A 57671-nucleotide genomic window follows, 5' to 3' on the forward strand; every position below is an offset into this window, starting at 1 on the left:
GTATAGCGATTTGATTTTTTCATAGTTCCAGTTTCTCAAGTTATTGAGTCTCTGGCAAACACGGGGCGATTCACAAACGAGTATTTAAAATTTTATCCAACGAGTTCTTTGAATTCACTATGGGTATCACTGGTATTATCAAATCAAAAAACTTAGCCCTATTTTTATGAACAAACATGTCGTCTTTGAGTGCATATAGAAATTTGATTTCTCCAGTTGTTTTATCATTATCATTTATGAGTTTATTTATTTCTCTTAATTTAACAAAAATTTCTGGGCTTCCGAATCTGTCTAAGTCTTCTATTACTACTAAGTTGTATTTAGAAACTTGGAAGAAATATATGATTTCATCTAAATAACGGTTCAGAATTGAATTCTCCGTAACTTCACCAGTTTCTAATTCTAAATTTTTTAATGAAAGCTTTTTAAATGAAAAACCACTTTTGAGCTTTAAAAAGTCATAAAAAAGCAGAGTAGGTATGGCTGCCACATAAATTAAGCAGAACACTTCTAAAGAAAACAACTCTGAATAAAAAAGTAAATTACTAATATCAATTGAGAATAAAAAAATAGAACTTACGAACCAAATAAAATATGTAAGAGATATGAACGCGGCTGTGCCTGATTGCATAGTTTTGATACGTTTAAAACGCGAATGAACTAATTTACTTGAATTTGCACCATAGAGCATTTGTTGAATAATGCTTCTTTCAATTGACCTATCTTGATCTTCTTTTTGTGCCTTAGAGAGCTCTCTAGCCTCATCTTTGAACGAGGCTAGAGAAATATTTAATAGTCTGTAGATGCCTAAACTTTGCTTTTCATATGATTTTATTATGCTACTTTTACCTGAACCATATGGCCCTGTTAGAGCTATATTTTTAACATTTGGGTTTTTCATCCCCTGATCAATTGCCTCAAAATATGTATCGCAATCTTCAGCAGAGTCAGTAGGAGTTAAATCAACTAATTTTAAATTTGATGAAGATTCTAGTTTTTGTCTAGCTCTATTAGCTAACTTTAAAAAAAACTTTTCGATTTTCTCTAATGCTTTATTTTTAACTGAACTATCCATAGTAGAGCCTTAATTTTTATTGATTAAAATAAATCTACGGTAGGTGATATTAGTGCAAACATAGAGTCCATACAATTATATGAGTTGAAGATTATCCATTATATAAATAACTCGCCATGCTACACATGTGCTACACAGAAATTAAACAAGAAGGAAAAATAAATGTAAGTTATTGATTTAATTGGTAGCCCCTGCAGGAATCGAACCTGCAACTGCCCCTTAGGAGGGGGCCGTTATATCCATTTAACTAAGAGGCCACGCTGGGTGCTAAGTACTAAGTGTTTGGAAATTATAACGGCATCTGGTTTTTTATATCAAGCATCAAATTAAGTTAATTGCTTGATAAATATATATCTTCTTTATTTAATACGTAAAGCGGTATAAATGTTCGGCTGCTGGCTGCTAAGCGTTTGCTTTGAATATCAATAACGCGTGCGTTTATTTCTACGCCGCCCTCTCTATAAATAAGGGTGCCTGACAATACATGGCTGGCTATACTGGTACCAGCAAGTTTGCGAGTGTTTCGTGTAAAGGCAAAATCGCCTTGCTTATTTACGGTAATTAAATTGGCTGTTTTAAAATCAACGGCGCTATAACCAAACTTTTGTAGTTGATGTATAAAGGTTTCTGATAACTGATTACCTAACTGGCTTGCTGTAGTTAAACTTGCGTCTAAATCAACGAACGACGTAACCGCAATCGCTGCATCTTGCGGGGCTACTTGCATGGTGTCGGTTAAATCAAGTGCCATTTGCTCAACGTAATTAACTAAGCTTTTGTGGTGCTTGTTTGGGTTAAATTGCGTTGTATCAGCATATTGCTCTTGCTCGTCATTGCGCTGCATTTGCGCCATGATTTGGTTAAAATCAAGATTACTTACCACTGTTTGTTCAGGCTCAGCCTTAGCGGGTTCAGCCATGCTAGATTCACCAAGTAAATTACAGCCTGAAAGTAATAATGAAAATGCAATTATGCTAATTAAAGCTGAGCGCTTAGCTAAGTTAGCCATGATAAACCTCACTTACTCGCTTGTTTTAGCATGATGCCATCAGCACTGTTACTGCTATTTAACGCGTCGATCACTGATTGCGGAATAAAGCCCTGTGCAGAGCCTACAACCGCTTTACTCGCTAAACCAACAATACGTGCGTTTACTAGTATGCCACCTTGGTGGTTTACTAGCGTGCCGGCTAATACGTAACTAAAATTTTGTTCTTGGTTAAGCTCTAAGTAGTCGCGACTAAAAACAAAATCGCCGCCAGGTGTTACACGCATATAATCGGTGGTTTTAAAATCGATTACCGGTACACCAAAATTATGCAGCTCATGCATAAAGCTCTCTGCTATTTGATTGCCCACTAAGTCAGCATTGTTGTAGTCACGATCTAAAAATACAAAGCTTGATACCGCTAATGGCGTTTTAGTATTTACGTACTGTAAATTTTCAGCCATGTCTTGCATGATGCCACGCACATAGTGATTAATATTTTTACGTGTTGGCGTGTTAACTTGTTTGTTTTTATTCATCACTGCTGTTTTATTTTGATACAGCGAGTCGCTTTGTGTAGGTACGGCTACAGGGCGTTGCTCAAAAAACATAGGCGCATCGTCGGTAATTTGTGTGTCACTATGGTTTGTCATTTGTGAACAACCAAAGCCTAGTGGCAAACATAAAGTTAATAGTAGGCGTTTCATGTGTGCTCCTAATTAATATTCACTGCGGTAAATATAGTCACCGCGCTGCTGTATTTTTTCATTGCTCCACATCACATTGATGGGAATTTCAGTACTGCCGGCAGATACAACTTGGTTGGTTTGCATATTTACCATTCGTGCATTAACAATATAAGCATGCTCTTGGCGAGTTAAAGTACCGGTGATGACAAAGTCAATAATCTGACGCTGCTTTAAGTTGCCAGTATTGCGGCTAAGTACTGAGTCTGCACTCGCTGATAAGTTAAGTTGGTTTTCAAGCCGGTATTCAACCGTGTTATAACCTAATTGGGTGAATTGGGTTATTAAGCTTTCCTGAATTTGCTGGCTAAGCCCTGCCCCTTGCCCTTGAGCAACGTGAGAATCTAGGGCATCTGCTAAATAAAAGCTACTGACCGCAATTGAAGCAGTGCTTTTAAAAGGCTCTTTAATATGGCTAAGCTGGGCACTTAAGCTACTTACGTACTGGTTCACCGTATAAGGTGCCATAACCGCTTTAGGCGCATCAGTGCTTATACTCGGCTTTGGCTGAGGTGTTAAACTACAGCCCGCTAAATTTAATAATAGTAAGGGTAACAAAAGGCGCATAGTTGCCATCCTCTAAAAACATAATAACAACAAAGCAATTATTATGCCGAATACCCTTATCACATATTTATTTTAAAGGCTGCTGGGTGTAATGACTCACAATACAGTTAATTTGGCGCTGTTTAAGTTTATCGCAATCAGCAGCCGCATTCGCTTGTTCCTGATAAGCCCCAAGCTTTAAACGGTAGTAAGTAACCCCACTTACATTAATAGTTTCTACATTCGCCACAAATTCACCCTGAAATAATGAAGATGCGCTGGCTTTTATTTGATTTAAACTTTGGCTAAGTCGGTCTTTGTCGGTAACGGCTGCAACTTGCAAGGCAAATAAGGCTTTAACGGCTTGTTTTTCAATTGGATTTAAACTAACGATTACTTTAACCTTTTTAACGGCTGGGTTTCAAGTCATGCAATAAGTCTGTAATGGTAGTTAAGCACGATTAGCTTTACTTGGGTTTGGATTCTGCTTTGCAACCACTTTTAATTCGCGTATCAATCTCTTTAAATCACTAACAAACGGTTAACACCAACTTTAGCTGCTTTCAACTTTAGTAAATGTGCTTTTAAATGCATTAATTCCTCGCTATGGATACTCGTTCGCTGTTGTTTCGATGTTACCTGCAAATACTTATCTTTGTGTTCTATGCTGATACAGGCAAATAAAAGGTACACAAACTAACAACAATGAAAAATACTGGTAGAAATTGGTATATTTCGTGCTGAGGCAATCACTCTTAAATGGAGGTACAATCCAAATAGCCTTCTATCAGCTAATATTTGTCTTGTCCTGAAATGTATTTACACATTTAGGACTTATTTTATTAAAACCAATAAAACTAAAGGCGTTAAGCGTACTCAACGAGATTATACATTAGGCTTTAAATTATCCATTGTTGAGCAAGTAGAAAAAGGCGACTTCACATATAAACAAGCGCAAAGTCATTACGGCATTCAAGGTCGTAGTACCGTTCTGGTATGGCTGCGAAAACATGGTAAATTAGATTGGTCTAAACCAACTTATATAGCCAACATGCCTAAATCGAAAGAAACCCCTGCACAAAAAATTAAACGTTTAGAGCGCGAGATAGAAGACTTACGCCTAAAGGATTTAATCAAAGATGAAATGATTAATATTATGGATGAAGAATATGGAGCGGGCTTGCGAAAAAAGTACATATCCGAGCTATCACGCGCGTAAAAGAAAAACAGCAAGTAAAGCTTACTTCTTTATGCCGTGCATATGACATTACGCGACAAAGTTACTATCAAGCTATGCGCAGGATAGATGCTCGGAATAAAGCGTTGGAGCCAGTCAAGGAATTGGTGATGTATTGGAGGCAATTCATGCCTCGTATTGGTGGGAAGAAACTTTATCTGATGATAAAGCCAGAACTGCAAGAGCGTGGTATTAAACTAGGCCGTGATTGTTTTTTGACTATTTGAGAGAGCATGACTTTCTTGTAAAACCAAAGAAAAATTACACGAAAACAACAAACAGTAACCATTGGATGCGCAAGCATCCCAATTTACTAAAAGAACACAAACCTACTGCGGCCGAGGAAGTCTTCGTTAGTGACATTACATACGTAAAGTCAGCGCAAGGCGTGCATTACCTGTCGTTAGTCACTGATGCTTATAGTCGAAAAGTAATGGGTTATGAGCTCAGTGATGAAATGAAAGCAACCGATGTAGTCAAAGCGTTAGAGATGACGATTAAGCAACGCGTATATAAACGTGATGCTATTCATCATTCAGATAGAGGTTTACAATATTGCTCTGAAGTATATCAAGATGTGCTATTAAAAGAGGGAATTAGGCCATCTATGACCGATGGATATGACTGTTATCAAAACGCATTAGCTGAGCGTATTAACGGGATATTAAAACAAGAGTTTCTACTGTATAAATGTCGCAATATGGCAGAGTTAAAACAGCTCGTTGAAGAATCGATATTTATATACAATGAAATGCGACCGCACTTAAGTTTGGATATGAAAACACCAAATCAAGTGCATAAAAAAGACCTGGCGCTTTCGCACCAAGTCTTTCATTAAAACCGTCAACCTATTTCAGGACGGGATAGTTAATACAAGAGAAGGCTAATTTAAAAAATTTAAATTACAATTTTATAGCCTGATTGGTCCGTCAGTGTAGTTACTCACAAAACAGTCAACTTTATAAAATTTAAATACCTCGCAATCATCCTCTGCACTTTTAAAGTTAAAATACTCACCTAATTTTAGTCGATAATAGGTTTTGTTATTAACCTTTGCTTTTTCAATATTTGTCGTGATTTTGTCCTTAAACAAAGGCGCTGCTTTTTTGTTAATTTGCTTCCATTCTTTAGCAACACTCTCTTGTGAATCGAGTGACGCAACCTGCAATGCAAATACTTTTTTGTTGGTATCAACCATTGCCACTTTTGTTAGCTTCGATGTTTGAGGGAATACTTTTTTCTTCACGATTGAGTTCGTTGCTTTCACAGGCAAACTAACAGCGCGCTTACTGTAGCTTTTTGAAGAGGCTGTAATCATTTTTGTAGGCACGCTAGCATAGCGACTACTGTCTCGCTGATTGTATGGAGCGTCCCCTTTAGAGGATTTTGCGTAGCGATTACTATACCTTTGCCTTGGTCGTTCAACTTTATCTGAGGTGCTTGCGTAATTATTACCATATCTAAGATTTGGCGGCGCCTTTGTGTTTATTACTGAGCGAGCATAACGATTGCTAACAGCCTGATTAGATTGCGCTATTGCTTTACTGTTAATAATATCTAGGTGATCAACTAAATATGTGAGCTCACGTTCTAACTTTAATAGCCGCTCTATGCCAGAGCGCGCTTGCTGCCATTGCAAGGCGGCATCTTTTAATTGAGCAAGCTCGAGCGCTGTGATGGTTACATATTCAGGTGAATCTTTAACTTGTTCATTTAATGATGTTTTATCAGGCGATATCGTACAACCAGTACTTAATAACAACAGTAATACGACTAACAGATATCGGTGATACTTTTTGCTGTATTCACACATTGATTCTTTCTCTTTCAATAGTTTAGACCGCTCAATTAAGTCAATTTTCAATTGAATCAACAAAGCACGTTAACAACAAAACAACTTGGGTTAACATAAAGATTACAACACAATGTTAAATATGTCTGTATAACTGCAAAAATAGTGATAATTTAAAATACTAAAAAAGCTATTTTACAATCAAAAAAAGCGCCATATAGGCGCTTCTAATAATGATAAGTTTATTTAAATTAACGTTTTAATAAACGTTTTAAGCTCACCGGCGAATTCATCACGACGAAGAGCAAATTCAATGGTTGCTTTTAAATAACCAATTTTACTGCCACAATCATGGCTTCGGCCTTTCATTGCGTAGGCATCTACTTTTTCATCTTGCATAAGCATGGCTATTGCATCTGTTAGCTGAATTTCATCACCAGCACCTTGAGGGGTTTTAGCCAGTAATGGCCAAATGTTTTTACTCAACACGTAACGACCAACCACAGCAAGGTTTGAAGGTGCCTCGTCAACGGGTGGTTTTTCTACCATGCTTTGAATGGGTGAGCTTTCACCTTGGTTTAACTCAACATCACCTAAATCCACAACACCAAATTTATCTACGTCATCTTTAGGGACTGGCTCAACCATAATTTGACTGTGTTTAGTTTGCTCAAAGCGAGTAATCATTTCAGCTAAGTTGTCTTTTGTTAGGTCACTTTCTACATCATCAATAATAACGTCGGGTAAAATAACCACAAAAGGTTCATTGCCAATAATAGGAGCGGCACAGTTAATAGCATGACCTAGGCCTTTTGCTTCACCTTGACGTACATGAATAATGGTCACATCTTTAGGGCAAATAGACTGTATTTCGGCAAGTAATTGCCGCTTTACACGTTTTTCTAACGTTGCCTCTAGTTCAAAGCTGGTATCAAAATGGTTTTCAATCGAGTTTTTACTCGAATGCGTTACTAGCACTATCTCTTTGATACCAGCGGCAACCGCTTCGCTAACAACGTATTGAATGAGTGGACGGTCTACAACGGGCAGCATTTCTTTTGGAATTGCTTTAGTTGCCGGTAACATACGTGTTCCAAGGCCGGCTACGGGGATCACTGCTTTCATTATGCTCTCCTTATTTTTTAAACTGAAAATGGGTATTGAATAGCCTCGTGGCATTGATAACCAACCACCTCAAAATCATCACGTGTTACCCATGTTTCTATATCTTCGAGCGACTTAATCTCTGGGTTAATTTTTAATTGAGGAGAAGCAAATGGCTCGCGCTTTAATTGCACATCTCGCATTAAATCTAGCTGATTTTCGTAAATGTGGGCATTGGTGATTTTATGATATGCCTTACCTGCTTTGTGGCCAGTAATTTGTGCAACCAGTGCCAATAAAACAAAACATTGAATTTGATTAAAGTTTAGCCCTAACGGTACATCACAACTTCGTTGGTACGAGGTTAAATACAGGGTATCGCCTAGTAATGAAAAGGTATGCGTATGCATGCATGGGCGCAAGCAGCCAAGCTCAAACTCACCTGGGTTGTAAAAGGTAATAATTTCGCCGCGATCATCAATGCCATTTTTTAAATTATTGATGACCTTTGCAAGTTGATCCAGTGTTGAACCATCAGGGCGTTGCCAGCCTCGTCCTTGCACGCCATAAACGCGCCCCATATCATCCTCACCTTTACGATTAGGATTATTGAGCCAGGCACTATTTTCATTGGCGTTAGCATCCCAGGTTTTACAGCCTATGCTACGAAACTGCTCAGCACTGTCATAACCTCTTAAATAACCTAATAATTCAGCAATAGCCGCTTTGTAATAGCTTTTTCGCGTGGTGATCATTGGGAACTGATTATTAGCCACATCGTATTCTAAATCAGCGTTTATAACCGTTAAACAACGTGTACCGGTACGCTTGTTTTCAACCCATTTTCCTTGGTCGACAATGCGCTGACATAATTCTAAATATTGTTTCATCTAACTTCTTCTTTTAAGCTTTTGCCGCTGTTTTTGATTGTGGTTGTTTATAGGCCCAAATAAGTAAGCCTAACCCGCCAATTATCATTGGTAACGATAGAATTTGCCCCATAGAAATGAAATCAGCAAATAGCCCCAATTGCGCATCTGGTTGGCGAAAATATTCAATACAAAATCTAAATACGCCGTAACCCAGTAAAAACAAACCCGACACACTTCCCGCAGGACGTGGACGCTTAATAAACCACAATAATATGACAAACAATACAAGCCCTTCAAAAAAAGCTTCGTAAAGTTGTGAAGGGTGGCGTGCAAGCGGGCCTCCAGTTGGAAACACCATTGCCCACGGAACATCAGTGGTACGCCCCCATAATTCGCCATTAATAAAGTTACCTATACGCCCAGCCAGTAAACCAACAGGCACTAAAGGTGCTACAAAATCACCGACTTGTAATAACGATTTTTTACGCTTGTAAGCAAAAATAGCAATTGCAGTGATCACCCCCAGTGTCCCACCATGAAACGACATGCCACCTTGATCTATTCTAAACAAATATAAGGGGTTTTCGATAAAATAGCTAAATTGATAAAACAGAACATAACCAATACGCCCACCTAATATAACGCCCAGCATGCCGTAAAAGAGTAAATCGCTGACCTCGTCTTTAGTCCAACCTGAACCGGACTTACTAGCTTGGCGATTCGCAAACCACATCGCAAACGCAAAACCAATTAAGTACATTAATCCATACCAACGAACGCTAAGTGGCCCAATAGAAAAAATTATTGGATCAATTTGAGGAAACTCCAGTGCCATAAAAATAAACCTTTAGCTAAAAACCATTTTAATAGCGATGATAACAAGTAACATCGCGAAAACTTTCTTAATTGTATTCACAGGTAAGTAATGCGTTGCTTTGGCGCCTATTGGCGCTATAAACCATGAGGTAACAACAATCCCTAACAATGCAGGTAAATAAACAAATCCCATAAAACCATGCGCTAAGTCAGTTACTTGCCAACCAGCGCTGACATAACCAATAGAGCCAAAAAAGGCAATTACAATACCACATGCAGCAGCGCAACCAATTGCCTTTTTAATATCAACCGAAAAATAGTGCAACATAGGCACAAGTAATGCGCCACCGCCAATCCCAATCAACCCAGATAGTGCCCCCATTATCGCACTAATACTTCCTAGCACGGGGCCTGCAGGCATCGGGTGACCTACGCTCACTTTATTACGGGCAGAAAGCACCATTCTCATAGCAATAAAAACCACACTCACTGCGAACACGGTTCGTAACATTTTCTCAGGTATAAAGCTGGCAGCAAAGCCGCTAATCAAGGCGCCAATGGCCACACCCGACATTACCCAAGGGGCAATTTTCCAAGGCACATTATCATTTTTATGATGAGCTAACGCTGAAGAAGTCGAGGTAAATAAAATAGAGGCTAAAGATGTCGCAATAGCGATAACTAATACATGATCGGCAGCGGCCACATTAAAACCCAGTAACAAGCTCGTTAGCACCGGCACAATGATTAAACCACCGCCTATGCCTAGAAGTCCTGCTAAAAAACCAACAATGCAACCTAATAACGCACAACTTGCAACTAGAAGTCCTAGTTCATACATAGTTATCTCTAATACATTTAAGAATATGTATATTTTAATTGATTATATAAACAATAACAGCTCTATCATTTAGGTGTATAAAATAAATTACCTAGCTGATGCTCTATCATAAAATTACGGGTTAAACGCAACACTTGTTTAGCATTGGGCTGTGCTAAACACTCGCTCAGTAATTGTTCCATGTCACTAACATTTAAGCGCCTAAGCACCCATTTCACTTTATTTAACGACGATAAGTTCATACTTAAACGTCTATAGCCCATGGCAATGAGTAATATTGCTCCCTCGGGATCGCCGCCAAGCTCACCACATAAACTAAAGGGCAATTCATAGTGCTCACATTCGCTGGCAATATTATTTAATACACGTAACACAGCTGGATGATAAGGATTGAATAAATCGGCCACACGGGCATTTGCTCTATCTACCGCTAATAAATACTGAGTTAAATCGTTACTACCCACTGAGCAAAAATCGACTTTTCTAGACCACTCTGGCAGCATAAATACACTTGAAGGTACCTCAAGCATAATGCCAATATCTGGCTTTTCTATTAATTGCTCAGGAAATGTTTCGCTTAACTCATAATAGGCTTGGTTATACAATGCCAGCGACTCTTCAACTTCATCAGTGCCACTGATCATAGGCAGCATTATTTTTAAATTACCTAAGCCAATATTCGCTTTGAGCATGGCTTTGAGCTGATCTAAAAAAAGCTCAGGATGATCTAGGCTAATTCTAATACCACGCCATCCTAAAAACGGGTTTTCTTCGGTAATATTAAAATAATCTAAAACTTTGTCGCCACCAATATCTAACGTTCGCATAACTACGGGGTTAGGATAATAGCTACTGAGTACTTCGCGATACCATTTTTCTTGTTCTTGTTGCGATGGAAACTGCCCTTTTTGCATAAACCACGCTTCGGTTCTGTAAAGACCAACACCATCACAAATATGGGCACTATTTTGTTGCGTATTAAGTTCAAGCCCTGCGTTGAGCAATAAACTAATATGCTCCCCGTCCAAGGTAATTGCAGGCAGTGATTGCTCTTCTAAAAAACGATTGTTGAGTAAGTTATCTTGATGTTGTAACTCGGTATACTCATCAATAAGCATTTGCGAAGGCGAAATATATAAACGCCCAGCAAAAGCATCTAAAATCATTTCTTTGTTATCAAACTGCAGTAACGGTAAATCTTCAATACCCCAAATTGCAGGCACCCCCATTGCTCGCGTTAAAATAGAGGCATGGCTATTAGCTGAACCATTAATGCTTACCACACCTGCTAAACGCTCATTTGGCACTTCGGCTAACATCGCAGGAGTTAATGTGTGAGCGATGAGGATTGTGTTTTCAGGGTAGTCTTTTATTGCATGCTCAGTGTTCACTAAGTGATGAAGCACCCGTAAGCCAATGTCTTTAACATCAACCGCACGCTCTTTAATATAAGGGTCTTGCATTTCATTAAACTGTGCAACTAAACGTTCAATCACAATTTTTAATGCACTTTTTGCACACCAACCTTCTTGTAATTGTGCCTCTACATTATGACCTAAGCTTTTAGCATCCAATAATTGCTGATACACATCAAACACCGCCAACGCCTCTTGCGGTATGGTATCGCTTAATGTCATCGATAAAGTGCTAAATTCTTTGCGCGTTGCAGCAACCGCTTGCGTGAATAAACGGCGTTGTTCATTCACATCACTATTTTTAGTAAGCTCTATGGACTTAAAATTAAGTTTAGGAATAACAACAAAGGCTTTACCAATACTAATGCCTGGCGCACTAGACACCCCTTTTAAAACCGATGTTTGATGAGACGACTCATCTTGGCGCAATACTTCTTTTATTTCGGCATGCGCAAGCTGTGAAGCTAACTGCGCTGAGAGCGTAATTAAAAACGACTCTTCATCTTGAGAAAATACTCGAGCCATTTTCTGTTGCACAACAATAACGCCTAATACCTTTTTTTGATGAACAACAGGCACAGACAAAAAAGCGTTGTAGCCTTCTTCGTTCACTTCTGGGGAGAGTTTAAAGCGAGGATGCGATTTAGCAAACGCAATGTTAATCGCCTCTTCGCGCTGAGCAACTAGCCCAACAAGTCCTTCAGTAAAGCCAATTCTAAATTTACCCACCGCATCGGGGTTTAACCCTTCGCTGGCCATTAGTACAAAGTTATCTTGACTGTAATCGGCAAAATAAATGGAGCAGCACTGGGTATTCATGGCATCTTTTACCATTTTCACAAAGCACACTAACGCATCGTCTAAATTCGCTTGTTGCGAAACAGACTCAGCTATCGATCTGAGTGTTGCCAGCATACACTGCTCCTTTTTATGTAAAACTACCTTTTGCTTCGCCAATTGTCTTTTTGTTGCTCTCGCTTATTGAAGGGCATAGCAAAAGGAGCAAACTCTTTCATAACACGTCGATAAACATCCCGTTTAAACGATACTACTTGCCTTACCGGATACCAATAACTCACCCACCGCCAATCATCAAATTCAGGATGGTGCGTTTTTAGTAAGTTTACATCTTCATCTTTACAGCGTAATTTCAGTAAAAACCATTTTTGTTTTTGCCCAATACACACCGGACTTGAGTCGCGGCGGATTAATCGTTTGGGTAATTTATAGCGTAACCAATGTTTTGAGCTTGCAACTATTTCTACATCTTCTGGTCGCAAACCTACTTCTTCGTGTAATTCACGGTACATAGTTTGTTCTGGTGTTTCACCATCATCAACACCGCCTTGGGGAAATTGCCAAGAATGTTGACCATAGCGTCTGGCCCAAAACACTTGCCCCTGATTATTGCAAATTACAATTCCGACATTGGCACGAAAACCTTCGGCATCAATCACCTTAGTGCCTCATTTGTAAGTCGATTTTTTATGATTGTTCCACATTAGCTGCAATACGGCAAATACTATTACGTACAAGCCCCGTTAACGTCCTCGGTTAAGGCAAATTAATAGCGAAATCCATTGCATGTGAATAACAAACAACACTGCCATGTATAAATACATAAAAACCACACTGTTTGTGCTGGTTACTCACAGCTTGTGCATAACTTTTGTAAAACACGCTCATTTAGCAAACAAATCCACAATACAAGATCTAAAAGGTGATGTTCTCCACAGAATCTGTGGATAAACATGTTTATACATCTGTATTTATCCTTACAACATTTATAGACCTTAATTAAAACTGAACACTAAAAACAAAAAAAACAATGCAGTTCAGTTACTTAGTTAAGCTTGGCGTTTTAAAACAGTGCATAAAATTGCACCACACACAGCACGAACAAAATTCAACCAACCGCTAAAGATATCCACTAACACACTAATTTGCTATCATGGCGTTGGTATTTATTCAACTAAAATAAACAGTATGCAACCTTTAAAACCTCATTCAATCAATCAATTAATGCAACGTGTCGATGCTATTGCAGGACTCACACTAGGACAACTCGCACAGCAGTACCACTTTAAAACGCCAGATGATTTATTGCGTGAAAAAGGCTGGACAGGTCAACTGATTGAGTATGTATTAGGCGCAAGTGCTGGGTCAAAACCGCTACCCGACTTTGAGGATTTAGGCATAGAGCTCAAAACATTGCCCATTTCATATAAAGGCAAACCATTAGAAACCACGTTTGTGTCGGTTACCCCACTAATGAATGTAACTGGCATGACCTGGCACACAAGTAGCGTACGTAAAAAGTTGAATCATGTTTTATGGCTACCTATTTTAAGTGAGCGCGATATTGCTCCGTTTGATAGAACCATAGGCAGTGGCTTTTTGTGGCAACCTTCCCCCGCGCAAGATGCGCAATTACAGCGTGACTGGGAAGAGCAAATGGAGCTTATAGCGCTTGGTCGGGTAGATGAAATATCAGGGCATTTAGGTGACGCTATGCAAATACGACCAAAAGCCGCTAATAGCCATATTGTTACCGATGCCATAGGCCCAAACGGGAAAATAATTAAAACCCTGCCGCGTGGCTTTTACTTAAAAGCCAGTTTTACCGGTGAAATTTTAAAGCAGCAATTCACTCTGTGAGCGTTTTATTCTCTGGAATCTCTTTAAGCACTTTGTTAATCACATAAAACAAATGGAATAAACCAAAAAAGATATTAACAAATGTCAAAACCAAGCTTAAACCTATACTACTTTTAGTATTTGAATTTTTATTTAGAAAAAAAATCAAACCTGAAAAAATAAGTAAAAATGGTAAAACGACAATGTAATAAAAAGATGAATGGAAATAGATCATTAGAAATACCCTAAAAAAGGGGAGTTACCCCCCTAAAATTAAATTATTGAATGTCGCATTTTTGCTTTTTTATTGATGTATAAATACACCAAATAAAATGTGCAAACCCAGCGGGGAAAAATAACATCGTTAAAATAAAATTAAGTATAACGTTATGTTTAACATTTGTTTTTGATGTCGCTTTTTTTAATAGATTAACCATTATAATTGCTACAGGCAAAAGAAATAACAAGTAGCTAAGATCATTGACGGGAATATCCATTTACACCTCTATTTTGGGTTGGTTGGTACTTTACATACTGTTTTATCACCAACTTTTTCACATACTAGGCCATCATTAATTGTGACACTACCGCCACTGCTTACACGAAATGATGATACCCTAACGGCATAAAAGCCTAATCTATGTGCCGCATTAACTAAAGAAATTGCTTTCTCTAAATCCCCATCTTTTATTATAAAAACATCTTTAAATGGTTCTTTTTTGGTAAGGTCTAGTACATTACCATCAGCGTCTACTACTTTGATTAACTCAAGGTCTAACCTTGCGTTCACCACATCATCGAATGTTAAAAAACCTGTTACTCTCATAATAGCTATCGAACCATCTGCAGTATGTATATCAAACGTTATATTTGTATGTACAAATTTTCCGATACCAGAGCTAATCCCCAATACATAATTACCTAAATGAGCTGTTAACATCTGATTATTTCTAAACCATGTTTTTAAAGCTGTGATCCTATAGTTTGAACCTACTAAGTCATATGCAGATCCTGCAATTCCTGTTGGTAAGCCGCCATGACCTGACTTTAAATAGCTTTATAAGTTTTGGCGTTCTAATAAAGCATCATTGAAGATTTTTACTTTAGCAGATTCAACTGACTCTTTAATTAGAATAGTTTGATTTAGCTCTGGCTCAAATTGCGAGGTATACTTGGTGAGTACTTTTTTCTGCTCATCGCCTATGTAAACAGTTTGAGCGCCTAATTTGGCCAACTCTTTTGCTTTAGCTTGTATGCTATAAACACTACAGCCATCACAATTTGAATACATTGATGAGGAAAGGGCAGGTGCACTTAAAAGTAAAGTAAAGTAAAGTAATTTTTTCATCATAACTCCTTGTAAATGAGAAGTGAAAGTTAACAAAAAAAAAACCTAGAGGCAACATAAAAACAAGTTTAGTCCAAATTAAAGGTACAGCTACCTTCTAATATCAAAATTCACTTTTTCTCATTTGAAATTGCTTACACGCATAAAAAATCCCCGCATAAGCGAGGATTTTTATAATTTTAAACAAATTAAAGAATTACTGACCTTTAACTTCTTTTAAACCATTGTAAGGTGCTTTAGCGCCTAATTGCTCTTCAATACGAAGCAGTTGGTTGTACTTAGCAACACGATCTGAACGGCTTAATGAACCCGTTTTAATTTGACCTGCAGCAGTACCTACCGCTAAATCAGCAATGGTTGCATCTTCAGTTTCACCAGAGCGATGAGAAATAACAACTGTAAAACCTGCATCTTTCGCCATTTTGATTGCCGCTAACGTTTCTGTTAGTGAACCAATTTGGTTAAATTTAATTAAGATTGAGTTAGCAATACCGTTATCAATACCACGTTTTAAAATCTTAGTATTGGTTACGAATAAATCATCACCCACTAATTGAACTTTATCGCCCATTAGTTTAGTTTGATGTGCAAAGCCATCCCAATCAGACTCATCTAGGCCATCTTCAATTGATACAATTGGGTATTGCTCAGTTAAGTCTTTTAAGAAGTAGTTAAACTCTTCAGAGGTAAACTTTTTACCTTCACCTTTAAGGTCGTAGATATTTGCTTCTTTGTCATAAAACTCAGAGGCAGCACAATCCAGTGCAAGGGTAATATCTTTTCCAAGCTCATAACCGGCATTTGCAACAGCCACTTTAATGGCTGCAAGCGCAGCTTCATTTGATGCAAGGTTTGGTGCGAAACCACCTTCGTCACCTACAGCTGTTGAATGACCATCTGCTTTAAGTACTTTTGCAAGGCTGTGAAATACTTCAGCACCCATACGTAATGCTTCACGGAAGTTAGTCGCGCCAACTGGCTGAACCATAAATTCTTGAATATCTACTGAGTTATCAGCATGCTCACCGCCGTTGATGATGTTCATCATTGGTAGTGGCATAGAGTAAACACCTGGCGTGCCATTTAAGTCAGCAATGTGCTCGTATAGCTCTACTTTTTTAGATTGTGCAGCCGCTTTTGCGTTAGCAAGTGAAACCGCCAAAATAGCATTAGCACCTAGTTTTTCTTTATTTTCAGTACCATCTAAATCAAGCATTACTTGGTCTACATCACTTTGAGCAAGTGCATTTTGACCTTTTAAAGCCGCTGCAATTTCATTATTAATGAAACCTACCGCTTTTAATACGCCTTTACCTAAATAACGAGTTTTATCACCATCACGTAATTCTAATGCTTCGCGAGTTCCTGTAGATGCACCTGATGGTGCAGCAGCACGGCCCCATGAACCATCAGCTAAATATACCTCAGCTTCTACAGTTGGGTTACCACGCGAGTCCATAATTTCACGACCGATTACTTTTACGATTTCTGACATCTTGATTCCTCTATATTCCCAAAATGGTGAGTACGGCTAACCTAGGCCAGCCTTAGAAACAAAAAAGGCCGCGCAATATGCACAGCCTTTTTTAAATTACGAAGACGCTTTTTGGTAGGTATGAGCCGCAGCTACAAACCCTTCAAATAGCGGATGACCATCGCGTGGCGTTGAAGTGAATTCCGGGTGGAATTGCGCTGCAATAAACCAAGGGTGATCTTTATTTTCAATAATCTCTACTAGCTTTTTATCTTCAGATAAACCAGTAAAGCTTAAACCTGCTTGTTCAAGCTGTGCAACGAAGTTGTTATTAACTTCGTAACGGTGACGGTGACGTTCAACAATTTCGTCGCTGCCATACACTTCGTGTACTTTAGAGCCAGGCGTTAAATGGCATTTTTGTGCGCCTAAACGCATTGTGCCACCTAAATCAGACTTTTCATCACGTACTTCTACGTTACCCTCAGCGTCTAGCCACTCAGTGATTAAACCAACCACTGGAGCCTCTGAGTTTGCATTAAATTCCGTTGAGTTTGCATCAACTAAACCGGCAACATTTCGTGCGTATTCAATAAGCGCAACCTGCATACCTAAACAAATACCTAAGTAAGGCACTTTGTTTTCACGAGCATATTTAGCCGCTAAAATCTTACCTTCAACACCACGACCACCAAAACCACCTGGCACTAAAATAGCATCTAAGCGAGAAAGAATATCCGTTCCTTTAGTTTCTAAGTCTTGTGAATCAACGTATTGAATATTAATAGTTAAACGATTTTTTAGTCCCGCATGTTTTAATGCTTCGTTTACTGATTTGTATGCATCCGGTAATTCAATGTATTTACCAACCATACCAATTGTCACTTCACCCGTTGGGTTAGACTCTTGATACAATACTTGTTCCCACTCAGCTAAATCAGCCTCAGGCGCGTCTAAATGGAAACGACGACATACAAAGTTGTCTAACTCTTGCGACTTTAATAACGCAGGGATTTTATAAATACTGTCTACATCAGGCAGTGAAATAACGGCTTTTTCTTCAACGTTTGTGAACAATGCAATTTTTGCACGCTCGTTATTTGGCAGCTTACGGTCTGAGCGACAAATAAGAATATCTGGTTGAATACCGACTGAGCGTAACTCTTTAACTGAGTGCTGAGTTGGTTTTGTTTTCACTTCACCGGCAGGGCCTAAGAATGGCACTAGCGTTAAGTGAATAAATAGCGCACGTTCACGACCAATCTCTGTGCCCATTTGACGAATAGCTTCGATAAATGGTTGTGACTCAATATCGCCTACCGTACCACCAATTTCAACGATTGCTATATCATGGCCTTCTGCGCCATCATAAACACGTTGCTTAATATCATTAGTGATATGAGGAATAACTTGAATTGTTGCGCCAAGATATTCGCCACGTCTTTCACGACGTAGTACATCTTCATATACTCGCCCTTGCGTAAAGTTATTACGGCTGGTCATTTTGGTGCGAATAAAACGTTCGTAGTGACCTAAATCAAGGTCCGTTTCTGCGCCGTCTTCGGTAACGTATACTTCACCGTGTTGAATTGGGCTCATTGTGCCTGGGTCAACGTTGATGTAAGGATCCAGCTTTAAAATGGTAACATCTAAGCCACGGGCCTCTAAAATAGCGGCCAACGATGCTGCTGCAATACCTTTACCCAACGAAGAAACAACTCCGCCAGTAACGAAGATAAATTTTGTACTCATGCGAACCCTAGAATATCAGGAATTAAAAGGAATATAATACCCAAACAAGTGATTTTGGAATATAAACAAGACGGGGCGAAATTGTACCAAAACATAGCTAAGCAATCCAGCTAAAATTGGTAAATCTGTGCACAAAAAACAAACATTTTTTATGTCCCTATTTATTTAGTTTTTTTATCGCATCCCATGCTGCATCCATTTCCTCTAAAGACGCGGAATCAATACATTTACCCTGTGCAATTAAGTAGTTTTGTACCTTTTCAAACCGTGCAGAAAACTTATCGTTGGCACTGCGAAGCAGTTGTTCGGGGTCGCGTTTAACATGGCGCGCTACATTAACGGTAGCAAACAGCAAATCACCTAGCTCTTCTGCTGTATGATCTGAGTATGGGTCATGAGCTAAGGCTTCTTTCACTTCTTCAACCTCTTCACTCACTTTATCAATAGCACCGTGATAAGTTGGCCAATCAAACCCTAACGCAGCGACCCGTTGCTGAATTTTTTTAGCTTTTGTTAAGCTAGGTAAACTGTTTGGTATATCTTGCCAAAGTACTGAGCTTTGACCTTGGGGTTTAGCCGCACGCTCTTGTGCTTTTATTGCTTGCCACTGCGCAGCTAATTCGGCATCGGTTTTAGGTGTGTCTTGCGCTGAAAATACATGCGGATGACGACGCACCAGCTTTTCATTTAACTGTGCCACTACATCGTTAAAATTAAATAATTGCTGCTCTTGTGCTAGTTGCGCATAAAACACAATTTGAAATAGTAAGTCGCCTAACTCATTTTTTAAATCGCTTAAATTATTCGTTTCAATACAATCAGCCACTTCATAGGCTTCTTCAAGAGTATGCGGCACGATTGACGCAAACGTTTGCTTGAGATCCCAAGGGCATCCGCCCTCAGGGTTTCTCAGTGTTTGCATTATTTCCAGCAGTTGGCTTAAAGCCTCATTATTAGCCTGATTACTGCCCTCGTTTTGCACTGTGCACCCCTTCTATCTGGTGTAACTTAGAAAGCACTTTATTTGTGCCTTGTAAGTCATGCACTTCTATTTGCATCACAAAAATAGCCGTTTGAGTGCTATCAACCGTGTTGACATTCATATTGAGCACATTGACTTTTTCATTCGCCAAAGCAGAACTAATATCACGAATTAAACCAGACCGATCGCTGGCTTCAATACGAATAGTTAACGCGTAGGAGCTGCTAATATCATCTGACCAACTTACTGAAATAACGCGCTCTGGGTGCTTGTTTTTTAAATTACTAAACGAGTCACAATCCTCACGATGCACGGCAATGCCACGGCCTTGGGTAATATACCCAATAATTTCATCCCCAGGTACAGGGCGGCAACAGCGAGCAACATGGCTCATTAAACTGCCTACTCCATCAACCACAATACCGTTTTTATCGCCAGTCACTTTACTGGGCGATTTAAAGCGAATAACCGGCTCGTGCTCCGTTCTATCGGTAATAAAGTTGAGCATTTGGTTAAGGCGAATATCGCCTGCACCAATGGCGACCATTAAGTCATCAAGCTCTCTAAAGTTAAAGCGCTTTATCGCTGGGTCTAAATCTTTGTAAGTTAACTCTAACTTTTGTAATTCGTTATCAAGGATTTCTTTACCCGCGCTTAAATTTTTATCGCGGTCGAGCTGTTTAAACCAATGGTGGATTTTGGCTCTAGCGCGAGACGATTTAATATAACCTAACGACGGATTTAGCCAATCACGACTTGGATTTGGCTGCTTTTGGGTCAGTATTTCAACCTGATCGCCGGTACTTAATTGATGAGTAAACGGCACTATTTTGCCAAATATTTTTGCACCAATACACCGATGCCCTACATTGGAGTGAATGTAGTAAGCAAAATCAAGAGGCGTTGCTCCTAGTGGTAAGTCAAAAATGTCTCCACGTGGAGTAAACACATAGACGCGGTCTTCAACCACTTGATTTTTAAGCTCTTGTGCTAAATCGCTGCCATCAACCACTTCTTCTTGCCATTGCAGTAACTTACGCAACCAGCTAATTTTTTGCTCATAGCCTGAACCACGCCCTGGTAACGCACCTTCTTTGTACATCCAATGTGCGGCAACGCCCAGCTCTGCATCTTGATGCATGTCGTGCGTTCGTATTTGAATTTCAACAGTTTTACCTTCGGGGCCAAATACTACGGTATGAATAGACTGGTAGCCGTTTTGTTTTGGGGTTGCAACGTAATCGTCAAATTCTTTATTTAAATGGCGCCAATTAGTGTGCACTATGCCTAGGGCACCGTAGCAATCTTGCAGGCGCTCGACCACAATTCGCATCGCGCGTATGTCAAACAGCTGATCAAACTCGTAGTTCTTTTTCGCCATTTTTTTATAAATGCTGTAGATATGCTTTGGCCTGCCGTATACCTCAGCTTTAATACCCGCTTCATGTAGGCGCTGTTTTACTTGCTCAACCATATCAGCCATATACGCTTCACGGGCAAGGCGCTTATCATCAAGTTGTTTAGCTATATTTTTATAAATATCTGGGTGTAAATAGCGAAAGGCTAAATCCTCTAGCTCCCACTTTAATTGGCCAATACCAAGGCGATTAGCAAGCGGTGCAAATATATCCGCAGTCTCTTTGGCTGCAATCACTCGCTCTTCTTCAGCGGCATCTTTTACGTTGCGTAAATGGCACACCTGTTCGGCTAATTTAATCACCACGGCACGCACATCTTCCACCATAGCAAGCAACATACGGCGAATATTATCGACCTGCACGGTACCATTGCCTTGATGAGCTAACGTACTTATGGTGGCCATTTGCGACACACCCGTTAATAACACCGCAACATGATTTCCTAAATGCTCTTCGACAGCGTCAATGCTCACTACATCATTTAAATAATAAGGGGTTAAATAGGCGGTGGCTAACGAGTCAGCATCTAAATTTAGCTCAACCAAAATCTCCACCATCTCTATGGCGGTATTTTGGCGTTCGCTATTATCGCAAGTTTGGCAAAGTTGCTGTGCTTTATTGAGTAAGCTAATTTTTTCCTGAGACAAATCAAGAGATTCTACGCGTGAAAAAAAGTCACCCGTTTTGTCATGTTGATGAGATTGACGTGTCGCTACCATAATGCGCTTTACCTCCGTTGAAATAACGCCATAGTTTCGATATGCCCCGTATGAGGGAACATATTCATTAGCCCTATTTTATTAAGTTCAAAGCCGGCTTGCGAAATAATAGCGCTGTCACGGGCTAAGGTAACAGGGTCGCAAGAGACATATAAAATCGCTTTAAACTGCGTTAATGGAAGCTGCTCTAAAACTGCCATAGCACCAGTGCGAGAGGGGTCGAGTACTAAAATATCTAACTCTTTATTAAACCACGGCGCTTTTTTAATACTCGTGGTTAAATCAAAGCAATGAAATTGGGTATTTGTAATAGAGTTAGTGTGCGCATTTTGCGTCGCTAATGCAACCGCCGAAGTAACGCCTTCAATTCCTGTTACTGTTTTAGCCTGCTTTGCTAACACTAAAGAGAAGTTACCAATACCACAAAATAAATCCAGTATATTTTCATCACCTTGTAATGCTAACCAGCTCGCCGCTTGAATTAACATTGCCTGATTTACGCTCGCATTGACCTGAATAAAGTTATTTAGTCCAAATTCAAATTTTATATCTAACTGATCAAGCTTATAAAATGGCATCGCTAAATGGGCATGATCAATGGTATCGCTATCACTTTGCCACACTAATTGCCAATGATGCGCCGAGACACTTTGCTCAACAAACGCTTTATCTGTGGGCGAAATGGCTTTTGTATGACGAATAACAATAAAGTGTTGCTCATCTGCAGCGCATAACTGCAAATGACTTATACTGTGCAGCGCCTTATTATGATTAATTATGTTATCAAATACGTTAAATACCTCTGCAAATACGTCACTTATTACTGGGCAATGATTAATGCTAACAATACTTTTAGAGCCACGTGCTCTATAGCCTACCCGCATTTTTTTTGCTGCTTTGTCGAACATTACGGCAATGCGGGCACTACGTCGGTAATGCGTTGCTTGGCTTAGCAGCGGAGCTTGCCAGTTTAAATCGGTTAATTTTGCAAACTTGGCAAATAATTGATTTACCGCCGCTTGCTTTTCAACGACTTGTTGTGTGGCATCTAAATGCTGTAACTGACAACCACCGCATTGGCTGTAGTGTTCACAAATGGGTGTGGTGCGATATTCACTGGCTTTGAGTATTTTAAGCGTGTCAGCTTGGCTGTAACGCGCTTTATCATCAACTAACTTGGCTTTTACTCGCTCACCAGGTAATGCCCCACTGACAAAACACACTTTATTATTATGTTTAGCAATACCACGTCCGTGGTGATCCATAGCCGTTATATCAAGTTCAAGTGATTGCTGTTGAAGTGGTTTTTTCTTTGCTTTAAATATTTGTGCCATTAGGCATTACCTTAAAGGGTTGATGAATCACGTCTCTACCTAGATACTTTGAGAATAACTATGAGTATGTATATACTCACATTCAATAAAAATGATAATAATGCTCAGATTATGACCAAACTAGGCTTGCGCGATTCTGTTTTAACACTCACCCTGATCCCCACAGTGATCATCGGGCTATTACTAGGTGGTTATTTTACAATAAATCGTTACATTGAGCTTGATGAAATTTTATATCAACAAGGCACAACGATTGCTGAACCTCTGGCTATTGCACTTGAACAACCTTTACTGGAAAAAAATAAAAAACTGCTTAATCGCATCATTCGCTATACACACAACAAACACTCCCCTTCGATTAAATCGATTGCCATCTTTAATGATAACAACCAACTTATTATAACCAGTAATTATCATCGCTCATTCGACACTTTAATTGAGCAAACGCAATTAAATGGCTTTAAAGCCACCTATGTTCAGCAAAGTGAAGACTTAGTAACCTTTTTCACCCCTATCATTAACCATACAACCCCCAATAGCGACTGGAATACTTCTGAGTTCCAAACCTCGTTGGGCACCGTTGTGATTCAGCTTAACCGCGATAAAGCTGTTATTGGCCAACAACGTGCATTATTGGTCAGCGGTATTATTATTATTATCGCCTTAGTATTAGCCGCTATTTTAGCGCTAAGACTTAGTCGGATGTTTATGACCCCGCTTAATAAGTTAGTACTTGCTACCGACAGGTTGATTGAAGGTAAAAGACAAACCGGATTAACTGAACCCATGAATGGCGAGTTTGAGTTATTACGTGAGGGGCTCAATACCATCTCGCATTCTATGGTGATGCAAAAAGATGAAATGCAAAAAAATATTGATCAGGCAACCAGCGATTACCGCGAAACGCTTGAACAATACGAAACACAAAATATCCAGCTCACCATGGCTAAAAAAGAAGCGCAGGATGCTAACCGTGTTAAATCTGACTTCTTAGCTAAAATGAGTCATGAGTTACGCACCCCACTTAACGGGGTTATTGGATTTACCCGTCAGCTTTATAAAACGCCTCTGAATAAAAACCAAAAAGATTACCTTGATACCATAGAGCTTTCGGCTAACAGCTTAATGACTATTATTAGTGACATATTAGATTTCTCCAAGTTAGAAGCAGGAGCCATGGAGCTTGAGTCTATTCAGTTTCAACTGCGCGATAGCGTAAACGAAGTTATGACCTTACTGGCACCTAGCGCACACGACAAACAACTTGAGCTTTCTATTTATATTAATCCTCAGGTGCCCGACCACTTAACCGGCGACCCCACACGGTTTAAACAAGTGCTGATTAACTTGTTAAGTAACGCAATTAAATTTACTGAAAAAGGCGCGATAAAAGTTGATATTAGCCATCGTTTGCTTGATGAAGAGCGCACCTCTGTCTTAGTGTCAGTCGCAGATACTGGGGTAGGTATTCCAGCAGATAAACAAGACGCGCTATTCACCGCCTTTGGTCAAGCCGACTCCAGTATTACCCGCAAATTTGGCGGTACCGGCTTAGGGCTTATTATTACTAAACATATCGTTGAAGCAATGAGCGGCCGTATTACCTTAAATTCAGCCCCTGGTAGCGGTACTTGTTTTACCTTTAATGGCGTATTTAGATTACCAAATCATGTATTTATCAACGATTTGCCTACCCAGTCATTAATTGGTAAACGTGTTCTTTATTTAGAGCCGCATAAGCATACCCATCATGCTGTTGCCTCATTATTACAAGAGTGGAAAGTCAGTGTCACTCCTTGCTATAACGAAACCGAATTTTTAGAGTGCATAAAAAATTCAGAGATCAATTTTGATATTTGTCTTATTGGTCACATGGCATCAGTTGACGATATGCAGCGTTTAAAAAGCTATGTAAAAGCGGTTAGAGAATCAACCGATTATTTATATTTAATGCTCAATACCGTATCGCACAACATGCGCGAAGCCTTCATCGGCAGCGGCGCTGACGCCTGTTTGAGTAAACCTCTTAATCACCGAAAGCTATGTGAGCTATTAGCTGCGCCTTATCGACTCGACCACCCGGCACATAATATAGAACAGCATGAACAAACCCTGCTGCCGCTAAAGGTGTTAGTGGTGGATGATAATGACGCTAATTTAAAATTAATTTACACCCTACTCAACGAGCAAGTTGAATTAATTGATACCGCACATAATGGGTCACAAGCGTATAGTTTAAGCAAAAGCCATAAATATGATGTGATTTTTATGGATATTCAAATGCCTATAATGGATGGTATTACAGCCTGTAAACTCATTAAAGAGTCATCTTTGAATGAAGATACCCCTATTATTGCCGTGACGGCGCATGCACTTAATAGTGAAAAAGAGCAGTTATTAAAAGATGGTTTTGAAGGTTATTTAACTAAGCCTATCGATGAAGATATGCTAAACCAGATTATTTGCGATCATAGCCCGCAATTACCAGTGAGTCGTGATAAGTCAAAAAGCACATTTGAACATAGCCCTGCCCCTTTTGATAGCACTCGCCTTGATTGGACGCTAGCATTGCAACGTGCAGGCGGTAAAGCAGAATTAGCCAATGAAATGCTTAATATGTTACTGCTAAGCGTGCCCGAAACCCTGAACTTACTAAATCAAGCAATAAGCAGCGAAGATTGCCCTCAAGTACTTAGCGTTATCCATAAATTTCATGGCGCATGCTGCTATACAGGTGTACCAAAATTAAAAACATTGGCTGAAACGATCGAAACATCACTTAAAAATGAATGTACGCTTGAGAATATTGAGCCCGAGTTATTTGAGTTGCAAGACGAGCTTGAAAACTTACTTGTTGATGCCAACATTGATATCAGTAATAAATAAGCTCGTCTTTAATATTGTTAATTATAACTCTACGCGCGAGCTTCAAGCATTAAGCGTTTCATATCACGAACCGCTTTATCTAAACCGTCAATGGCTGCGCGGGCAATAATAGCGTGGCCAATGTTTAGCTCATAAATCTCTGGCATCGCTGCAATTGGTTTTACATTGTGATAATGCAGACCATGGCCCGCATTAACAATTAAACCAATACTGGCTGCATATTTCACGCCTTGGCGAATGTGCTCGAGCTCTTTGGCGGTGTCTTCATCGTTGGTGGCATCTGCGTAAGCCCCAGTGTGAATTTCAACATAAGGTGCACCACACGCTTTTGCTGCATCTAACTGCGCTTTATCAGCATCAATAAACAGTGATACTTTAATTCCAGCTTGTGTTAATGTTTTAGTCGCAGCGGCTATTTTATCGATATTGCCTGCCACATCTAAGCCCCCTTCGGTAGTAAGCTCTTCACGTTTTTCAGGCACTAAGCATACATATTCAGGTTTAACCTCAAGTGCAATAGCAATCATTTCATCGGTTACTGCGGTTTCAAGGTTCATACGTGTTTGAATGGTTTTAGCCATTACATACACATCGCGGTCTTGAATGTGTCTGCGGTCTTCGCGTAAATGAATAGTAATGCCATCAGCACCGGCATGCTCTGCAACACTGGCTGCATGGGCAGGATCAGGATAAGAAGTGCCTCGTGCTTGGCGAAGCGTTGCAATATGATCTACGTTCACGCCTAGAAGAATATCTTTCATTTTTGTACCTGTGAAATTTGTTTATTGAGAGGCCGTAAATAATTCACGACTTTTTAATGGCTTGTTGCCCAACAGTGGTTTTAATAAATAACGACTTAATTGCTTTGCCATATATAACACATCCGCTTGGCTAAAGTCATGATTTGCTATGGCATTGAGTTGTGAACCAGTAAACCCAGAACGCGAGTCGTGTTGCACCGCAAAGCCCACTTCTGCAAAGTAGCTATACGTTTGCGTGTCATCAATTGGCTCACCATCCGCATCAAAACTAAAATCAACCCCATAACCTAGTAGTTCTAGCAATTGAAACTCATAAGAGCGAAGCACTGCTTGCATGTCAGTCCCGCTATTAAGGTTTTCTAGGTGAGTTTTATAAAGTTGAAAAACCTGATCAATGGGTTCATTAATCGGCACAATTCGGTTGGTTAATTCATTTAAATAAAAGCCACAGTAAAGCTTATCACCGGTTAAAAATAACGGATTACCATGAAGCTCAAATTTATTGATGTACTTTAAATCGTATTTGCCATTGTAATGGACGAGTAAGGCTTGAAATGGTTGGAGTTGAGCTTTGTATTTAGTGGCCTGGCGGCCACTAACTCGTGCGAGCATTCTAAGCTGGCCAACGCCTTCTACTAGCATATCGAGCATTACTTGCGAGTCGCTATATGGACGCCGATGTAATAAATAAGCTTTATAGAAGTCGCTGTCCATAAATTATGCTGCGTATAAAATGTTAATCTTCACCGTAACCTAAGCTTCTTAAGGCACGCTCATCGTCAGCCCAGCCCGATTTAACTTTAACCCACAGTTCTAAAAACACTTTATTTTCAAGCATTTCCTCTAAGTCTTTACGCGCTTCACGGCCGATTACTTTTAGCTTTTCGCCTTTGTTACCAATTACCATGCGCTTTTGCGTTTCGCGCTCAACTAGTATCAGGCCATTAATATGCCAAATACCGTTTTCTTGCCATTTAAACTGCTCTATTTCCACAGTCACTGAATACGGTAACTCTTCACCCATAAAGCGCATTAGCTTTTCACGGATAACTTCAGCCGCCATAAAGCGCATTGAGCGGTCAGTTACGTAGTCATCAGGAAAGTAAAATTCGCACGGTGGTAAGCGCTTAGTCACTTCTTCTTTGATCAGGTTAATGTTTTTACCCTGAGTCGCAGATACAGGCATAATACCGACAAAATCAAACTTATCGCCTAAAAACTTCATATGTGGAAGTACAAGGTCGCGATCTTTCACTTGGTCAATTTTGTTAATAACTAACAATACCGGCTTGCCACTTTGGCTTACTTTGTTAAGTACCATGTCGTCATCGGCATTCCAATGAGTGCCTTCAACCACAAAAATGATCAGCTCAACATCACCAATTGAGCTAGACGCTGCACGGTTCATTAAACGGTTAATAGCACGCTTTTCTTCAACGTGCAGGCCTGGGGTATCGACGTACACCGCTTGGTGCTTACCCTCAGTATGAATACCCATAATACGGTGGCGCGTGGTTTGTGGCTTACGTGAGGTAATACTGACTTTTTGCTCAATAATTTCATTAAGCAGTGTTGATTTACCCACATTAGGACGGCCAACAATCGCAACCATGCCACAAAATGTGTCTATTTCGCCTTCATGAGGCTGTATTAAGGTATCAAGATTCATTTTTAAGTATCTTCAATGCTTTTTCGGCCGCTTTTTGTTCGGCTTTACGCCGTGAGCTGCCAACAGAAATAATGCTATCCATTCCATCAACGATACATTCAACCGTGAATGTTTGATTGTGTGCCTGACCTTTAGTATCAACTACGGTATAGCCTGGTAATGATAGCTTACGAGCTTGCAAATACTCTTGCAGCAGGGTCTTAGGATCTTTTTGGTTAAGCCCTGGTGAAATAGCATCTAAACGTGATTCATACCACGCTAAAATAAGCTCGCCGCAGCGATCTATGTCTGAATCTAAAAATACAGCGCCAATAATAGCTTCAACTGCATCCGCTAGGGTTGACTCGCGTCTAAAACCACCACTTTTTAGCTCGCCAGGACCTAAGCGTAGGTAATCACCAAGCTCAAATTCAAGGCCAAATTCAGCTAACGTCTGGCCGCGAACTAAAGTCGAACGCATGCGGCTTAAATCGCCTTCGCGTGCTTTAGGAAATTTAGCGTACAGTGCATTGGCAATGACAAAGCTCAAAATTGAGTCGCCCAAAAATTCGAGTCGCTCGTTATGTTGACCTTTGTGGCTGCGATGCGTCATTGCTTGCTCAAGTAACCCTTGATCAGCAAATGTGTAGCCAATTCTTTTGTATAACTCTGTTACATTTTTTTTCATTGTTACTGAATATTACCTAGGCGTTCAAAACGAACACCAGTTGGAACCCATCCTGGTAAAATGTCATCTGGGCCATTATCAAATTCAAAACTCATCCATATAAAGACAGCTTTACCCACCAAGTTTTCTTTTGGTACAAAGCCCCAAAAGCGACTATCTTGGCTGTTATCGCGATTATCACCCATCATAAAGTAATGATCAGCTGGAACCACCCATTCGTCCGCAGGTGTGCCCAATTGCTGGTAGTAACGCCCCTTACGTTCAGGCGATTTTGGGTTGATTAAAATGTCATGGTTAGTCGTGGTTAAATCTTCATTTAAACGCGCTAAATCCATTGGGCCTTGCTTAAATTCATTATCATTAATTAATTTAAAATCAATTTTATTGAATTCATTACAAAGAAGTGCGCCCTTTTGAACTTCACCTTCTTCGCATTTTGGTTGAATATATAAACGCTTATCACGATAAACAATTTTATCGCCAGGTAAACCTATAGCACGTTTAATATAGTCCACTCTCTCATCTAACGGGTATTTAAAAACAACAATATCGCCACGCTCTGGTTCGCTTACATCCACTAATTGGCTGCGCCATACTGGGTCTTTAATCCCATAAGAATACTTTTGCACTAAAATAAAATCACCCACTAATAAGGTGGGCATCATTGAACCCGATGGGATCTGAAACGGCTCAAAAATAAATGATCTAAAAATAGTGATAGCAGCAATCATCGGAAAAATCGACTTTGCTGTTTCAGTAATCATTGGCTCAGGCGCAATCAATGCTGCGGTTTCTTCATCAAGTTGACCACCGGCAGAAGTTTGAGCAATTGCTAAACGTTCCTGCCTTTTAGGGGCAAACATTAAGTGATCTATTAACCATATTAGACCTGAGCCTAAAGTTAACAACACCAATAAAACTGAAAAGTAGCCAGCCATTTATTATCCTTTATTTTTATTTACCAACTTTCAAAATGGCTAAGAACGCTTCTTGAGGCACTTCAACGTTACCAAGTTGCTTCATTCGCTTTTTACCATCTTTTTGTTTTTGAAGTAATTTCTTCTTACGGCTCACGTCACCACCGTAACATTTAGCGATTACGTTTTTACGTAGTTGCTTAACAGTTGTTCGGGCGATTACATGTTGTCCAATTGCTGCCTGAATCGCAATATCAAACATTTGACGTGGTATAAGTTCTTTTAACGCATCAGCAAGCTGTCGACCACGTGATTGTGCGCTGTCGCGGTGAACAATGATAGCCAATGCATCCACACGCTCGCCATTGATAAGTATATCTACACGTACCATGTCTGAAGTTTGGAAATGCTTAAAGTTATAATCAAGCGAGGCAAAACCACGGCTTGTTGATTTTAGCTTATCAAAGAAGTCCATTACCACTTCAGCCATTGGCAGTTCATACGTTACTGCAACTTGCTTACCGTGATAACTCATTTTAGTTTGCATACCGCGCTTATCAACACATAAGGTGATTACGCTGCCTAAGTACTCTTGTGGAACTAAAATATTAGCTTCTACAACCGGCTCACGTATCTCTAAAATATCGTTAACTGGCGGAAGATCAGACGGGTTATCAATTTGCGTCGTGCCCTCTTTAGTTACCACCTCGTAAATAACCGTTGGTGCCGTGGTGATTAAATCAATGTCGTATTCACGCTCTAAACGCTCTTGGATAATTTCCATGTGTAACATGCCCAAGAATCCACAACGGAAACCAAACCCTAACGCAGTTGAATTTTCTGGTTCAAAGAATAACGAGGCATCGTTTAAGCTAAGTTTGTTAAGGGCATCGCGGAATGACTCGTAATCATCAGAGGCTATTGGGAACATACCCGCATAAACTTGCGGCTTAATTTTTTGAAAACCAGGTAAGCGCAGTGGTGCCGCATTTTTTTGATGAGTAATGGTATCACCCACCGGTGCACCATGTATTTCTTTGATACCAGCAATAACAAAGCCTACTTCACCAGTGCGTAAAACACCGGTGTTAGTTTGTTTAGGCGTAAAAATCCCCACATGATCTGCGGTATGTACGTTCTCGTTTGACATGATTTTAATTTTGTCGCCCGCGCGAAGTTCGCCATGTTTGATACGCACTAGCGATACAACGCCTTGGTACGGGTCAAACCAAGAATCGATAATTAGCGCTTGTAATGGCGCGTCTTTATCACCAACTGGTGGCGGTACATCTTTAACGATCATTTCAAGTACTTCAGCAATACCTACACCTGTTTTGGCGCTACATTGCACCGCATCAAGGGCATCAATACCAATAATGTCTTCAATTTCTTCGGCTACACGTAATGGATCAGCTTGCGGTAAATCAATTTTATTAAGTACCGGTATAACTTCTAAGTCCATTTCAATGGCGGTGTAACAGTTTGCTAATGTTTGCGCTTCTACGCCTTGACCAGCATCAACAACGAGCAGTGCCCCTTCACAAGCCGCTAAAGAACGCGATACTTCATAGGTAAAGTCAACGTGCCCAGGGGTGTCGATAAAGTTAAGCTGGTAAGTTTCACCATCATTCGCTTTATAATTTAAGGTTACACTTTGTGCCTTGATGGTAATGCCACGTTCACGTTCAATATCCATTGAATCCAGAACTTGCTTCTGCATTTCACGGTCGGTTAAACCACCACAAACTTGGATCAAACGGTCAGAAAGGGTCGATTTACCATGGTCAATGTGGGCGATGATCGAAAAATTACGGATATGCTTCATAAACTGGATTCTAAACTTCTATTTTAAAGGACTAAGGTCATATGCCTAAATAACTTGAAAATACTTGCTGTGTATTTTCAAGTTACTGTGGCATAAAAACGCAATTTTACATTTAATTGGCGTCAATCACCATCTATTTGAGTTAAAGGGAGGCTAATTGGATGAATTTTTATCACTTTTATCTCATGTCTTAATGATTTCACCCATGTTTTAGCAATTAAAAAGCCGGTGATCCCACCCAATATCGCGGCTAAAATTTGCCAGCCTTCGGCTAACAATATCAATTCACTGGCTATTAAAGCGAATATTAAACTCAAAAACAAAGGCAGCATGTAAACTGCAAAGGCATGCTTTACAACATGGCTATCATCCAATGACAAAGTTACTTTTTGGCCTATTTCTAACTGTGTTTCAAATTTATAAGGTAATGTTTTTTTGGCGGTACCAAATAACTTACTAAACACTTGTGAGCCACAGCGTCCATTACAGCCTTCACAGGCCTGTTTTTGTTGGGCTTCTAAATGCGCAACGTGGCCACTTAGGGCCACGACGGTTAACGTTTGTTCAATCATAGTTTAGTTACTTTATAATGCCCGCGATACAGACTCAGCAATGGCTTTGGCGCTCATGGTTGGAATGTTTCCCACCACAGAGACATCAAAATTTCCGCCGTTGTGTACATAAATCGTAGTTGCCCCTGAGGTGAGGGCACCGCTTAAACGCTTACCCGGTAGTGGTCGTTGTACAAACACAGATACTTCAACAAACCCATCAGAAAATAAATAATAATCTGTTAATTCATTATTTAAGTCGAGCTTATGCCTGTCTGACTTAAGTAATTCAAACCCCTCAGGTAACCAGCCAATAGTCCAATTCATGGCATTCGCTTTAGTTTTTTCGTCAATTGAATTGGCAGGTAATGGGGTTGGAAAGTTACGATTAAGCACTTCTAATAATAAGTTTGCCGGTTGCTCAGTCACGCTAATATGAGTGAGCTGTAATTGCTCAAGCGCTTCACCTTGATGATTAACATACGCCGCTTTTAATAATAACGACGACTCAGTATCAATCCATATCCAATAGTTATATTTGTCTTCGTTTTTAGATTCAATTCGAACTAATTGCGCGGGACGCCCAGCAATACGGCCTTTACCACCAAGCACAAAATCATAATGCGCACTTAAGCGGTTAATATCTTTAAAAAGCACTTCAGGAATAGGGCCGGCAATTGAGTCGGTTGTTAATGAATACGGCTCTGATTGTGGCTCAAAATAGGTAACTTGGTTGTCAATGCGGATCATTTCAAGGCCAGCACCGTTGAGTAAACTCAAATGCTCAAGCTCAACGTCCCCCTGTTTAGCATGCACCCAACGGTAGGGCTCCATACTTTTGCCTTTAACAACAACAAAAGAGGCATCAAAATTACGTGTATGAACTGCACTGGCCATTTCAAGCAGTAAATCTTTAGCGGGGTTTGTGTCATTGGCAAAAGCATTAAAACTTAACACCAACGACATAACAAAAGTTATTACTTTCATCTAATTAGTTTTTTTCCTCTTGCGACGTTTCATCTGTTTTCGCAGTTTTCAACGAATGAGCCACACGTGCTTGACGCTGGTGTTCAAGTACTAGAGCGCCAATACGTTGCTGTTGAAGCTCTCGTAAGCCTTGCTCTGCGTTCTCTAGCGCCGGTGCTGATGAATAACTCACTGGCGATGCCATGCCGGTTAACGGCGTGGTTTGTAATAAAGGAATTTCGTTTTGCACAGCATCTTCACCTTGCGGCAAGGTGTTCACGCCAACAATAGTAAACATTGCCACACTAGCTGCAATTGCTAACTGCGCAACCGGCTTGCGCCAATTAAACGCCACGATTTTATTATCGGCTTCAGTATTTACCGACTTTGCCACACTTTCAGACTGGCTAAAGTCTGCATAAACCGGCTCACTATCAAGTGCTAACGAAATGCGATCGCTAATATCAAAATCCATATTTTTGTTGTTTTCTTTAGCTCGCATTGCATCACCGATTAACGCGTAACGGCCAAATGTAGCTACATCAGCAGATGCAATCTCGGCATCATTTAATGCTTGCTCACCGTCAAGTAATGCTGATAACGATTCGTTATCTAAGCGGTTAACGTGTGCTTTTGTCATACTAAGACTCGCCTATTAATGGGTTTAATTTGTTATCAATTGCTTCACGGGCACGAAAAATACGCGAACGCACCGTCCCGACTGGGCAATCCATCACCACGGCTATTTCTTCATAGCTCATCCCCTCAATTTCTCTAAGGGTAATCGCGGTTTTAAGATCTTCAGGCAAACTATCAATCGTATTAAAAATAACAGCGCGTACTTCTTCGCTTAATAGTAAATTTTCAGGTGATGCGTTTGAACGCATTGAATCAGCACCCTCATAAAACTCGGCATCGTCAGCGTCTATATCATTTGCTGGCGGTTTACGCCCTTGAGCCACTAAGTAATTTTTAGCACAATTAACGGCGATACGGTAAAGCCAAGTATAAAAAGCACTGTCACCACGAAAATTAGGAAGGGCACGATACGCTTTAATAAACGCCTCTTGTGCTACATCAGCAATGTCACCCTGATTTGATACATAACGTGAGATCAAACCGGCAATCTTGTTCTGATACTTCTTAACTAATAGGTTAAAGGCGTTTTTATCTCCCTGCTGAACCCTTTTCACTAACGCTAAATCTAATTCCTGCTCGCTCATTCGAGCCGGTACTCCTCTGATTGATTCTTGCTTATTATTCATAGTGTCGCCATTGTTCACACCTACTCTGACCCTTAGATGAATAAAAAGTTCTGCTTCATATTGTTTTTTTATAAAATAGCTAAAAAATTACGTATTTATACGCTAAAACCACTTCGTGGTAGTGCTACAAATATGGTACAACTATAAGTATTAAAAATAAATATTGCTCTATCTGAGCATTGTAACCGCAAAGTACCTCACAGATGAACCAAAATAAACATCACATTACCGATGTCGCTATTATTGGTAGCGGCGCAGCAGGCTTATCACTTGCTTTATCTTTGGCTAATTACTGTAACGTTACCGTAATTAGTAAAGGTGAATTAACCGAAGGTTCTACTCTTTATGCCCAAGGCGGAATTGCCGCTGTTTTTGATAAAAAAAATGACAGTATAGAGTCTCACGTTGAAGATACCTTAGACGCCGGTGGCGGTTTATGCGACAGAGAGGCGGTTCATTACACTGCCAGCAATGCTCATGACTGCCTGCAATGGCTGATTGACCAAGGCGTGCCTTTTGATATGGAGTTTGATAGCAAAGGTAAAGAGCGCTTTCATTTAACTCGTGAAGGTGGGCATAGCCACCGACGCATTTTGCATGCAGCCGATGCCACAGGCAAAGCTGTGCAAACAACCTTGATTAGCCAAGTTCAAGCGCATAGCAATATCACCTTGTTAGAGCATTACAACGCGATTGATTTAATTACCGATAAAAGTATCGGCAAAACGGGTTCACATGTTCATGGCATGTATGTGTGGAATAAAAAAGCCAAAAAAGTAGAAACAATTGGCGCAAAATTTGTTGCCCTAGCAACGGGTGGCGCAAGTAAAGTATACCTTTATACCTCTAACCCTGATGTTTCTAGCGGTGATGGTATTGCCATGGCATGGCGTGCAGGGTGTCGCGTTGCTAATATGGAATTTAATCAATTTCATCCAACCAGTCTTTATCACCCTGAGTTGCAAAACTTTTTAATTACCGAAGCAATGCGTGGTGAGGGAGCCTATTTAAAACGCCCAGATGGCACGCGATTCATGAAAGAGTTTGATGAGCGAGAAGAACTCGCCCCGCGCGACATAGTCGCGCGCGCTATCGATTTTGAAATGAAGCGCCTTGGTGCAAATTGCTTATATTTAGATATTAGCCACAAAGACAAAGATTTTATTATTGAACACTTCCCAACGATTTACGCCAAATGTTTAAGCGTAGGGCTTGATATCACCAAGGAGGCAATTCCTGTTGTCCCTGCTGCGCATTATACCTGTGGCGGCGTTATGACCGACTTTAATGGCAAAACCGACTTAGCTAATTTATACGCTGTGGGTGAAGTGGCTTACACTGGGCTGCACGGTGCTAACCGTATGGCAAGTAACTCATTATTAGAGTGCATTGTATTTGCCCATGCAGCAGCAAAAGACATTTTGAGTAAAATAGAGACCGCTCCTGCACTGGTTGAGTTACCTAGTTGGGATGAAAGCCGCGTATCTAACTCAGATGAAGAAATCGTGATCACCCATAACTGGCATGAGCTGCGATTATTTATGTGGGACTATGTTGGGATTGTGCGCTCAACCAAACGACTTGAACGCGCGCTTCATCGTGTTGAACTATTACAGCAAGAAATCCACGATTACTACGCGAACTTTAGAGTGAGTAATAACTTACTTGAGTTACGTAACTTAGTTCAAGTAGCCGAGCTTATAATTAGAAGTGCTATGGAACGTAAAGAAAGTCGCGGACTGCACTTTACCATTGACTACCCAGAGCAAAACGAAAATCCAACGCCGACTATTTTGACTCCAAAGCGCAATTAATTGCCGCAAGTGTTGCGCGTTTTAAACGCGCGTAGCTTTGCTCATCAACACTATTGGCTGAGATAATCAGCCAATAGTTTTCACTAAAGCCATTAATATACAACCACACACTGCGACCAAGTAATCGGCTTTGCTTACCAATAACCCCTTGAATTAGAAGCTTTTCATTCTCAAAACGAAATTGATTTGGCTCTAATAATATAACGCCCTGCTCTGGCTGAGTAGCCACGATTTTTCGCCAAACGATAATGCCAGCAACGATATTAAGCGCAATGCAAAAAAGAGTTGCCAAAATAGAAGTGGTAAATAAGCATAATATTAAAGTTAGCACACAAAAAAAGACCACAATCTGTTTGTGGTCTGTCTGATTATTTGTGACGGTAAACCTATACACGAACTCGGTCTAAAATTAGCTCAACCATACTGTTTAGCTCAACGTCTTTACATTTTTCATGGCCCATAAACCAAGCAAATAAATCTGGGTCTTCTTGTGTTAATAAGCGCTGAAAAGTCGCCTGCTGTTTAGCATCTAACGAGTCATAAGCTTCTTCAACAAACGGCATAAACAAAACATCTAGTTCTAACATGCCACGGCGGCAAGCCCAACGGATACGTGCTTTACTATGTATTTCAACCATTTTAAACCTCATATTTAATTAATTCGAGTTTAACAAATGCGCGTTAATTTAACAGCACTAAATTATAAAAAACAACGCTTGTTGGTGGCTGTACCATCGGCTTTAACTACGTTATTATGTGATTTCATTTGTTATTGCAAAGAAGGTGTTTATGTCTCTGGTTTATGCATGTCCTTTATCACATCAGGTTATTAGCCTCTCAGGCACAGATAAATTATCTTACCTACACGGACAAATCACTCAAGATCTCAATAAAATCAACAACAACAACTTTTTGTGGACAGGTCACTGTAGCGCAAAAGGTAAGCTGTGGGGTGTATTTAAGCTATTTTCTTACCAGCAAAACTATTATTTAACCGGATCAAGTGCTGAAGTAGAACGCTCACTGGCTGAGTTAAAAAAATACGCTGTATTTGCAAAAGTTGAAATTAATAAAGCCCCAGAGCGATTAATTGGTTTATTAGGTGATGGCCTAACTGATTTGCTTACGCAACTTGATATTCACTTTAGTGACGATGCCACAGCATGCGACTTTGCTAACGGCAAAGCCCTTAAACTTGCGCCAAACCGCGTTTTACTTATGGTTGATAGCCAATTTTGCTTACCTGATGAAGTATCTACCCTCGACAACGACGCTATGTGGCAACAGGCCTCACTACTAGCTGGTGAGCCTCAGTTAAGCGTTGATGCAATTGATGAATATGTGCCGCAAATGGTTAACCTTCAAGCCATCAATGGCATCAGTTTTAAAAAGGGTTGCTACACCGGCCAAGAAACCGTCGCACGTATGAAATACTTAGGTAAAAATAAACGTGCCATGTATATCGTTACAGGGCAAAGTGAAGGATTGCTCGATGCACCCGATATCGAAACCCAGTTAGGTGAAAACTGGCGCCGCGCGGGCAAACTTATTGCGCAAAGCTTTAATGAAAAAACACACACTTTAACTGGCTTAGTTGTGTTGCCAAACGATACTGACACCGCTCAGGTTCTTCGTGCAAAACATACCCCTTCGGTAGAGCTAAACATTCTGCCTCTACCTTACTCTCTTGAAGATGAATAATAGGAATGACTATGATCGTTGCAGCAAATAAAGTGGTAAAAATGCATTACTCTGTACTAGATAATGACGGCAATACCATTGATAACTCATTTGGCGGTGAGCCATTAATTTTTATCGTTGGTACGGGTTACCTGATCTCAGGACTTGAAAACGCGCTGCAAGGCAAACAAGCTGGCGATACACTAAGTGTAAAAGTTGAACCTGAAGAAGGTTACGGTGAGCGTCATGATCACCTCATGCAAGCAGTGCCAAAATCAATGTTTGAAGGCATGGACATTGAAGTGGGCATGCAATTTCGTGCAACCACCGATGACGGCGACCAGTCAGTCATGATCATCGATATTCAAGACGAAGAAGTGATTGTTGATGGTAACAACCCACTCGCTGGTATTACGCTCAATTTTGATGTAGAGATTTTAGAAGTACGCGATGCAACGGCTGAAGAGCTTGAGCATGGCCATGTACATGGTGAAGGCGGTTGTGGTCACGATCACTAAACCCTAACCCAGTAATAAAAAAAGCGCCTCAGGCGCTTTTTTTATAGCATATTATTATGCGTACGTAATTTAACTTGAGGCTCTGCTGCAGGTGCTTCGCCAGGGGTTATTTTATCTTCAAGCGCAGCAACTAATCCTGCTTGGTCATTAGTCCCTAAGCGGTATTGGCTGCCATCTTTAAGCGTTAATTGCACGGCACTAAAGCCTGATACTGAATAAATCCAACCATCATGTGTAATGCGAATACCAATACCGTGACGGTATGAGTTTTGTACTGCTTTTACGTCAACTATGTCCTCTAGTGCTAATTTTTGACCCGCAACGCCTGGACCAAATGCCCAGCTAATATGGGCTTCATCAACTTTAATGGTTAAACCATGAAATAAAAAACCCACCAGCAATAAAATACCTGCAAATACCATTAACGGCACATCGGCACCCATTAAATTCCATGCAAGTGCAACAAAACCACCTATCCATGCCAATACTACAAATATAAATACCGCATACTGCTTATGCTGATACATAACACTCTCAATTAAAAAGTTAAAAAATTAAAAACTGTATACTAACGTTGCGCTGAGCTCTGAATCATATTTAAGCTTATCTTCTTCAGGCTTAGAGTTATAACGGTACATATAAGCAAACTTGAGCGATACAGCCCCAACCACTTGGCTAATTAAGGCGGTTTCTGACTTTAACCGTGAGTTAAGCCCAGATAAAGACTGCTCTATACTAATGTCTTGATTAAATCGGGTGCGCTTAGATACTAATCGCTCCCATTGCATGGCAATACGTAACAAGTAACCCATTTTGTCTTTATCGTCTTCGCTTATTGTTGACTCATCATCAGCAACGGAGCGATATAAACCAGGGCCAATATCTATATCTACTTTGTTTTTAACCCCTTGATAAATACGTGCACCATAGCCGGTTGCCACCGTACTTTTAAAATCAAGACCGCTAAATTCATCCTCTTCATAATCGCCATAAATAAAGAAAGACGAATTTTTAACACCAACTTTATAGTTACCCTGCGCAGAAACAAACACGCGATTAGCCGTAACATCAGACTGGCCCGTTTCTTCATTTTCGTCACGTTTGTATAAGGAATCTATTTTGAATTGATTACGCCAGTTTTCAAAATCTTGGTAAAGATTACCTTTGAGTTTAAAACTGGTTGAGTTGGTATTACCTCTACTTAAAATAAAACCAAACTCGGTATCACCATAAAGTACTTCGCCTTTGTGTAGCTCATGAATTTCTTCATCAGAGAGCTCCCCATATTGATGAAAATCTTCAAAGGGATCCACTGCCCAGCTGTAGGAGCTAAATAATAAAAGCAGTAATACAACGTACTTTCGCAAAATACATTCTCTTGCAAATGGTAATAATGAAAAGGGGCCGAAAAAGTTATTCACTTTCTTTCCATAAAATATGGCAAAAAGGCGCGTCTTTATCACGGCTAATTAAAATTTTCGCAAATAAGACGTCTTCGTTATCAAACTCAAGGCCTACTAATACTTGAATAAAATGCTCAGGCTCTATTTCTAGTGCAACAAAATCTTGCCACTGTTCATCGGGCTCATCTTCTTCAATAAAGCCAAGTTCTTCACGATGCAGGTTAAATTCTTCAACATCTTTATCACTCAGGTTGTTGGGAGCCAGCTCCAAAAAAATATCATAAGCTTGATGGGTTGCTTCTTCTACCGTAAATAAACGTGGACCTGACATGAGTGGTTAACCTCTGAGCTTTTAAGTTGGCGCCATAATATCAAAAGTTATTAGTGTTTTGATAAAAAAAACACGTTAAATACTGACTTTTTTGCTTTTACCTAATACTTATAGATATTAATGGATTGGTTAGCATTAGGGTCTGTTGACTTTTAAAGATTAAATTTGCCTTGAAAGATAACAGACCGCAATTGCATTAAAAAATTCACTTTGTTTTTTATTCATCTTCACCCACTTTACTTAGCACAAATAAAAACATAAGCTCAAGTAACAGGTCAGAGGAGTGCAAGATGATAAAACTAGAAAAAAAACAGGGCATTGCCACCGTCACATTAAATCGAGTAGAAAAACAAAATGCCTTAAGCTTTACTATGTTTATTGAGCTTAACAAGGTGATTAAAAATATTAAAAAAGATGCCAATATTCGTGCGGTTGTATTAACCGGTGAAGGCGAACACTTTTGTGCAGGGCTTGATATTAACGCGGTTATGGCCTCGCCAATAAATATTATAAAACTCCTATTTAAATGGCTTCCTGGTAATCAAAATTTAGCGCAAAAAGTAGTACTTGGTTGGCAATCATTGAGTGTGCCTGTTATTGCAAAAATAAACGGAAATTGCCTTGGGGGTGGATTGCAAATAGCACTGGGTGCCGATTACCGGATTGTTCACCACGATGCCAAACTCGCCATTATGGAAGCGCGCTGGGGGTTATGCCCAGATATGGGCGCTAATGTTATGCTTTCAGGCTTAGTAAAACGCGACCAAGCGCTTTGGTTAGCAAGTCACGCAAATCCAATAAACGCACAACATGCTTTTGAACTAGGTTTAGTAACCAAAACAACCGACGATACAGATAAAGCAACTAAAGAGATGCTTGATACACTGCTAGCGCGCTCACCTGACACATTAGCCGCAATAAAGCGTGTAACTCAACAAAGCTATAAAGCCCCTGCTCGAAAAATACTCGCTAAAGAAACATGGAGCCAAATTCGCTTACTGATCAACCCTAATACTAAAAAAGCCATTGCTAAAGCTAAAGGGAAAGCTGATATTGAGTTTACAAACGCCAAGCGCTGGTAACATTGATGGTAATACTAAGGCACAATGCATAAAACAGCGTTATTTGTTAAAGTTAGGCTCTTCTATTCTAGTGAGCCAAATTAATGAAATACCTACTAAGTAGCGCTATTATTTTACTGTGCTTGGCAACAAGCAAATTCATTATGCATCTTCTTGATGCGAGTTTCCCTGCTCCTCTACTCGCCATGGTTTTGCTGCTAACGTTACTGTTATTAGGCATAGTTAAAGAACATCAACTCGCCCCCTGCGCATCACCTATTTTGAATGTAATGCCTATTTTCTTTATTCCTGCAGGCGTCGGTTTTATAGAACATTTAGGGCTAATTAAATCACATTGGCCTTTCTTAACTGCGGTCATCTTATTAGTCCCACTCAGTAGTTTAATTTTAGTGGCAAGCCTAGTGGGCTATTTTAAAGGCAGAGCTAATAATGACTAACTTAACCACCAGCATAACCCCCAGCCTATGGTGGTTAACCGTGCCATTTATTATTATTCTCTTTATTGCACTAAGAGCGGTTAATCTTAAAATAAATCAGACTATTTTAAAGTCATTAACCAACCCTGTTTTTTTAAGCATTGGCATTATTGCCCTACTGTTAGTCAACCTTAAATTACCCTATTCACAATTTGCCTCACATAGTCAGTTACTAAGTTGGCTATTAGAGCCGGCCATTGTTGCTTTAGCCTTGCCGCTTTATCAGCAATTTATGCACGTACGTAAAAACTTACTATTAATTGTCGCTACTTGCAGTATAGGTATTGTTAACGCCACACTAGTGGCTTTTGTATTAAGTATTTTATTTGCTGTGCCCTCACAATTGAGCGCCTCTGTTGCGGCACTCAGTGTAACAACCCCTATCACACTGCTGGTTACTGACTCATTAGGAGGAATTAGCTCACTTGCCGCTGCCATGGTTATTTTTATTGGTTTATTGGGGGCTTTGTTTGGCTTTATATTGCTCAAATTAGTTAAGATTTATAACTTTGAGGCACAAGGAATTGCAATCGGTACCGCGTGCCATGCAATTGGTACGGCGGCAGCTATTGCCGAACACCCAAAAATAGGCGCATTTTCATCAGTGGCTATGGCACTCAGTGCATTATTAACCGCAGTGATAGTACCACTATTATATCCTATTTTAGTTAACACTTTGTTATAGTAAGCGGATAACAGTATCGCTAAAAATAGAGCCCAGCATGATCAGTTCCGAAATTCAGCAATTTGAAAAGTACTACGCCCTACTTACCGAGTATTTAGTTACCTACAGTATGCAAATAGTGGGCGCTATTTTTATTCTACTCGTTGGCCTGTGGGTCGCTAAAAAGCTCGCCGAAGTTGTCGCAAACTTAATGACCCGCCACAACATTGATATCACCCTGACTAATTTTGTCAGTAATGTTGTAAAAGTACTGCTGATCATTATGGTGATCATTATTGCGCTTGGTAAAATTGGCATTAGTGTGACCCCATTTGTAGCTGCAATAGGTGCCGCCTCATTAGGCGCAGGCTTAGCGTTACAAGGTATGCTTTCTAATTATGGCGCGGGGCTTGCCATTATTGCTACGCGGCCATTTGTGGTTGGCGATACCATAGAAGTAAAAGGCGTTAGTGGCCAAGTAAAAGTAATTGAGCTGGGGCACACCATATTAATTAATGAAGAAAAAGTAGAAATAACCATTCCTAACAAACATATTGTTGGCGAAATTCTGCATAACTCATTTAATTATTCACTGGTAAAAGGTGAAATAGACATAGCCTACAGTGCCTGTAGTGATACTGCGATAAGCCTTATTGAAAACGTATTAGTCAATCACGAACTCGTAGCTAAACACCCTAATGCACAAATTGGCATAGAACGTTTTGCCAATAGCGGAGTCACTATTAGTTATCGTTATTGGGTGCCCACCACTAAAATTATTGAAACTAAACTCGCTATAAACGGCGGTGTGTATAAAGCGATTAACGATGCCAATATTGAAATTCCGTTTCCACAACGCATTGTTACGCTTAATAAAAGCGACCTAAAATAAATAAAAACCTTAATATGATTTTAAATCATATTAAATTAATTAAGCGTGCTTACAAATAAAATAATAACGAGTCCTTATGCATCAATCACCTTTTTATTTAGGCGACTGGCAGGTAACGCCTGCCAGCAATTGTATACAATGTGCTGAAAAAGTAACGCAATTAGAACCTAAAGCAATGGATGTATTATTATATCTGTGCTTACAAAAAGGCGATATGGTCACCAGTGACGATTTACTCAATCAGTGCTGGCAAAACATTGAAGTAGGCGATAACCCACTGCATAAAACCATCACACAACTGCGAAAAGCATTGGGTGATAAGGCAAGCTCCCCGCTATACATAGAAACCATTCGTAAACGCGGCTACCGTATTATTGCAAAACTTGAGTTTCCATTTGCAGAAGATACATCAAGCCCTGTAAACACGTGGCAAGGCGGTTCTCCTTTTTTAGGCTTAAGTGCGTATAACCCAACCGATACTCATTTATTTTTTGGTCGTAACCAAGCCATCACCACCTTACTCGAAAACGTATCAAACCAAGTAAAATCTGGCCGTGCTTTTTGCTTAATACTTGGCCCAAGTGGTACGGGTAAATCGTCGTTAGTCAATGCGGGTATTTTACCAAAGCTACTTGATGAGCGCGGTTATGATGGTATTGGCGTTGTTTCATACACTCAGCTCGACTTTGCAGATGTGCATCAAACTAGGCTCTATTTAGATTTAGCCTCAGCCATGCTTGATTGGGATATAGACCAACAACCCGTATTTGAAGGATTAAGCTCGCAAACACTGGCGCAGCAATTAGAGCACACAATTGACGAAGTGATAAACACGTTACAAACTGCAATCAGTAAGGCAAATACAAAACTAAACACACCGCAGTTTTTTTTGTTTATAGACCGCTTAGAGGTGCTGCTTTCATCGCCACTATTTAGTCCCAACACCCGAAGTCATTTTTTATCGATTATTGAACGTTTAGCCACCTCTAAAGCGGTGATCGTATTTAGTGCGTGTCGTAACGACTTTTACCCTTTAGTGGTAGAGCAACCCAGCCTTATGGCCGCAAAAGCGAATGGCGCCCATTATGATTTAACCCCTCCCAACCGCCAGGAACTACAACAAATTATTCGCTTGCCGGCATTAACCGCTAATTTAACGTTCTCACACGACCCGCAAACCAAAACTCCGCTGGATGAAATACTGTGTGCAGATACCGCCAACAATCCTGATGCCCTGCCCATGTTGCAATACACACTGCAAGAGCTGTATTTACAGCGCAGTGAAAATAATGAGTTATTGCACAGCGTGTATGAAAAACTCGGCGGTATTGAAGGCGCCATTGGTAAAAAGGCAGAAGATGTTTTTATTGGGCTGAGCGCAAAACAACAACAACAACTAAAAAGCGTATTATCGCAGTTAGTGACGCTAAACCCAGATGGTAAAACCATTACTAGCCGTGCGGCCCGCTTACAAGCATTAACCAACACCAGCCAAAAAGAGCTTGTACAAGCCATGGTCGACAGCCGCTTATTTGTATCGCACTTACAAAACCAAGAAGCCTGCTTTAGCCTTGCCCACGAGGCATTATTACGCCAATGGCCACGTGCTAAACAGTGGATAAACGATCATAAAGATGCCCTTGCTATTAAAAGCCGTTTGCACCACCACACGCAACAGTGGCTTAATGAACATAAAAGTAGCGCTTACCTATTAGCACCGGGTAAACCATTGCAAGAAGCGCTCACGTTATTAAACGACAATATATTCAAACTAGACAATGACGAACGCGCCCTTATAAATAACTCTCTCAAAAATAGTAAAACAAAAACAATAATAAAACGCGGCACGATTGCACTGCTTTGCTTACTTACCTGTGTTGCCCTATTCATGAGCTTCACTAGTTTTCAAGCGCAGCAACTTGCACAGCAAAAGCGCCAAGAGGCCGAAAGCCTACTTGGCTTTATGGTCGGTGACTTTGCCGATAAACTGCGCAGCGTTAAGCGTATGGACTTACTTGATGGCATTAGTAATAAAGCACTTGAGTATTTTACCAATCAAGTCGAGGAGCCAAGTTCACTATTTAACTTTAGCAGTCAACAAGCCGAGTTTAAAAGTCGCTTTCAGTACGCACAAACCCTCGAAGCCATGGGCGAAGTGGCCTATTCTCGCGGTAAAACCATTGAGGCCTTCACTGCCTTTGAAAACGCCCGCATTCGCCTTGAAGAACTATTAAAAATACAACCAGATAATTTAGAGCTATTAACGCTTGCCGGTGCCAATGCCTTTTGGCTCGGTCAGCTTCATTATGATAAAAGTGATTACGCTGCCACTGAGCCATTATTTAAAAAGTACCATACTTATAGCAAAACAATGTATTCATTAGCACCCAATGACTTTAACTCCATTATGGAGTTGTCGTATTCACATAATTCATTGGGGTCTTTGTATTTAAAGCAATTTAACTACACTGGCGCGAAACAACGCTTTACAGAGTCGCTCGCCCTTAAAAATGAAGCCCTTGAGCTTAAACCCAATAACAAAAATTTATTGCGCGATAAAGCAGACACCATTAGTTGGCTTGCAAAAACTGAAGAAAGGCTTGGTAACTTTAATGCCGCATTAACCATGTATGAAAATGCATCTAATGAGTTAAAAAGTTTATTAATTGAATATCCAGATGATGCCAGTTTATCAAGCAGTTTAGCTTATACTTATATTCAACAAAGCTACCTTTTGAGCTACCTGCCAAATAAACAACCAGCCTACAAAAAAGCACAGCAAGCCACAAAAACAGTTAATACCGCACGATTGCAAGATCCAAAAAGTAAAGACATTCAACATTCTTATTATCGTTTTTTAGCCCACCAGCTAATGCTTTCACCTAATAAAAACATTGATAACCGAGTTAAGGATATTATTAACTTTTTGAAAGTGCAGGACTTTAAAAATAACTTTGCAATTAATACTCAATTGATCCTTATACAGTACTTTATTGATAGACAGTCACCACTTAAAGCATATGAGTTTTTAACAGCCCTTGAAAATGATACAAGCTACCAACAGTACATAGCTAATAAAGCAAAGAGTGGTGATAATGTAGACTTTACGAATATAAATTTACTTAAAGCTAAATTAGCTGAAAATACCGTACAGCGAGAGCAATTTTGCTTAAATGCGCTTAAAGCCATTGCTGAAACAGTAAAAATAAACCAAAGCGTTCACGTAACGCACCCGCTGTTACAGGCATACACCTGCTTAAATAGAGCAAACGAAATCCCCAAAATAAAAGCAAGTCTAGTTAAATTAGGCATTACTCACTTTAAACTATAACCACGAATACAAAAGGAAATAATATGGATAGCTCTCAAGAACAAATTAACTTTACTGTAAATATTGAATTAGACAGTAACGACAACGCCAATTTTACATACTTTAAAGATAACAAAGAAGTCTCTGGCGGTGGCGTTGTCAGAACTGAAACCGCAGGTATTTATAGCTTAAATGAAGCAACACTTGCTAAAGGTTTTTTATTCACCGGAGCCACTATCACTGATAAAGAAGGCGACTGTGCTGGTGATTTTAAATCAGAAATCAATGATGATGGCCAATCAATCACCATCACAGACACAGATGAAAATAATGGCACTGTGTGTTTAATATTTAATGTTGAGTGCAATGGTAAAGCCTATGAAAGCGCCGACCCACAAATTGAAAATAAAGACAAAAATTAATCAACAACGCTTAATATTTAATTTTTGTTTTCCAAATTGCACAGGCCTTTAACGCCTGTGCATAATAAAAAATACTATTAATCAAAAACTTAAAAGCAGAAGATTACCGAAAGGTTTAATTGCACTTTTTTATGTAAATTTGTAGACATCAAAAACGTCTGTATCATGCTAAGGCTAAAACGTGTCTAAACAAATTAATAAAAAAGAGACTCCTGCGGTTAAAAACGATAAAGCACTCCCCTTCGATTGCGCTTTATCGAGTCCTTTTTCTCATACCCAATTTGGCGCTTTAATTGAATTATTTAACGGCACCGCTGAAGGCATTTTTGTACTTAATGAGCACGGTGGTTTTGAGTTTGCAAATCCAAAAGCAGCGCAGCTATTAGGTTACTCTCAGCAATCTCTAATAGGCGAAAATTTACTGTCGTTTTTACACGGTGCCGATCTTGATAAATATAAACAGACCTTATTAAATTGGGTAGACATTAAAGATACTACCCTTAGCTTTGGTCCAAATGAAATAAAAATAAATAAAGCGAATGGTGATGTTATTGAAGCAGACTTATCAATATCAAGCATGCCAAAAAGTATTGCATCGGCGCAAAAATTATACGTTTGCATACTTCATGATCTCAGTACGCATAAAGCAATGTATAACCGTTTAAAAATACAGGCCTCAACCGATCACTTAACTGGGCTCGCTAATCGTTTAGCTTTAGATGAGTCACTAAAAAAATACTGGCAAGAAAGTATTCAAAGCCAACAACCTCTAACCAGCATATTGATTGATGTTGACCACTTTAAAAAATTCAACGACACCTATGGGCATATTAAAGGTGATAAATGCTTACAAAAAATTGCAAAAATGCTTTTGCATTGTATTCCGTCAAGAGAGTGTTTGGCTGCGAGATATGGCGGTGAGGAGTTTGCTATTATTTTACCGCGTTGCGATATAAAAAGTGCAACGATTGTTGCCAAGCATGTACAACAACAAATTAATACGATGACATTTACAGATATAGGCCTACCACCAGAAGTTAAAGTTAGTGTAAGCCAAGGAATTGCCAGTGAAAATAATAACCAGTACCGCACCTACGAGGCGCTGTTATATGCCGCAGACACGGCTTTATACCGAGCAAAAACAGAAGGTAGAAATAAAATAAGTACAATTGTTTAAAGTTTAAATTAAAGGCCTTTTCATGACGCTATATCTATATTAAACGCCACTTCATGGAGGTGGCGTTTAGTTAAATAACGGCCAATTAAATTAAAGTAACAACAAACTACCTAACCCTAAAAAGGTCACAAAGCCGACAATATCAGTGACTGTGGTTAAAATCACTGAACCCGACAACGCAGGGTCAATTTTCATTTTATCTAAAATAGAGGGGATCACTACGCCCGCCAACGATGCTGCCACTAAGTTAAGTAATATTGCCACAGTAATGGTTATACTGAGCATAATATCGTTAAACCATACAAAGGTTAGCAAACCAATCACTAATGCCCACACCAAGCCATTTACCGCCCCTACTCGCAACTCTTTTTTAAGTAATGCGTTTCGGTTTGAGTCGGTAACCTGACCCAGAGCCAGTCCTCGTACAATAACCGTTAAGGTTTGGCTACCGGCAATACCGCCCATTGACGCCACTACAGGCATTAATACCGCAAGTGCAACCACTTGCTCTATGGTTGCGCCAAACAAACCGATAAACCACGAGGCTAAAAATGCTGTTGCTAAGTTTATACCTAACCAAATACCACGGTTTTTAGCACTTTTACGAACACTGGCAAATAAGTCTTCGTCTTCTCGTAAACCACCGGCCTTTGCTGCCGCTTCGTCGGCTATTTCTTGACGTAATTCATAAGCTGATGCAATGGTTAAACGCCCTATTAATTTGTTATCGGCATTAACCACGGGCATGGCCATTTTCTCGCTATGAATAACCACTTCAGCGGCTTCATATAAATCATGGTCTGCGTGCAATGAGGTAAAGTCATGATTAGCTAACGTCATTAAACTCTCGTTATCATGCGCTTTTATCAGATCATTAACCGCAACTTCACCGATTAAGCTACCTTTACGGCTCACCAAATAAATAACTTCGCTGTATTGCGGTAAGCCTTTGTGTAGCAGCTTTTTAGCGCCACCCGCAGTGAGTTTGTCTGACACCTTTAAAAAATCAAACCCAATCCAGTGACCTAATTGCTCTGGCGTATATTGCTGAGCCAGTTCGTATTGCTTAGTTTGTGCTTCATCGAGTTGTTTTTTAGCGTAATCAATAAAACGTTGTGGAATAACTTCTTCTAACTCAAGTAGCTCTTCAACATTTACTTCGTCTAATAATTTAAATCCGGCACTGTCGTCTAGTGTTTGTAGTAACCATAAACAGCTATCTTCACTTAAATTAACAAAAATTTCGTGCTGCGTGTCTTCATCTAATAAATGCCAAATTTCAAGACGCTGCTCTTTAGGGATCGCCTCAAACAATAAAGATAAGTGCTCAGTTGATAAAGTTTGCTGAGCATCTATAAGTAATTTATTTTTGCGCTCAGTGGTATCACACTGCAATAAGTCGTTTATGAGTTGTGGTAACTGATCAACCGGATACTCTATCATTTAAAAACCCTAAAATAGTCGTTTCACTATAAATTTACTGTAATAAGTAAGTACTTATTAATGAGATTAGCTAGGGTCTGTTTATCTTTCGAGGTTGAACACGTTTCAATCCAAAAAGGTCAACAGACCCTTATAGTGTACATTAGTCGCTAATAAAAATATTAAAAAATCGCTGTGCTGTTAAATATTTATGGTTGTAGCAGGCAATAAACTATCGCGCTTTAGCTAAAAATAAAGCAAAAAAAAGCCGTAACTAAATAAGTCACGGCTTCCAAAAGCAATTAATAGCTAAGTGTTATTTATATTTTAAACTGACCGACTAAATCACCTAAGTTTTGACCTCGTCCCGCTAAGTGCTGACTTACCGAAGAGGTCGTTTTACTCGATTGCGTTAATTCATTCACAATTTCTTGAATTGCATACACGTTACGGTTTATCTCTTCTGTAACGCTACTTTGCTCAGTAGCTGCGGTGGCAATTTGTGTACTCATATCGTTAATTGTTGTTACCGATGTAGTAACCGCACCTAGACTTTCAGATATAGCGCGTGAAGACTCTACAGAGCGGTTACAGCTTTGTTGACTCGCTTGCATGGCTCCTACAGCCGCAGTGACTAAGTTATGTAATTCGCTAAGCATTTCATTAATTTCTAATGTGCTATCTTGAGTGCGGCTTGCTAAGCTTCTTACTTCATCAGCTACAACGGCAAAACCACGACCTTGCTCACCCGCTCGTGCAGCCTCAATAGCGGCGTTTAATGCCAATAAGTTCGTTTGCTCAGCAATACCCCCAATGACACTCAACACGCTATTAATCTTTTTAGACTGTTCACTTAACGAGTTTACTTGCTCAGCGGCTTGGTTAATTTCACCCATTAAATTTGAAACTTCACTGAGTGAAACATCCACACAATCTTGCGCATTGGCCACTTCTTTTGTTGCTGCCTGCGTTGATACCGCAACTTGTGTGGTATTTTGTGCAACTTCATGCGAGGTTGCTGACATTTCAGTAATAGCGGTGACTACTAGTTCAGTTTCATGGTTATGTTTCAATAATTTATCTTCAATTAATAAGGTTTGCGTATTGATATCTGATGAGGCCGTTTTAACATCGCTCGTCACATCGACCACACCGGAAATAATACTATGCAGCTTACTAACAAACAGATTAAACGATTCACCTAGTTGACCAATTTCATCATGGGTGTCAATCACTAATCTTCTGGTTAAATCACCTTCACCTTTGGCTATGTCATCTAAACTTTGTACCATTCGATGTATTGGTTTAACCATATTACTCGCTGCATATAAGGCACCCACGGCTGCTAAACCAAGTAGCAGAAGTGATATTAAAAATAAGGTGGTCATTTTTTCAGTTAAATGCTCAGCCATGGTTGCTTGGTATTTAACTAGTTCAGCCTCAATGTCATCCATATAAGTACCCGTACCAATCATCCAGTTAGTACCTGGGATCATGGCTGCATACCCTATTTTTTCAATCAAACCCGTCGTGTTGGGTTTTTGAAAGTGATAGGTAAAAGACCCCCCCCCTTTACGAGCTTGCTCTAGTAAACCAACCACTATTTTTTTACCGTTTGGGTCGGTCATGTCTATTTTATTTTGCCCTTCAATTGCATCGCCTAACAATGCATGAAAAACACTCACGCCATCGGTATCGTAAATAAAATAATAGCCATCTTCGCCAAATTTTAAATCCCTTAGCGCATTTTTTGCGTCTTGTTCATTACCTTGTGCTAATTGGTATTGCACTATTTGAGAACCAATTTCAATTTCTGTTTTTAGCAGCGTTTGTTTATCTGCTATTAGTTTGGTTTTGAATTCATTAAAGTATTGCTGCTGATTTTGCTTCTCTAAATAATATGAGCCCGCCATAAAACTGATTAGCAATACAATTAATGGTAAAACAGCCAACAGTAGCAATTTGTTTTTTAAGCTTAAATTACCCATTATTTCTCCAATTAACATTACAAGCCATCAAGCTCTTTTTATTTTGTAGCCCGTTAGCTAAAAAATTTCATTGTTTGCATTACTATACAACGCATACCTGTATACAAATTAAGCACAAACGAGATCGTTTAGCAATTTAATACACTCTTGCAATAGTAAAACACACTAAAAAACACTTTATAACTAGACGATAGTATATAAGCAGTAATAAAGAACCAAAACCAATTTAGCCTTTCAAATAGCCAGTACACAGCTTGTTAAACTTCCTTAAAGCTAAATTAACCTGACTAACGCTATTTTAGCTTTAATGAAATTAAATATTGGGCATCACACAAAGGTCTTGCTTTCTGAGTTAAAACGCAAATAATGAAGCAACTAACTACTGGGTAAGAATGAGGATAATGAGTTACATACTAACCACCCAATGCGCCGATGATATTGGCTTAATCGCCAAAATTACCGGACTGTGTCACCGACATAACTTAAACATTATTCGTAATAACGAGTTTGTAGATAAAGATGCACAGCGCTTTTTTATGCGCACTGAACTCACTGGCGAACCCCACACTGAGTTTTTAGCACAGCTGCGCGAAGTATTACCCGCAGGTGCAAAAGTGGCGCTACACGGTGAAGAAAAAACCAAAGTTGTTTTATTAGCCACAAAAGAAGCCCACTGTTTAGGCGGCATGTTGTTAAAACAATTTGAACAAACCCTAAACATAGAGATACTTGCCGTGATTGCCAATTATCCTACATTAGAGCCTTTGGTTAAGGGATTTGATATTCCTTTTCATGTGGTTTCTCATGAAGGACTTACGCGCAGTGAGCACGACGAAAAAGTCGGTGACTTAATTGCCAGCTATAACCCTGACATTATTGGGTTAGCTAAATACATGCGTATTTTAAGCCCTGAGTTTGTTGGTCGATTTGAGGGTAAAATCATCAATATTCATCACTCATTTTTACCGGCTTTTATTGGTGCTAAACCGTATCATCAGGCGTTTGAGCGCGGTGTAAAAATTATTGGTGCCACGGCTCACTTTGTAAATAATGAGCTAGATGAAGGCCCTATTATTTTACAAGACGTATCGAGTGTAACCCATGCTAATACGGCTGAAATGATGGCTAAAATGGGTAAAGACGTGGAAAAAACAGTGTTTTGTAAAGCATTGCAACTAGCATCAGAACATAAGCTATTTATTAATGGCAATAAAACCGTCGTATTTTCATAATTTTTACTTTTTAAATAAAAATGCCAGCTAATAAGCTGGCATTTTTTATAAGTAAATATTAAACCTTACTTAGTTAGGGTGTGTAATACGTTGGTGCCCCAGGGCCTACTGGCATACCTAAAACAAATACCCATAAGTAAAACAGCACCACCCAACCAACAAAGAAAATAATACTATATGGCAACATAGTCGCTACCAAAGTACCTATTCCCATGTCTTTTTTGTATTTAGTGGCAACCGCGAGGATCAAGCCAAAGTAACTCATCATGGGGGTAATTAAGTTAGTTACCGAATCACCAATACGATAAGCTGCTTGAATTGTCTCGGGGGCATAACCTATAAGCATCAGCATAGGAACAAAAATAGGGGCTGTTACTGCCCACTGCGCTGACGATGAGCCTAGCGTTAAGTTCACTAAAGCACACATTAAAATAAACAACACAAATACTTCCGGCCCCGTTAGGCTAAGTGCCTGTAATAATGCAGCGCCATTAATGGCTAAAATAGTACCTAAGTTAGTCCACTTAAAAAATGCCACAAACTGCGCAGCAAAAAATACTAATACAATGTACATTCCCATAGAGCTCATACTTTTGCTCATGGCGTTAATCACGTCTTTATCATTTTTCATGGTGCCAACAACGCGGCCATACACAAAACCTGGAATACCAAAGGTGACAAAAATAAAAACCACAATCCCTTTTAAAAACGGCGAGTGAGCAACTAGGCCTGTTTCTGGGTTACGTAAAATACCGTCTGCGGGTACAACCGTCCACGCGAGTAGTAATGAAACAACAAGTAATGAGAATCCAGCCCATTTTAAGCCCGACTTTTCTTTATCAGTTAAACCGGCAATGTTGTTTTGAGCTAAATCTTCACTGGCTTCGTCTGGGTTATATTTGCCTAATCGCGGCTCTACAATTTTCTCAGTAACTAGCGTGCCTAATATGGCAATTAAAAATACCGATATCATCATGAAATACCAGTTTGCTTCTGCGCCTACTTGGTAAGTTGGGTCAATCATTTGTGCAGCTGGCGTGGTAATACCGGCTAGTAACGGATCAATAGTACCCAATAATAAATTAGCACTGTAACCACCAGATACCCCAGCAAATGCCGCAGCAAGACCGGCAAGCGGATGACGACCTAAGCTATGAAATATCATTGCCGCTAGCGGAATCAATACCACATAGCCAAGCTCAGAAGCTGTATTGGATAATATAGCGGCAAACACCACCATAAAGGTCACTAAGCGTTTTGATGCCCCCATTACCATGCCACGCATAGCGGCAGACAATAGCCCTGAATGCTCTGCTACACTCACACCTAATAGCGCAACTAATACAGTCCCTAATGGCGCAAAGCTAGTAAAGTTGGTCACCAGCCCAGTTACAATACGTTGTAAGCCTTCTGCACTGAGTAAGCTTACTACTTCAATAACACCATCTGGATCGCGCCCAACAGAGCCCTCAGGCCGTGGATCGATAGCACTGAGTCCAAACCAATCGGCAGCACCACTAAATAAAATAATGGCAATACAAAACAATGCAAATAACGTAATTGGGTGGGGAAGCATGTTCCCTAAAAATTCTACAGTGGCTAAAAATCGATTAAACCAGCCGTTCTTTGCGACCTGATTTTCATCTTGGGATGTGTTTGGTGAGTCTATTGAGTCTGACATACCATGCTCTCTTAATTACAAAATGCCCGTAACCTAGCATTATTTACCCAGCAGGTCATGTAATAAAGATGAATGACTTGTTATGTCATAGTAACTGAATGGTTTCGCGTGCTTGAGTTGCAAAAAAGAGGCTCTCGCCTCTAATTTAACCTGTTTAAACTTGCTCTATGGGTTCTAGTTGTAATTTTGCGGCAATTAAAACAGCTTGAGTTCGGTTATAAACACCGAGTTTTCTAAATATGGCAGTTATGTGTGCTTTGACGGTGGCTTCTGAAATATGCAGTTCGTAAGCTATTTGTTTATTAAGTAAGCCTTCGTGCAAATATTGCAATACACGGTATTGCTGCGGAGTAAGTGATGCAACTTGTGCGGCAATTTCCCTATCTTCGCCTTCTATTTCAGCTACCTTACTTTTTAGTTCAGTTGGCAGCCAAGTGTCGCCTTCAAGTATTTGGTTTATTGCATTAGCAATATCATCCGATGAAGATGATTTGGGAATAAACCCCATAGCGCCATAACCCATTACCTTAGAAACAATATTTACATCTTCACTACCCGAAACCACCGCAATCGGTAAGCTCGGATAATCTTCACGAATACGGATTAATCCGTATAAGTCACCGTTACCTGGCATGTGTAAATCTAGTAGTAATATATCAAGATCTTCTTGTTCGCTTAACACTTTCAATGTGCTATCAAAATCGGCCGACTCAAAAACCTCTAAACCTGCAAATTTTGCGCTCAAAGCGCCCTTTAATGCTTCGCGAAATAACGGATGATCGTCCGCTATTAAAAACTGACTCATTGTTCACTCCCAAAAATTCGGCTGCTATCCGATAGACAACAGCCGATATACTACGTTTAGAATCAACTTCTAATCAAGCTTTTAACGCGAAATTAACGATTTAATCGATTTTCTACTAGCTCATCAACGACTGACGGATCGGCGAGTGTCGACGTATCACCAAGCTGTTGATACTCATTTGCAGCAATTTTACGTAAAATACGACGCATAATTTTGCCTGAGCGAGTTTTTGGTAACCCTGGCGACCATTGGATCATATCGGGTGATGCAATAGGGCTCAGCTCTTTACGTACCCAATTACGGATCTCTTTTGTTAGCTCATCACTCACCGTTACACCCTCGTTAGGTGTAATGTAAACATATATGCCTTGGCCTTTAATATCGTGCGGGTAACCGACAACTGCAGCTTCAGCCACAGCTTCATGAGCAACTAAAGCACTTTCAATTTCAGCAGTACCTAAACGGTGCCCAGATACATTAAGCACATCATCCACACGCCCTGTGATCCAGTAATCTCCGTCTTCATCACGACGACAACCGTCACCGGTGAAGTAAACACCCGGGTAAGCACTAAAATAAGTTTGCTCAAAGCGCTCGTGATCGCCATACACAGTTCGTGCTTGCGAAGGCCAGCTATCTAAAATAACTAGGTTTCCTTCAACAGCGCCCTCTAATGTATTACCCTCAGCATCAAATAACGCCGGTGCAATACCAAAAAATGGACGAGTTGCAGAGCCTGGTTTCATATCAGTTGCACCTGGAAGTGGCGCAATCATAATGCCGCCAGTTTCAGTTTGCCACCAGGTATCAACGATTGGGCAGTTAGATTTACCAATTTTTTCGTAGTACCACGTCCACGCTTCGGGGTTAATTGGCTCACCTACTGAACCTAAAATACGCAGGCTATCTCGGTTTGAACTGGCAATTGGCTCATCACCTTTGGCCATAAGCGCTCGAATAGCAGTAGGTGCGGTGTATAAAATAGTAACGTTATGTTTATCAACAACTTCACCCATACGCCCTGCTGTTGGGTAAGTTGGCACACCTTCGAATACGACTTGCGTACACCCATTAACAAGCGGGCCATAAGCAATATAACTGTGACCTGTGATCCAGCCCACATCGGCACTACACCAAAAAATATCATCTTCTTGTAAGTCAAAAACATATTCATGAGTCATTGATGAATACACTAAATAACCACCAGTGGTATGTACCACACCTTTAGGCTGCCCCGTAGAACCTGAGGTATATAAAATAAACAATGGGTCTTCAGCGTTCATGCGCTCAGGCTCACACTCGGGTGCTTCATCAGCAACTAAGTCATGCCACCAAATATCATGGCTATGCCAATCAACATCGCCAGAGGTCAGTTTATGAACAACTACATGCTCAACGGTAGTTACCGAATCTTGTAACACCGCTTCATCAACATTGGCTTTAAGCGGTACACAGTTACCGGCGCGTCGACCTTCATCTGATGTGATCACCACCTTAGCGCCTGAATCATTAATGCGATCTGCAATAGCCGATGGTGAAAAGCCACCGAATATAACAGAATGAATCGCACCTATACGGGCACAAGCTTGCATTGCATAAATAGCTTGTGGGCTCATTGGCATATAAATGGCAACACGGTCACCTTTTTTTACACCCAATTTTTTTAAGCCATTGGCAAATTTAGCGACTTCATCATGTAGTTGTTGATAGGTAATATTTTCACTTTGCGAAGGATCATCGCCTTCCCAAATAAGCGCTACTTTATCTGCTTTTGTTTTTAAGTGGCGGTCGATACAGTTGTAAGATGCATTAAGGTAGCCATCTTCATACCATTTGATATTAATATGGCCTTTATCAAATGAAGTGTTTTTTACTTTTGAATAAGGAGTAAACCAGTCAAGACGCTTACCGTGCTCAGCCCAAAACCCTTCAGGGTCTTCTACAGACTGTTTATACATCGTATTATATTTTTCATTATCGACGAGCGCTGCGTTTTTAATATGCGCAGGAACTGGGTAGATACTTTGTGACATATTAGTCTCCAATTTATATTACTTGCCTTAGGCTTTTCATCAAGGATTACTCAGCGGTGCACTATTAAATATTAGACATTAGTTGTATCTAGGTTCAAACAGCTATTATCTTATCTATAATCCCCTTAGTTACACTTG

General features: G+C 40.0%; 52 protein-coding genes, 1 tRNA gene and 1 pseudogene. 14 read left to right on the plus strand and 40 right to left on the minus strand.

The genetic code is table 11. The features are described 5' to 3' along the window. Positions 1–70: 70 nt before the first annotated feature. The 6 genes from A9479_RS07180 to A9479_RS07205 form a co-directional block, all read right to left on the minus strand. Complete coding sequence (locus tag A9479_RS07180; RefSeq protein WP_064663044.1) at positions 71–1075, minus strand: hypothetical protein; 1005 nt, start codon at positions 1073–1075, stop codon at positions 71–73. A 182-nt stretch (positions 1076–1257) separates the two neighbouring features. Continuing rightward, positions 1258–1332: transfer RNA gene (locus A9479_RS07185), tRNA-Arg, on the minus strand. 74 nt (positions 1333–1406) lie between these two features. Next, on the minus strand, positions 1407–2084 hold the full coding sequence (locus A9479_RS07190) for a FlgO family outer membrane protein (RefSeq protein WP_064663045.1): 678 nt from the start codon (positions 2082–2084) through the stop codon (positions 1407–1409). 8 nt (positions 2085–2092) lie between these two features. Beyond that, entirely contained in the window at positions 2093–2770 is a 678-nt protein-coding gene (locus tag A9479_RS07195) for a FlgO family outer membrane protein (RefSeq protein ID WP_064663046.1), read from the minus strand. A 12-nt stretch (positions 2771–2782) separates the two neighbouring features. Next, the gene (locus A9479_RS07200; RefSeq protein ID WP_013465607.1) at positions 2783–3376 is read right to left on the minus strand and encodes a FlgO family outer membrane protein; all 594 of its coding nucleotides are present in this window, start codon (positions 3374–3376) and stop codon (positions 2783–2785) included. A gap of 67 nt (positions 3377–3443) precedes the next feature. Continuing rightward, positions 3444–3698, minus strand: coding sequence for an SPOR domain-containing protein (locus A9479_RS07205; protein ID WP_064663047.1), 255 nt, complete (start codon positions 3696–3698; stop codon positions 3444–3446). A 498-nt stretch (positions 3699–4196) separates the two neighbouring features. Between A9479_RS07205 and A9479_RS19660 the strand changes: the two are divergent. Further along, a pseudogene (locus tag A9479_RS19660) lies at positions 4197–5430 on the plus strand (IS3 family transposase). Between the two features lie 72 nt (positions 5431–5502). Here A9479_RS19660 and A9479_RS07220 read toward each other — a convergent pair. From A9479_RS07220 to rppH, 7 genes are all read right to left on the minus strand, one after another. Beyond that, positions 5503–6354 (minus strand): SPOR domain-containing protein, encoded by an 852-nt coding sequence (locus A9479_RS07220; RefSeq protein WP_197487246.1) that lies wholly within the window; start codon positions 6352–6354, stop codon positions 5503–5505. A 276-nt stretch (positions 6355–6630) separates the two neighbouring features. After that, positions 6631–7509, minus strand: a complete 879-nt coding sequence (galU, locus tag A9479_RS07225) for a UTP--glucose-1-phosphate uridylyltransferase GalU (protein WP_013465615.1) — start codon at positions 7507–7509, stop codon at positions 6631–6633. Between the two features lie 17 nt (positions 7510–7526). Next, positions 7527–8378, minus strand: a complete 852-nt coding sequence (locus A9479_RS07230) for a thymidylate synthase (RefSeq protein ID WP_028833960.1) — start codon at positions 8376–8378, stop codon at positions 7527–7529. Positions 8379–8391: 13 nt separating this feature from the next. Then, positions 8392–9195 carry a prolipoprotein diacylglyceryl transferase gene (gene lgt / locus A9479_RS07235; RefSeq protein WP_064663050.1) on the minus strand — a complete coding sequence of 268 codons (804 nt, stop codon included), beginning with the start codon at positions 9193–9195 and terminating at the stop codon, positions 8392–8394. A gap of 12 nt (positions 9196–9207) precedes the next feature. Beyond that, positions 9208–10017 (minus strand): sulfite exporter TauE/SafE family protein, encoded by an 810-nt coding sequence (locus tag A9479_RS07240; protein WP_013465618.1) that lies wholly within the window; start codon positions 10015–10017, stop codon positions 9208–9210. Positions 10018–10082: 65 nt separating this feature from the next. After that, a complete protein-coding gene (gene ptsP, locus A9479_RS07245) occupies positions 10083–12347 on the minus strand; it encodes a phosphoenolpyruvate--protein phosphotransferase (RefSeq protein WP_013465619.1) in 2265 nt (754 codons plus the stop codon). A 23-nt stretch (positions 12348–12370) separates the two neighbouring features. Next, positions 12371–12889, minus strand: coding sequence for an RNA pyrophosphohydrolase (gene rppH / locus A9479_RS07250; RefSeq protein ID WP_013465620.1), 519 nt, complete (start codon positions 12887–12889; stop codon positions 12371–12373). 529 nt (positions 12890–13418) lie between these two features. Between rppH and mutH the strand changes: the two genes are divergently transcribed. Beyond that, entirely contained in the window at positions 13419–14090 is a 672-nt protein-coding gene (gene mutH, locus A9479_RS07255; RefSeq protein ID WP_064663051.1) for a DNA mismatch repair endonuclease MutH, read from the plus strand. A gap of 484 nt (positions 14091–14574) precedes the next feature. On the opposite strand, the gene A9479_RS07270 is transcribed toward mutH, so the two are convergent. The 7 genes from A9479_RS07270 to rlmD all read right to left on the minus strand — a co-directional run bounded on the left by A9479_RS07270 (position 14575) and on the right by rlmD (position 23096). After that, positions 14575–15009: a hypothetical protein gene (locus tag A9479_RS07270; RefSeq protein WP_064663054.1), complete on the minus strand. Its 435-nt coding sequence runs from the start codon at positions 15007–15009 to the stop codon at positions 14575–14577. Between the two features lie 117 nt (positions 15010–15126). Further along, the gene (locus A9479_RS07275; protein ID WP_064663055.1) at positions 15127–15417 is read right to left on the minus strand and encodes a hypothetical protein; all 291 of its coding nucleotides are present in this window, start codon (positions 15415–15417) and stop codon (positions 15127–15129) included. Between the two features lie 196 nt (positions 15418–15613). Continuing rightward, positions 15614–16912 carry a phosphopyruvate hydratase gene (gene eno / locus A9479_RS07280; protein ID WP_064663056.1) on the minus strand — a complete coding sequence of 433 codons (1299 nt, stop codon included), beginning with the start codon at positions 16910–16912 and terminating at the stop codon, positions 15614–15616. A gap of 96 nt (positions 16913–17008) precedes the next feature. Continuing rightward, on the minus strand, positions 17009–18643 hold the full coding sequence (locus A9479_RS07285; protein ID WP_013465625.1) for a CTP synthase: 1635 nt from the start codon (positions 18641–18643) through the stop codon (positions 17009–17011). A gap of 157 nt (positions 18644–18800) precedes the next feature. Further along, complete coding sequence (gene mazG / locus A9479_RS07290) at positions 18801–19625, minus strand: nucleoside triphosphate pyrophosphohydrolase (protein ID WP_028833956.1); 825 nt, start codon at positions 19623–19625, stop codon at positions 18801–18803. Further along, positions 19606–21762: a GTP diphosphokinase gene (gene relA / locus A9479_RS07295; protein WP_028833955.1), complete on the minus strand. Its 2157-nt coding sequence runs from the start codon at positions 21760–21762 to the stop codon at positions 19606–19608. Before relA ends, mazG begins: the two co-directional genes overlap by 20 nt. 8 nt (positions 21763–21770) lie before the next feature. Beyond that, positions 21771–23096, minus strand: coding sequence for a 23S rRNA (uracil(1939)-C(5))-methyltransferase RlmD (gene rlmD, locus A9479_RS07300; protein ID WP_064663057.1), 1326 nt, complete (start codon positions 23094–23096; stop codon positions 21771–21773). Positions 23097–23207: 111 nt separating this feature from the next. Here rlmD and barA point away from each other — a divergent pair, with 111 nt between their 5' ends. Continuing rightward, a complete protein-coding gene (gene barA, locus A9479_RS07305; protein ID WP_197487244.1) occupies positions 23208–25982 on the plus strand; it encodes a two-component sensor histidine kinase BarA in 2775 nt (924 codons plus the stop codon). A 29-nt stretch (positions 25983–26011) separates the two neighbouring features. Here barA and pdxJ read toward each other — a convergent pair whose 3' ends face one another. From pdxJ to rpoE, 10 genes are all read right to left on the minus strand, one after another. Next, on the minus strand, positions 26012–26743 hold the full coding sequence (gene pdxJ / locus A9479_RS07310; protein ID WP_010387803.1) for a pyridoxine 5'-phosphate synthase: 732 nt from the start codon (positions 26741–26743) through the stop codon (positions 26012–26014). Positions 26744–26764: 21 nt separating this feature from the next. Next, positions 26765–27457, minus strand: a complete 693-nt coding sequence (gene recO, locus A9479_RS07315; protein WP_013465631.1) for a DNA repair protein RecO — start codon at positions 27455–27457, stop codon at positions 26765–26767. Between the two features lie 22 nt (positions 27458–27479). After that, positions 27480–28412 (minus strand): GTPase Era, encoded by a 933-nt coding sequence (gene era / locus A9479_RS07320; protein ID WP_013465632.1) that lies wholly within the window; start codon positions 28410–28412, stop codon positions 27480–27482. Continuing rightward, positions 28402–29079, minus strand: a complete 678-nt coding sequence (gene rnc, locus A9479_RS07325; protein ID WP_008466504.1) for a ribonuclease III — start codon at positions 29077–29079, stop codon at positions 28402–28404. Before rnc ends, era begins: the two co-directional genes overlap by 11 nt. Positions 29080–29081: 2 nt before the next feature. Then, positions 29082–30017, minus strand: coding sequence for a signal peptidase I (lepB, locus tag A9479_RS07330; RefSeq protein ID WP_013465633.1), 936 nt, complete (start codon positions 30015–30017; stop codon positions 29082–29084). A gap of 16 nt (positions 30018–30033) precedes the next feature. After that, complete coding sequence (gene lepA, locus A9479_RS07335) at positions 30034–31821, minus strand: translation elongation factor 4 (RefSeq protein WP_013465634.1); 1788 nt, start codon at positions 31819–31821, stop codon at positions 30034–30036. Positions 31822–31943: 122 nt separating this feature from the next. Beyond that, entirely contained in the window at positions 31944–32393 is a 450-nt protein-coding gene (locus A9479_RS07340) for a SoxR reducing system RseC family protein (RefSeq protein WP_013465635.1), read from the minus strand. A 12-nt stretch (positions 32394–32405) separates the two neighbouring features. Next, on the minus strand, positions 32406–33359 hold the full coding sequence (locus A9479_RS07345) for a MucB/RseB C-terminal domain-containing protein (RefSeq protein WP_064663059.1): 954 nt from the start codon (positions 33357–33359) through the stop codon (positions 32406–32408). 4 nt (positions 33360–33363) lie between these two features. Next, positions 33364–33978, minus strand: coding sequence for a sigma-E factor negative regulatory protein (locus A9479_RS07350; RefSeq protein WP_064663060.1), 615 nt, complete (start codon positions 33976–33978; stop codon positions 33364–33366). 1 nt (position 33979) lies between these two features. Then, entirely contained in the window at positions 33980–34561 is a 582-nt protein-coding gene (gene rpoE, locus A9479_RS07355) for an RNA polymerase sigma factor RpoE (RefSeq protein ID WP_010387792.1), read from the minus strand. Between the two features lie 245 nt (positions 34562–34806). Here rpoE and nadB point away from each other — a divergent pair, with 245 nt between their 5' ends. Next, a complete protein-coding gene (gene nadB / locus A9479_RS07360; RefSeq protein ID WP_013465638.1) occupies positions 34807–36417 on the plus strand; it encodes an L-aspartate oxidase in 1611 nt (536 codons plus the stop codon). On the opposite strand, the gene A9479_RS07365 is transcribed toward nadB, so the two are convergent. Both A9479_RS07365 and A9479_RS07370 read right to left on the minus strand, forming a co-directional pair. Next, entirely contained in the window at positions 36392–36748 is a 357-nt protein-coding gene (locus A9479_RS07365; protein ID WP_064663061.1) for a hypothetical protein, read from the minus strand. The two genes, nadB and A9479_RS07365, sit on opposite strands and share 26 nt — an antisense overlap. A gap of 55 nt (positions 36749–36803) precedes the next feature. Beyond that, positions 36804–37055, minus strand: coding sequence for a succinate dehydrogenase assembly factor 2 (locus A9479_RS07370; RefSeq protein WP_013465640.1), 252 nt, complete (start codon positions 37053–37055; stop codon positions 36804–36806). Between the two features lie 151 nt (positions 37056–37206). On the opposite strand from A9479_RS07370, the gene A9479_RS07375 reads away from it, so the two are divergent. Then, positions 37207–38118, plus strand: coding sequence for a folate-binding protein YgfZ (locus tag A9479_RS07375; protein WP_013465642.1), 912 nt, complete (start codon positions 37207–37209; stop codon positions 38116–38118). 11 nt (positions 38119–38129) lie between these two features. Continuing rightward, a complete protein-coding gene (locus A9479_RS07380) occupies positions 38130–38615 on the plus strand; it encodes a peptidylprolyl isomerase (protein WP_013465643.1) in 486 nt (161 codons plus the stop codon). Positions 38616–38656: 41 nt separating this feature from the next. Here the strand turns inward: A9479_RS07380 and A9479_RS07385 are convergent, their stop codons facing one another. Genes A9479_RS07385 through A9479_RS07395 form a run of 3 tightly spaced genes read right to left on the minus strand, consistent with a single transcriptional unit; the run spans position 38657 to position 40349 of the window. After that, on the minus strand, positions 38657–39142 hold the full coding sequence (locus A9479_RS07385) for a hypothetical protein (protein ID WP_013465644.1): 486 nt from the start codon (positions 39140–39142) through the stop codon (positions 38657–38659). A gap of 27 nt (positions 39143–39169) precedes the next feature. Continuing rightward, the gene (locus A9479_RS07390) at positions 39170–39982 is read right to left on the minus strand and encodes a DUF481 domain-containing protein (protein ID WP_064663076.1); all 813 of its coding nucleotides are present in this window, start codon (positions 39980–39982) and stop codon (positions 39170–39172) included. Positions 39983–40028: 46 nt separating this feature from the next. Beyond that, positions 40029–40349: an HI1450 family dsDNA-mimic protein gene (locus A9479_RS07395; protein WP_013465646.1), complete on the minus strand. Its 321-nt coding sequence runs from the start codon at positions 40347–40349 to the stop codon at positions 40029–40031. Positions 40350–40639: 290 nt separating this feature from the next. Here A9479_RS07395 and A9479_RS07400 point away from each other — a divergent pair, with 290 nt between their 5' ends. The 7 genes from A9479_RS07400 to A9479_RS07430 all read left to right on the plus strand — a co-directional run bounded on the left by A9479_RS07400 (position 40640) and on the right by A9479_RS07430 (position 48372). After that, on the plus strand, positions 40640–41431 hold the full coding sequence (locus A9479_RS07400) for a crotonase/enoyl-CoA hydratase family protein (protein WP_028833950.1): 792 nt from the start codon (positions 40640–40642) through the stop codon (positions 41429–41431). 83 nt (positions 41432–41514) lie between these two features. Beyond that, positions 41515–41868, plus strand: a complete 354-nt coding sequence (locus A9479_RS07405) for a CidA/LrgA family protein (protein WP_013465649.1) — start codon at positions 41515–41517, stop codon at positions 41866–41868. After that, the gene (locus A9479_RS07410) at positions 41861–42592 is read left to right on the plus strand and encodes an LrgB family protein (RefSeq protein WP_028833949.1); all 732 of its coding nucleotides are present in this window, start codon (positions 41861–41863) and stop codon (positions 42590–42592) included. Before A9479_RS07405 ends, A9479_RS07410 begins: the two co-directional genes overlap by 8 nt. Before the next feature lie 37 nt (positions 42593–42629). Continuing rightward, positions 42630–43463 carry a mechanosensitive ion channel family protein gene (locus A9479_RS07415; protein ID WP_064663062.1) on the plus strand — a complete coding sequence of 278 codons (834 nt, stop codon included), beginning with the start codon at positions 42630–42632 and terminating at the stop codon, positions 43461–43463. A 76-nt stretch (positions 43464–43539) separates the two neighbouring features. Then, entirely contained in the window at positions 43540–46794 is a 3255-nt protein-coding gene (locus tag A9479_RS07420) for a winged helix-turn-helix domain-containing protein (protein ID WP_064663063.1), read from the plus strand. 23 nt (positions 46795–46817) lie between these two features. Then, on the plus strand, positions 46818–47195 hold the full coding sequence (locus tag A9479_RS07425) for a DP-EP family protein (protein ID WP_016899671.1): 378 nt from the start codon (positions 46818–46820) through the stop codon (positions 47193–47195). 181 nt (positions 47196–47376) lie between these two features. Continuing rightward, entirely contained in the window at positions 47377–48372 is a 996-nt protein-coding gene (locus A9479_RS07430; RefSeq protein WP_064663064.1) for a GGDEF domain-containing protein, read from the plus strand. Positions 48373–48462: 90 nt separating this feature from the next. Here A9479_RS07430 and A9479_RS07435 read toward each other — a convergent pair whose 3' ends face one another. Next, the gene (locus tag A9479_RS07435) at positions 48463–49815 is read right to left on the minus strand and encodes a magnesium transporter (RefSeq protein WP_016899669.1); all 1353 of its coding nucleotides are present in this window, start codon (positions 49813–49815) and stop codon (positions 48463–48465) included. 299 nt (positions 49816–50114) lie between these two features. Continuing rightward, positions 50115–51782 carry a methyl-accepting chemotaxis protein gene (locus A9479_RS07440; RefSeq protein WP_024602336.1) on the minus strand — a complete coding sequence of 556 codons (1668 nt, stop codon included), beginning with the start codon at positions 51780–51782 and terminating at the stop codon, positions 50115–50117. A gap of 401 nt (positions 51783–52183) precedes the next feature. On the opposite strand from A9479_RS07440, the gene purU reads away from it, so the two are divergent. Beyond that, positions 52184–53014 (plus strand): formyltetrahydrofolate deformylase, encoded by an 831-nt coding sequence (gene purU / locus A9479_RS07445; RefSeq protein ID WP_013465657.1) that lies wholly within the window; start codon positions 52184–52186, stop codon positions 53012–53014. A gap of 73 nt (positions 53015–53087) precedes the next feature. Here purU and A9479_RS07450 read toward each other — a convergent pair whose 3' ends face one another. From A9479_RS07450 to acs, 3 genes are all read right to left on the minus strand, one after another. Continuing rightward, a complete protein-coding gene (locus A9479_RS07450) occupies positions 53088–54695 on the minus strand; it encodes an AbgT family transporter (protein WP_064663065.1) in 1608 nt (535 codons plus the stop codon). A gap of 154 nt (positions 54696–54849) precedes the next feature. Then, entirely contained in the window at positions 54850–55500 is a 651-nt protein-coding gene (locus tag A9479_RS07455; RefSeq protein ID WP_013465659.1) for a response regulator transcription factor, read from the minus strand. Positions 55501–55592: 92 nt separating this feature from the next. Then, the gene (gene acs / locus A9479_RS07460) at positions 55593–57533 is read right to left on the minus strand and encodes an acetate--CoA ligase (protein ID WP_028833941.1); all 1941 of its coding nucleotides are present in this window, start codon (positions 57531–57533) and stop codon (positions 55593–55595) included. Positions 57534–57671 lie beyond the last annotated feature (138 nt).

Origin of the sequence: Pseudoalteromonas sp. MQS005, assembly GCF_001661605.1 — a bacterium.
In the GTDB taxonomy this organism is placed as follows: domain Bacteria; phylum Pseudomonadota; class Gammaproteobacteria; order Enterobacterales; family Alteromonadaceae; genus Pseudoalteromonas; species Pseudoalteromonas tetraodonis.

Bases quoted from the DNA above. Each gene is read 5' to 3' on its own strand.
- A9479_RS07270 (WP_064663054.1), bottom strand. From the start codon at position 15,009: ATGTTAACAGCTCATTTAGGTAATTATGTATTGGGGATTAGCTCTGGT.
- A9479_RS07450 (WP_064663065.1), bottom strand. From the start codon at position 54,695: ATGTCAGACTCAATAGACTCACCAAACACATCCCAAGATGAAAATCAG.
- A9479_RS07370 (WP_013465640.1), bottom strand. From the start codon at position 37,055: ATGGTTGAAATACATAGTAAAGCACGTATCCGTTGGGCTTGCCGCCGT.
- mutH (WP_064663051.1), top strand. From the start codon at position 13,419: ATGCAACCTTTAAAACCTCATTCAATCAATCAATTAATGCAACGTGTC.
- A9479_RS07380 (WP_013465643.1), top strand. From the start codon at position 38,130: ATGATCGTTGCAGCAAATAAAGTGGTAAAAATGCATTACTCTGTACTA.
- barA (WP_197487244.1), top strand. From the start codon at position 23,208: ATGACCAAACTAGGCTTGCGCGATTCTGTTTTAACACTCACCCTGATC.
- A9479_RS07275 (WP_064663055.1), bottom strand. From the start codon at position 15,417: ATGAAAAAATTACTTTACTTTACTTTACTTTTAAGTGCACCTGCCCTT.
- A9479_RS07340 (WP_013465635.1), bottom strand. From the start codon at position 32,393: ATGATTGAACAAACGTTAACCGTCGTGGCCCTAAGTGGCCACGTTGCG.
- recO (WP_013465631.1), bottom strand. From the start codon at position 27,457: ATGGACAGCGACTTCTATAAAGCTTATTTATTACATCGGCGTCCATAT.
- purU (WP_013465657.1), top strand. From the start codon at position 52,184: ATGAGTTACATACTAACCACCCAATGCGCCGATGATATTGGCTTAATC.
- A9479_RS07195 (WP_064663046.1), bottom strand. From the start codon at position 2,770: ATGAAACGCCTACTATTAACTTTATGTTTGCCACTAGGCTTTGGTTGT.
- A9479_RS07440 (WP_024602336.1), bottom strand. From the start codon at position 51,782: ATGGGTAATTTAAGCTTAAAAAACAAATTGCTACTGTTGGCTGTTTTA.
- acs (WP_028833941.1), bottom strand. From the start codon at position 57,533: ATGTCACAAAGTATCTACCCAGTTCCTGCGCATATTAAAAACGCAGCG.
- A9479_RS07435 (WP_016899669.1), bottom strand. From the start codon at position 49,815: ATGATAGAGTATCCGGTTGATCAGTTACCACAACTCATAAACGACTTA.
- era (WP_013465632.1), bottom strand. From the start codon at position 28,412: ATGAATCTTGATACCTTAATACAGCCTCATGAAGGCGAAATAGACACA.
- A9479_RS07180 (WP_064663044.1), bottom strand. From the start codon at position 1,075: ATGGATAGTTCAGTTAAAAATAAAGCATTAGAGAAAATCGAAAAGTTT.
- eno (WP_064663056.1), bottom strand. From the start codon at position 16,912: ATGTCAGAAATCGTAAAAGTAATCGGTCGTGAAATTATGGACTCGCGT.
- galU (WP_013465615.1), bottom strand. From the start codon at position 7,509: ATGAAAGCAGTGATCCCCGTAGCCGGCCTTGGAACACGTATGTTACCG.
- A9479_RS07375 (WP_013465642.1), top strand. From the start codon at position 37,207: ATGTCTCTGGTTTATGCATGTCCTTTATCACATCAGGTTATTAGCCTC.
- A9479_RS07385 (WP_013465644.1), bottom strand. From the start codon at position 39,142: ATGTATCAGCATAAGCAGTATGCGGTATTTATATTTGTAGTATTGGCA.
- A9479_RS07405 (WP_013465649.1), top strand. From the start codon at position 41,515: ATGAAATACCTACTAAGTAGCGCTATTATTTTACTGTGCTTGGCAACA.
- A9479_RS07415 (WP_064663062.1), top strand. From the start codon at position 42,630: ATGATCAGTTCCGAAATTCAGCAATTTGAAAAGTACTACGCCCTACTT.
- lepB (WP_013465633.1), bottom strand. From the start codon at position 30,017: ATGGCTGGCTACTTTTCAGTTTTATTGGTGTTGTTAACTTTAGGCTCA.
- rlmD (WP_064663057.1), bottom strand. From the start codon at position 23,096: ATGGCACAAATATTTAAAGCAAAGAAAAAACCACTTCAACAGCAATCA.
- A9479_RS07455 (WP_013465659.1), bottom strand. From the start codon at position 55,500: ATGAGTCAGTTTTTAATAGCGGACGATCATCCGTTATTTCGCGAAGCA.
- A9479_RS07395 (WP_013465646.1), bottom strand. From the start codon at position 40,349: ATGTCAGGTCCACGTTTATTTACGGTAGAAGAAGCAACCCATCAAGCT.
- A9479_RS07230 (WP_028833960.1), bottom strand. From the start codon at position 8,378: ATGAAACAATATTTAGAATTATGTCAGCGCATTGTCGACCAAGGAAAA.
- A9479_RS07345 (WP_064663059.1), bottom strand. From the start codon at position 33,359: ATGAAAGTAATAACTTTTGTTATGTCGTTGGTGTTAAGTTTTAATGCT.
- ptsP (WP_013465619.1), bottom strand. From the start codon at position 12,347: ATGCTGGCAACACTCAGATCGATAGCTGAGTCTGTTTCGCAACAAGCG.
- lepA (WP_013465634.1), bottom strand. From the start codon at position 31,821: ATGAAGCATATCCGTAATTTTTCGATCATCGCCCACATTGACCATGGT.
- A9479_RS07400 (WP_028833950.1), top strand. From the start codon at position 40,640: ATGATAAAACTAGAAAAAAAACAGGGCATTGCCACCGTCACATTAAAT.
- A9479_RS07200 (WP_013465607.1), bottom strand. From the start codon at position 3,376: ATGCGCCTTTTGTTACCCTTACTATTATTAAATTTAGCGGGCTGTAGT.
- rpoE (WP_010387792.1), bottom strand. From the start codon at position 34,561: ATGAGCGAGCAGGAATTAGATTTAGCGTTAGTGAAAAGGGTTCAGCAG.
- pdxJ (WP_010387803.1), bottom strand. From the start codon at position 26,743: ATGAAAGATATTCTTCTAGGCGTGAACGTAGATCATATTGCAACGCTT.
- nadB (WP_013465638.1), top strand. From the start codon at position 34,807: ATGAACCAAAATAAACATCACATTACCGATGTCGCTATTATTGGTAGC.
- rnc (WP_008466504.1), bottom strand. From the start codon at position 29,079: ATGAAAAAAAATGTAACAGAGTTATACAAAAGAATTGGCTACACATTT.
- A9479_RS07410 (WP_028833949.1), top strand. From the start codon at position 41,861: ATGACTAACTTAACCACCAGCATAACCCCCAGCCTATGGTGGTTAACC.
- relA (WP_028833955.1), bottom strand. From the start codon at position 21,762: ATGGTAGCGACACGTCAATCTCATCAACATGACAAAACGGGTGACTTT.
- lgt (WP_064663050.1), bottom strand. From the start codon at position 9,195: ATGGCACTGGAGTTTCCTCAAATTGATCCAATAATTTTTTCTATTGGG.
- A9479_RS07350 (WP_064663060.1), bottom strand. From the start codon at position 33,978: ATGACAAAAGCACACGTTAACCGCTTAGATAACGAATCGTTATCAGCA.
- A9479_RS07425 (WP_016899671.1), top strand. From the start codon at position 46,818: ATGGATAGCTCTCAAGAACAAATTAACTTTACTGTAAATATTGAATTA.
- A9479_RS07285 (WP_013465625.1), bottom strand. From the start codon at position 18,643: ATGAGTACAAAATTTATCTTCGTTACTGGCGGAGTTGTTTCTTCGTTG.
- A9479_RS07420 (WP_064663063.1), top strand. From the start codon at position 43,540: ATGCATCAATCACCTTTTTATTTAGGCGACTGGCAGGTAACGCCTGCC.
- A9479_RS07240 (WP_013465618.1), bottom strand. From the start codon at position 10,017: ATGTATGAACTAGGACTTCTAGTTGCAAGTTGTGCGTTATTAGGTTGC.
- A9479_RS07190 (WP_064663045.1), bottom strand. From the start codon at position 2,084: ATGGCTAACTTAGCTAAGCGCTCAGCTTTAATTAGCATAATTGCATTT.